54 protein-coding genes and 3 pseudogenes (2 of these 57 cut by a window edge) are annotated in these 55,800 nt (G+C 58.6%); 37 read left to right on the forward strand and 20 right to left on the reverse strand.

The window, feature by feature from the left end:
• On the forward strand, window positions 1–282 hold the end of the coding sequence (locus ACQZ63_RS24880; protein WP_173998219.1) for a TetR family transcriptional regulator. 312 nt of this gene lie to the left of the window's left edge; only the last 282 of its 594 coding nucleotides appear in the window; its start codon lies off the left edge, out of view; its stop codon occupies window positions 280–282.
• A gap of 50 nt (window positions 283–332) precedes the next feature.
• Here ACQZ63_RS24880 and ACQZ63_RS24885 read toward each other — a convergent pair whose 3' ends face one another.
• Window positions 333–1,220 carry an AraC family transcriptional regulator gene (locus ACQZ63_RS24885; RefSeq protein ID WP_173998221.1) on the reverse strand — a complete coding sequence of 296 codons (888 nt, stop codon included), beginning with the start codon at window positions 1,218–1,220 and terminating at the stop codon, window positions 333–335.
• Between the two features lie 135 nt (window positions 1,221–1,355).
• Between ACQZ63_RS24885 and ACQZ63_RS24890 the strand changes: the two genes are divergently transcribed.
• From ACQZ63_RS24890 to ACQZ63_RS24905, 4 genes are read left to right on the forward strand one after another with little or no spacing between them, the layout of a single operon-like run.
• Window positions 1,356–2,099, forward strand: coding sequence for an SDR family NAD(P)-dependent oxidoreductase (locus tag ACQZ63_RS24890; RefSeq protein WP_173998223.1), 744 nt, complete (start codon window positions 1,356–1,358; stop codon window positions 2,097–2,099).
• Between the two features lie 16 nt (window positions 2,100–2,115).
• Window positions 2,116–2,511, forward strand: coding sequence for a VOC family protein (locus ACQZ63_RS24895; RefSeq protein WP_173998225.1), 396 nt, complete (start codon window positions 2,116–2,118; stop codon window positions 2,509–2,511).
• Window position 2,512: 1 nt separating this feature from the next.
• A complete protein-coding gene (locus ACQZ63_RS24900) occupies window positions 2,513–3,493 on the forward strand; it encodes a saccharopine dehydrogenase family protein (RefSeq protein ID WP_173998227.1) in 981 nt (326 codons plus the stop codon).
• A gap of 10 nt (window positions 3,494–3,503) precedes the next feature.
• Window positions 3,504–3,830 (forward strand): nuclear transport factor 2 family protein, encoded by a 327-nt coding sequence (locus ACQZ63_RS24905; protein ID WP_173998229.1) that lies wholly within the window; start codon window positions 3,504–3,506, stop codon window positions 3,828–3,830.
• An 18-nt stretch (window positions 3,831–3,848) separates the two neighbouring features.
• Here the strand turns inward: ACQZ63_RS24905 and ACQZ63_RS24910 are convergent, their stop codons facing one another.
• On the reverse strand, window positions 3,849–4,388 hold the full coding sequence (locus tag ACQZ63_RS24910; protein ID WP_336510315.1) for a TetR/AcrR family transcriptional regulator: 540 nt from the start codon (window positions 4,386–4,388) through the stop codon (window positions 3,849–3,851).
• A 220-nt stretch (window positions 4,389–4,608) separates the two neighbouring features.
• Here ACQZ63_RS24910 and ACQZ63_RS24915 point away from each other — a divergent pair, with 220 nt between their 5' ends.
• From ACQZ63_RS24915 to ACQZ63_RS24940, 6 genes are all read left to right on the forward strand, one after another.
• The gene (locus ACQZ63_RS24915; RefSeq protein WP_173998233.1) at window positions 4,609–5,352 is read left to right on the forward strand and encodes an SDR family NAD(P)-dependent oxidoreductase; all 744 of its coding nucleotides are present in this window, start codon (window positions 4,609–4,611) and stop codon (window positions 5,350–5,352) included.
• A gap of 92 nt (window positions 5,353–5,444) precedes the next feature.
• The gene (locus tag ACQZ63_RS24920; protein ID WP_336510316.1) at window positions 5,445–6,860 is read left to right on the forward strand and encodes an MFS transporter; all 1,416 of its coding nucleotides are present in this window, start codon (window positions 5,445–5,447) and stop codon (window positions 6,858–6,860) included.
• A 43-nt stretch (window positions 6,861–6,903) separates the two neighbouring features.
• Window positions 6,904–7,380 (forward strand): nuclear transport factor 2 family protein, encoded by a 477-nt coding sequence (locus ACQZ63_RS24925; protein ID WP_173998238.1) that lies wholly within the window; start codon window positions 6,904–6,906, stop codon window positions 7,378–7,380.
• 10 nt (window positions 7,381–7,390) lie between these two features.
• Entirely contained in the window at window positions 7,391–8,119 is a 729-nt protein-coding gene (locus ACQZ63_RS24930) for an SDR family oxidoreductase (RefSeq protein ID WP_173998240.1), read from the forward strand.
• A 39-nt stretch (window positions 8,120–8,158) separates the two neighbouring features.
• A complete protein-coding gene (locus tag ACQZ63_RS24935; RefSeq protein WP_173998242.1) occupies window positions 8,159–8,641 on the forward strand; it encodes a nuclear transport factor 2 family protein in 483 nt (160 codons plus the stop codon).
• Between the two features lie 11 nt (window positions 8,642–8,652).
• Window positions 8,653–9,381, forward strand: a complete 729-nt coding sequence (locus ACQZ63_RS24940) for an SDR family oxidoreductase (RefSeq protein ID WP_173998244.1) — start codon at window positions 8,653–8,655, stop codon at window positions 9,379–9,381.
• Window positions 9,382–9,837: 456 nt separating this feature from the next.
• On the opposite strand, the gene ACQZ63_RS24945 is transcribed toward ACQZ63_RS24940, so the two are convergent.
• From ACQZ63_RS24945 to ACQZ63_RS24955, 3 genes are all read right to left on the reverse strand, one after another.
• Window positions 9,838–11,004 (reverse strand): IS110 family RNA-guided transposase, encoded by a 1,167-nt coding sequence (locus tag ACQZ63_RS24945; RefSeq protein WP_173998246.1) that lies wholly within the window; start codon window positions 11,002–11,004, stop codon window positions 9,838–9,840.
• A gap of 170 nt (window positions 11,005–11,174) precedes the next feature.
• Window positions 11,175–11,579, reverse strand: coding sequence for a RidA family protein (locus ACQZ63_RS24950; RefSeq protein ID WP_173998248.1), 405 nt, complete (start codon window positions 11,577–11,579; stop codon window positions 11,175–11,177).
• A gap of 12 nt (window positions 11,580–11,591) precedes the next feature.
• Window positions 11,592–13,025 (reverse strand): FAD-dependent monooxygenase, encoded by a 1,434-nt coding sequence (locus tag ACQZ63_RS24955; RefSeq protein ID WP_173998250.1) that lies wholly within the window; start codon window positions 13,023–13,025, stop codon window positions 11,592–11,594.
• A gap of 75 nt (window positions 13,026–13,100) precedes the next feature.
• On the opposite strand from ACQZ63_RS24955, the gene ACQZ63_RS24960 reads away from it, so the two are divergent.
• The 5 genes from ACQZ63_RS24960 (at window position 13,101) to ACQZ63_RS24980 (ending at window position 16,189) form a co-directional block, all read left to right on the forward strand.
• Complete coding sequence (locus tag ACQZ63_RS24960; RefSeq protein WP_173998252.1) at window positions 13,101–13,730, forward strand: TetR/AcrR family transcriptional regulator C-terminal domain-containing protein; 630 nt, start codon at window positions 13,101–13,103, stop codon at window positions 13,728–13,730.
• An 82-nt stretch (window positions 13,731–13,812) separates the two neighbouring features.
• Window positions 13,813–14,808, forward strand: coding sequence for a carbon-nitrogen hydrolase family protein (locus tag ACQZ63_RS24965; protein ID WP_173998254.1), 996 nt, complete (start codon window positions 13,813–13,815; stop codon window positions 14,806–14,808).
• Between the two features lie 3 nt (window positions 14,809–14,811).
• Entirely contained in the window at window positions 14,812–15,507 is a 696-nt protein-coding gene (locus ACQZ63_RS24970; protein WP_173998256.1) for an alpha/beta fold hydrolase, read from the forward strand.
• Entirely contained in the window at window positions 15,504–15,830 is a 327-nt protein-coding gene (locus tag ACQZ63_RS24975) for a nitrile hydratase (RefSeq protein WP_173998258.1), read from the forward strand. The genes ACQZ63_RS24970 and ACQZ63_RS24975 overlap by 4 nt, the downstream gene beginning before the upstream one ends.
• Complete coding sequence (locus tag ACQZ63_RS24980; protein WP_173998261.1) at window positions 15,827–16,189, forward strand: hypothetical protein; 363 nt, start codon at window positions 15,827–15,829, stop codon at window positions 16,187–16,189. The genes ACQZ63_RS24975 and ACQZ63_RS24980 overlap by 4 nt, the downstream gene beginning before the upstream one ends.
• A gap of 41 nt (window positions 16,190–16,230) precedes the next feature.
• On the opposite strand, the gene ACQZ63_RS24985 is transcribed toward ACQZ63_RS24980, so the two are convergent.
• On the reverse strand, window positions 16,231–16,809 hold the full coding sequence (locus ACQZ63_RS24985) for a helix-turn-helix domain-containing protein (RefSeq protein WP_173998263.1): 579 nt from the start codon (window positions 16,807–16,809) through the stop codon (window positions 16,231–16,233).
• Between the two features lie 266 nt (window positions 16,810–17,075).
• Between ACQZ63_RS24985 and ACQZ63_RS24990 the strand changes: the two genes are divergently transcribed.
• Window positions 17,076–18,299: an MFS transporter gene (locus ACQZ63_RS24990; RefSeq protein WP_236776487.1), complete on the forward strand. Its 1,224-nt coding sequence runs from the start codon at window positions 17,076–17,078 to the stop codon at window positions 18,297–18,299.
• Between the two features lie 6 nt (window positions 18,300–18,305).
• Window positions 18,306–19,355 (forward strand): glutathione S-transferase family protein, encoded by a 1,050-nt coding sequence (locus ACQZ63_RS24995; protein WP_173998265.1) that lies wholly within the window; start codon window positions 18,306–18,308, stop codon window positions 19,353–19,355.
• A 198-nt stretch (window positions 19,356–19,553) separates the two neighbouring features.
• Here ACQZ63_RS24995 and ACQZ63_RS25000 read toward each other — a convergent pair whose 3' ends face one another.
• The gene (locus tag ACQZ63_RS25000; RefSeq protein ID WP_173998266.1) at window positions 19,554–20,411 is read right to left on the reverse strand and encodes a LysR substrate-binding domain-containing protein; all 858 of its coding nucleotides are present in this window, start codon (window positions 20,409–20,411) and stop codon (window positions 19,554–19,556) included.
• Window positions 20,412–20,499: 88 nt separating this feature from the next.
• Between ACQZ63_RS25000 and ACQZ63_RS25005 the strand changes: the two genes are divergently transcribed.
• Window positions 20,500–21,201, forward strand: coding sequence for a haloacid dehalogenase type II (locus tag ACQZ63_RS25005; RefSeq protein ID WP_173998269.1), 702 nt, complete (start codon window positions 20,500–20,502; stop codon window positions 21,199–21,201).
• A 13-nt stretch (window positions 21,202–21,214) separates the two neighbouring features.
• On the forward strand, window positions 21,215–22,006 hold the full coding sequence (locus ACQZ63_RS25010; protein WP_173998271.1) for an aldolase: 792 nt from the start codon (window positions 21,215–21,217) through the stop codon (window positions 22,004–22,006).
• 53 nt (window positions 22,007–22,059) lie between these two features.
• On the opposite strand, the gene ACQZ63_RS25015 is transcribed toward ACQZ63_RS25010, so the two are convergent.
• A complete protein-coding gene (locus ACQZ63_RS25015) occupies window positions 22,060–22,980 on the reverse strand; it encodes a LysR substrate-binding domain-containing protein (RefSeq protein WP_173998273.1) in 921 nt (306 codons plus the stop codon).
• A gap of 98 nt (window positions 22,981–23,078) precedes the next feature.
• On the opposite strand from ACQZ63_RS25015, the gene ACQZ63_RS25020 reads away from it, so the two are divergent.
• From ACQZ63_RS25020 to ACQZ63_RS25030, 3 genes are read left to right on the forward strand one after another with little or no spacing between them, the layout of a single operon-like run.
• On the forward strand, window positions 23,079–23,870 hold the full coding sequence (locus tag ACQZ63_RS25020; RefSeq protein ID WP_173998275.1) for an SDR family NAD(P)-dependent oxidoreductase: 792 nt from the start codon (window positions 23,079–23,081) through the stop codon (window positions 23,868–23,870).
• A gap of 14 nt (window positions 23,871–23,884) precedes the next feature.
• Window positions 23,885–24,187: a putative quinol monooxygenase gene (locus ACQZ63_RS25025; protein WP_173998277.1), complete on the forward strand. Its 303-nt coding sequence runs from the start codon at window positions 23,885–23,887 to the stop codon at window positions 24,185–24,187.
• A gap of 56 nt (window positions 24,188–24,243) precedes the next feature.
• Entirely contained in the window at window positions 24,244–25,086 is an 843-nt protein-coding gene (locus ACQZ63_RS25030) for a type 1 glutamine amidotransferase domain-containing protein (protein WP_173998279.1), read from the forward strand.
• 522 nt (window positions 25,087–25,608) lie between these two features.
• Here ACQZ63_RS25030 and ACQZ63_RS25035 read toward each other — a convergent pair.
• From ACQZ63_RS25035 to ACQZ63_RS25050, 4 genes and pseudogenes are all read right to left on the reverse strand, one after another.
• Window positions 25,609–26,712 carry a nucleotidyl transferase AbiEii/AbiGii toxin family protein gene (locus ACQZ63_RS25035; RefSeq protein ID WP_173998281.1) on the reverse strand — a complete coding sequence of 368 codons (1,104 nt, stop codon included), beginning with the start codon at window positions 26,710–26,712 and terminating at the stop codon, window positions 25,609–25,611.
• Window positions 26,693–27,433: a DUF6088 family protein gene (locus ACQZ63_RS25040; protein WP_173998283.1), complete on the reverse strand. Its 741-nt coding sequence runs from the start codon at window positions 27,431–27,433 to the stop codon at window positions 26,693–26,695. Before ACQZ63_RS25040 ends, ACQZ63_RS25035 begins: the two co-directional genes overlap by 20 nt.
• 426 nt (window positions 27,434–27,859) lie before the next feature.
• Entirely contained in the window at window positions 27,860–28,981 is a 1,122-nt protein-coding gene (locus tag ACQZ63_RS25045; protein WP_173998285.1) for an NADH:flavin oxidoreductase/NADH oxidase, read from the reverse strand.
• Window positions 28,982–29,240: 259 nt separating this feature from the next.
• Window positions 29,241–29,531: pseudogene (locus ACQZ63_RS25050) on the reverse strand (M20/M25/M40 family metallo-hydrolase); the annotation flags it as partial.
• Between the two features lie 510 nt (window positions 29,532–30,041).
• Between ACQZ63_RS25050 and ACQZ63_RS25055 the strand changes: the two are divergent.
• The 6 genes from ACQZ63_RS25055 to ACQZ63_RS25080 are packed head-to-tail and all read left to right on the forward strand — an operon-like array spanning window position 30,042 to window position 36,456.
• Window positions 30,042–31,031, forward strand: a complete 990-nt coding sequence (locus ACQZ63_RS25055; protein WP_173998287.1) for a sugar phosphate isomerase/epimerase family protein — start codon at window positions 30,042–30,044, stop codon at window positions 31,029–31,031.
• A 52-nt stretch (window positions 31,032–31,083) separates the two neighbouring features.
• Window positions 31,084–32,145: a sugar ABC transporter substrate-binding protein gene (locus tag ACQZ63_RS25060; protein ID WP_173998289.1), complete on the forward strand. Its 1,062-nt coding sequence runs from the start codon at window positions 31,084–31,086 to the stop codon at window positions 32,143–32,145.
• A gap of 58 nt (window positions 32,146–32,203) precedes the next feature.
• On the forward strand, window positions 32,204–33,742 hold the full coding sequence (locus tag ACQZ63_RS25065) for a sugar ABC transporter ATP-binding protein (RefSeq protein ID WP_173998291.1): 1,539 nt from the start codon (window positions 32,204–32,206) through the stop codon (window positions 33,740–33,742).
• Complete coding sequence (locus tag ACQZ63_RS25070) at window positions 33,735–34,709, forward strand: ABC transporter permease (RefSeq protein ID WP_173998293.1); 975 nt, start codon at window positions 33,735–33,737, stop codon at window positions 34,707–34,709. Before ACQZ63_RS25065 ends, ACQZ63_RS25070 begins: the two co-directional genes overlap by 8 nt.
• Complete coding sequence (locus ACQZ63_RS25075) at window positions 34,706–35,581, forward strand: MurR/RpiR family transcriptional regulator (RefSeq protein WP_173998295.1); 876 nt, start codon at window positions 34,706–34,708, stop codon at window positions 35,579–35,581. Before ACQZ63_RS25070 ends, ACQZ63_RS25075 begins: the two co-directional genes overlap by 4 nt.
• Entirely contained in the window at window positions 35,578–36,456 is an 879-nt protein-coding gene (locus ACQZ63_RS25080) for a ribokinase (RefSeq protein ID WP_173998298.1), read from the forward strand. Before ACQZ63_RS25075 ends, ACQZ63_RS25080 begins: the two co-directional genes overlap by 4 nt.
• A 42-nt stretch (window positions 36,457–36,498) precedes the next feature.
• Here ACQZ63_RS25080 and ACQZ63_RS25085 read toward each other — a convergent pair whose 3' ends face one another.
• The gene (locus tag ACQZ63_RS25085; protein ID WP_173998299.1) at window positions 36,499–37,908 is read right to left on the reverse strand and encodes an aminotransferase-like domain-containing protein; all 1,410 of its coding nucleotides are present in this window, start codon (window positions 37,906–37,908) and stop codon (window positions 36,499–36,501) included.
• A gap of 261 nt (window positions 37,909–38,169) precedes the next feature.
• Between ACQZ63_RS25085 and ACQZ63_RS25090 the strand changes: the two genes are divergently transcribed.
• Window positions 38,170–39,042, forward strand: coding sequence for an SLAC1 family transporter (locus ACQZ63_RS25090; protein WP_173998301.1), 873 nt, complete (start codon window positions 38,170–38,172; stop codon window positions 39,040–39,042).
• Window positions 39,043–39,185: 143 nt separating this feature from the next.
• On the opposite strand, the pseudogene ACQZ63_RS25095 reads toward ACQZ63_RS25090, so the two are convergent.
• A pseudogene (locus ACQZ63_RS25095) lies at window positions 39,186–39,482 on the reverse strand (MarR family winged helix-turn-helix transcriptional regulator); the annotation flags it as partial.
• Between the two features lie 128 nt (window positions 39,483–39,610).
• On the opposite strand from ACQZ63_RS25095, the gene ACQZ63_RS25100 reads away from it, so the two are divergent.
• From ACQZ63_RS25100 to ACQZ63_RS25125, 6 genes are all read left to right on the forward strand, one after another.
• Window positions 39,611–41,026, forward strand: a complete 1,416-nt coding sequence (locus ACQZ63_RS25100) for a right-handed parallel beta-helix repeat-containing protein (protein ID WP_173998305.1) — start codon at window positions 39,611–39,613, stop codon at window positions 41,024–41,026.
• A gap of 203 nt (window positions 41,027–41,229) precedes the next feature.
• On the forward strand, window positions 41,230–42,267 hold the full coding sequence (locus ACQZ63_RS25105) for a LacI family DNA-binding transcriptional regulator (protein ID WP_173998307.1): 1,038 nt from the start codon (window positions 41,230–41,232) through the stop codon (window positions 42,265–42,267).
• Window positions 42,268–42,299: 32 nt separating this feature from the next.
• Window positions 42,300–42,440 (forward strand): hypothetical protein, encoded by a 141-nt coding sequence (locus ACQZ63_RS25110; protein ID WP_173998309.1) that lies wholly within the window; start codon window positions 42,300–42,302, stop codon window positions 42,438–42,440.
• 496 nt (window positions 42,441–42,936) lie between these two features.
• A complete protein-coding gene (locus ACQZ63_RS25115; RefSeq protein WP_173998311.1) occupies window positions 42,937–43,980 on the forward strand; it encodes a helix-turn-helix domain-containing protein in 1,044 nt (347 codons plus the stop codon).
• A 488-nt stretch (window positions 43,981–44,468) separates the two neighbouring features.
• The gene (locus tag ACQZ63_RS25120) at window positions 44,469–45,098 is read left to right on the forward strand and encodes an outer membrane protein (protein WP_173998312.1); all 630 of its coding nucleotides are present in this window, start codon (window positions 44,469–44,471) and stop codon (window positions 45,096–45,098) included.
• Window positions 45,099–45,405: 307 nt separating this feature from the next.
• Window positions 45,406–49,596, forward strand: coding sequence for an autotransporter domain-containing protein (locus ACQZ63_RS25125; RefSeq protein WP_173998320.1), 4,191 nt, complete (start codon window positions 45,406–45,408; stop codon window positions 49,594–49,596).
• Window positions 49,597–49,791: 195 nt separating this feature from the next.
• Here ACQZ63_RS25125 and ACQZ63_RS25130 read toward each other — a convergent pair.
• The 6 genes and pseudogenes from ACQZ63_RS25130 to ACQZ63_RS25155 form a co-directional block, all read right to left on the reverse strand.
• Window positions 49,792–50,025: pseudogene (locus tag ACQZ63_RS25130) on the reverse strand (hypothetical protein); the annotation flags it as partial.
• A gap of 144 nt (window positions 50,026–50,169) precedes the next feature.
• Window positions 50,170–50,508 carry a hypothetical protein gene (locus ACQZ63_RS25135; RefSeq protein ID WP_173998323.1) on the reverse strand — a complete coding sequence of 113 codons (339 nt, stop codon included), beginning with the start codon at window positions 50,506–50,508 and terminating at the stop codon, window positions 50,170–50,172.
• A 68-nt stretch (window positions 50,509–50,576) separates the two neighbouring features.
• Window positions 50,577–51,086, reverse strand: coding sequence for a ferritin-like domain-containing protein (locus tag ACQZ63_RS25140; RefSeq protein WP_173998325.1), 510 nt, complete (start codon window positions 51,084–51,086; stop codon window positions 50,577–50,579).
• Window positions 51,087–51,314: 228 nt separating this feature from the next.
• On the reverse strand, window positions 51,315–53,390 hold the full coding sequence (glgX, locus tag ACQZ63_RS25145; RefSeq protein ID WP_173998327.1) for a glycogen debranching protein GlgX: 2,076 nt from the start codon (window positions 53,388–53,390) through the stop codon (window positions 51,315–51,317).
• A 131-nt stretch (window positions 53,391–53,521) separates the two neighbouring features.
• A complete protein-coding gene (locus ACQZ63_RS25150) occupies window positions 53,522–53,755 on the reverse strand; it encodes a DUF2934 domain-containing protein (protein WP_333674857.1) in 234 nt (77 codons plus the stop codon).
• A 426-nt stretch (window positions 53,756–54,181) separates the two neighbouring features.
• Window positions 54,182–54,394 carry a DUF3459 domain-containing protein gene (locus ACQZ63_RS25155; protein ID WP_236776489.1) on the reverse strand — a complete coding sequence of 71 codons (213 nt, stop codon included), beginning with the start codon at window positions 54,392–54,394 and terminating at the stop codon, window positions 54,182–54,184.
• 885 nt (window positions 54,395–55,279) lie between these two features.
• Here ACQZ63_RS25155 and ACQZ63_RS25160 point away from each other — a divergent pair.
• Window positions 55,280–55,800: the 5' portion of a manganese catalase family protein gene (locus tag ACQZ63_RS25160; protein WP_173998331.1), read on the forward strand. The gene runs 304 nt beyond the window's last position; the window shows 521 of its 825 coding nt (coding positions 1–521); the start codon lies at window positions 55,280–55,282; its stop codon lies beyond the right edge, outside the window.

Consider the following 55,800-nt stretch of genomic DNA (forward strand, 5'->3'; position numbering starts at 1 on the left):
GGCGACTGCCGGGGCTGCCTGGTGACGGAGGGCGCACGTGCTGCGGATGCCGATGCGCGCAGGATCGCTCAGGAATTCAGTGCCATCATGAATAGCGCCATTCGCGAGGAGCTTATCAAGCGCGCGCCTGACGATGGCGATATCATCACCGATCTGGTGGTCACCATAATTCGCGGCCTATCGGCTTCGGCCTATACGGGGATGGAAAGATCGCGGTTAATGGCAACAGCCGAACGGGCCGGTGCCATGTTCAGGTCGATAAATAGCTCGGCAGCTCCGTAATTTACGATATGTCTCTTCTCAAGAAAGCAGCTTGCCGAAGCGCCGCCGCGCTACGTGACCTTGAGCTCGTGCGTCGCCTTGGCGAGGTCTTTCGAAGGCGGAAGCCCAAACAGTCGCGTGTATTCGCGACTGAACTGGTTCGGGCTTTCGTATCCTACCCCGAAGGAAACCGATGTCGCGTTGCCCTGCCCGGCGATCAGCAGGGAGCGGGCATGGAGAAGGCGGACGCGTTTCTGGTATTGCAAGGGGCTAAGCGCAGTGACCGCCTTGAAGTGGCGGTGGAATGCTGACACACTGAGGGCCGCCATTTCGGCCAGCGCCTCGACCCTGATCGTCTCGGCAAAGTTTTGACGGATCCAGTTGATTGCCACGCTGATGCGCGACAGCGCGGTATCCGGCGAAGCAATATCTCGAAGCATCCAGCCAAGCTGTCCCTGGAGGACGCGGAAGAGTATTTCCCTCTCGTAGACGGGGGAGAGTATCGCGATTTCGTCTGGTCTCTCCATCAGCCGCAACATCCGGATCCAGGCGTCGAGAACTTCCTCGTTGACCGGGGCAACGGAAAACCCCGAGCCGAACAGCTCGCTTGATACCTTGACGGGCAGGTCGCGGATCAAGCCCGCAACGATAGTCGGGTCGAGTGTCAGGCTGACCGCCAGATAGGGTTCGCCCGCCGACGACGGATGCACAGATCCGACGGCCGGCAGATCCACAGACATCACGAAATAGGTCGCTGGGTCGTAGTGGAACGTCCGGTCACCCACCGTCATCGTCTTCGATCCTGTCAGAATCAGGTTGACCATCGGATCATAGACGGCGGCGAGCTGGTGCTCGGGGATTTCACCCTGCACCATCGCCACGCGCGGAATGCCAGTCTCGGTGCGCCTGTTCTCGGCCTTCGACGCCAGTGCGCGCAGTTCGGTCAATTGCTTTTCCATGTTTCTGACCTTTGCAGAGCTTCGATGAGCGCGCAAGACGAAAGCAGAAATAGGCAAGTTTCAGAGAGAAATGGGTGAGCGAACGACCCGGCGCCGACGTAGCTTCAGGTCAACACAGACATGGAGCAAAGAGACATGAAAATTGTCATCATTACCGGCGGCAGCCGAGGCCTTGGAGCCAGCACCGCGATCCACTGCGCAAAGCGCGGCATGGGCGTTGTCGTCACCTACAACAGCAATCCCGCCAAAGCCGATGAGGTTGTCAGCGAGATCGTGGCGCAGGGCGGCAAGGCCGTCGCATTGAAGCTCGATGTCGGCGACATCAGCGCATTCCCGGAATTCCGGGATGCGGTCAAGGTACAACTTCAGACGGTCTGGGGCCGTCAGACCTTCGACTACCTCGTCAACAATGCCGGATACGGTCTTTACGCTCCGATCACCGATGTGTCGGAAGACCAGTTCGATGGCCTGTTCAACGTCCATCTCAAAGGGCCGTTCTTCCTGACCCAGATCCTGCTGCCGCTGATGGAGGACGGCGGTCATATCGTCAACATGACAAGCGCCACAAGCCGCGTCGCAACCGCGGGCGTTGCCCCATACGCATCGTTCAAAGGCGGCCTGGAAGTTCTGACCCGCTACATGGCCAAGGAATTTGGCGAGCGACGCATCCGGGCAAACTCTATCGCCCCGGGTGCCATCCGCACCGAACTAGGGGGGGGTCTCAACGATGAGTTCGAAGCGATGCTGGCGGGACAGACTGCTCTCGGTCGGGTGGGCGAGCCGGAAGAGATCGGCGGCGTGATTGCCAGCCTGCTATCTGAGGAGAGCCGCTGGATCAACGCCCAGAATATCGAAGTCGCCGGCGGCTACATCATCTGATCCAAAGGAGAGCGCCATGCTCGACCATGTCTTTCTGTCGGTCAGCGACATCGACCGCTCCATCGCTTTCTATGAGGCGGCGCTCGCACCTCTCTGGATCGCCCACGCCATCGACTACGACGGAAAGGACGGCCCTCCCGGCCATCCCGATCTCAAAGGTTTTGGGGCGAACGGCCGGGTGTTCTTCTGGCTCCGCATGGGCGTCGTCGAAGCGCGCGCCGCGCATGTTGGGTTTATCGCCAACGGCAAGTTACAGGTCGATGCCGCCTATGCCGCAGCCATGGCTGCAGGGGCCACCGAGATCCATCCGCCCGGACCGCAGCTTCACTACGACCCTCGCTACTACGCGGCACAGGTCCGCGATCTCGACGGCTACTCACTCGAATTTGTCTACAAGGAATGGCAGCACTGACATGAAGAAAATGATGATTTACGGCGCGACTGGATACACGGGGCGCATGGTGGCAGAACATGCCAGGTCTGCCGGCACTCAGGTCGTGCTGGCAGGACGCAGCGAAGGAGCCCTGGCCAAGCTCGCGGCCGAACACGGTGCCGAGTACCGGGTTTTCGCGCTCGAAGATGCCGACACGATCGACCGGAATCTTACGGATATATCAGTCCTGCTAAACTGCGCCGGTCCCTTCATGCGGACCGCGAAACTGTTGATGGAAGCCTCCATCCGCAACGGCATGCACTATCTCGATACCGCGGCCGAACTCGACAGCTATCGTCTGGCCGAACTGCTCGACGGCGATGCGAGAGCTGCGGGCGTGATGTTGATGCCTGGCGGTGGTGGCAGTGTTGCCATGCTCGGAAGCCTCGCCGGACATGCCGTCGCAAGGGTGCAGAATCCCCGCAAGATCAGTATTGCGATGCATGTGTCCGGTGGGATGTCCCGGGGATCCGCCATCAGCGCGACCGAGAACATGACGGCTGAGACGCTCGCGCGCGTGGATCGAGAGCTGGTCACGGTCGCAAACAGCATCCGGAAGTTCGACTTCGGTCAGGGCGCTGTCGACAGTTTCCAGGTGACACTTCCCGATCTCATCACCATCTGGCGTTCGACGGGGGTTCCCAACATCGAGACCTTCGTGCACGTGACGGGCAATGGTTTTCCACAGGGCGATCTCTCCCTGCTCCCCGATGGGCCGACGGAAGACGAGCGGCTGGCGAACCGCTATCAGGCAATCGTCGAAGTGACCGATGCCCAAGGGAAGGTTTTCCGCTCGCTCCTCGACACGGTCAACGGCTACAGCTTTACCGCAATCGCGGTGGCGGAGGCCGGGCGTCGCGTCCTGGCGGGCGAGGCCAGGGGAGGGTTTCAGACACCGGTCGGACTGTTTGGCAATGGATTTGCCGAAACGATCGCCGACACCACAATCATCGATCTCTGAGGAGCAAGCCATGCAGAAGCTCATCGAGAACTTTATCCGAGTCACCAACGCTTTCGACCTCGACGGTGCACTATCCCTGTTCGCAGTGGATGCTGTCATCCATGACGTATCTGTCGGCGATGCATTCGTCGGAACTGAAGGTGTGCGACGCTACATCGAGCGGTTCTTCGTCGGGTACAATACCCGCAGTGAGCTTCTGTCGATGGAAAACCTCGACGACTTGAATACGGTCGTTCGCCTGGATTTCACAGGTGACTTCGGTCACGAGATCGGCACCCTCAAAATTGCGGCAAATTCAGCCGGCCTGATCGAACGGATCGACGCGGATATCGAGTAAGTGCCGAGACGGAATGGATCAGGCCGTGCGCGTGTCGAAATCGCCTTCCAGCGCGCGCCCGGCCATCTCCGCACAATGGGTCAGACGTTCGGTCGAATAACCGAGGCACGCATAGGAGGACAGACCGCGAAGGGTCATCAGGACATAGTCGGTGACGCGCTCCGGATCCTTCGCCTGATGTTCTCGGATGTAGTTGCCAATGATGTCGCTGCCGCCCTTGGCAAGCTCGGCAGCCATGCTTCTCGCCGTTTCGTCGTCAGCGCGCATGCCTTCAGTAACCATGCATCCCTTCCACTTGTCGTGGCGGGTATAGTGTTCCGTCGCCCTGACGAAGAGTTCCGTCAAGGCTTCCACAGGCTTGCTATCGGACGTGAGGATATCGTCCAAAGGCAGGAAATCTGTCTCGACGTAGCGCTTCATCGCCCGATTGAACAGCTCGGCCTTGCTGCCATAGGCCGCGTAGAGGCTAGGTGCCACGATACCGAGCGCATCGCACAGCTCCGCCACGCCTACGGCATCATAGCCGCGTTCGTGGAAGAGGCCTTGAGCGATTGCCACTCCCTCTTCCCGGTCAAACGCTGGACGTCTTTTGCGAGCCTTTGATTCCATGGACCACCCTGTTCAGCCTTTCTTTATAGCGAACGCTAGCTCCGGCGACAAGCGCGATCGGAAAATATATAGCGACTGCTAAATAGGTGTTGCGCTGACCGTCGATCGGATATAGCTATCTATATAGTGACCACTAAATAGGTCGCCCATATCCATAAAGGAAACATCGATGTCATATGAAGGAAAAGTCGCGCTGGTCACGGGCGGGTCGTCGGGGATCGGTCTCGGGATCGCCAAGGAACTGGCTTCGCTCGGCGCGAAAGTCATCATCACCGGTCGTCAGGATGCGAAGCTGGATGCAGCGGTGAAGGAGATCGGCGGCGCCACGAAGGGCATCAAAGCGGACGTTTCGGATCTTCAGGATCTCGACAGGCTGTATGCAGACATCAAGGCCGAGTATGCGACGCTCGACATCCTCGTCGCCAATGCGGGCTTCGGCATCCTGGCTCCATTAGGTGCCATCACCGAAGAGCAGTATGACAGCATTTTCGACACCAATCTGAAGGGTGTCATCTTCACCGTGCAGAAGGCTCTCCCTCTGATGGGACCCGGCTCCGCAGTCGTCCTTATCGGATCGACGGCCTCCATCCAGCCAGGCGGCTCCATGAGCGTCTACGGCGCAACCAAAGCAGGCCTGCGCAATCTGGCCAGATCCTGGATCGAAGACATCCGGGGCACTGGTATCCGCATCAACGTCGTCAGCCCAGGACCGATCAAGACCCAGTCTCTCCATGACTACTTCCCGGACGACAAGCGGGACGAGATTATGGCTTACCTCGAGACCAGGAGCACTGTTGGCCGTCTGGGGCAGCCGGAAGACATTGCAAAAGCCGTTGCGTTTCTCGCAAGCGAGGATGCCGGTTACATCAACGGCGTCGAGCTGATCGTCGACGGCGGCGCGTCCCAGGTCTGACGCCCACGGGCCGAGCCTGGCTCAGCACAACCTTCCAAAACCGTGACTTCAAGAAAGGGTGGCGCGACATGGCGACCAGCGAAGGAGGACCCGTGTCCTCAAATTCTGCACGTCTTCGACCAGCGCTGGCGCTGGCGACGATCCTGACAGCGCAGCTCATGCTGACGATGGATTTTCTGATCGTTCTGGTCGCTCTACCCAAGATCCAGACAGAGCTCGGTTTTACCCCGGCCGGGCTTTCGTGGGTGCCGAACGCTTTCGCCCTGGCGTTCGGCGGCCTGCTACTGCTCGGTGGTCGTCTCGGTGACATCTGCGGCCAGGTGAAGGCCTTCAAGATCGGCATCGCCATCTTCGTCGCAGCATCGCTTCTGGGCGGGGTGGCAGGAACACCACTTCTCCTCATTGCCGCCCGTGTCCTTCAGGGCATGGGGGCCGCCCTCGCGGGGCCAAGTGTTCTCGCGCTGATCACGACGATGGCGCGGGATGAAACCGAGCGGAACCGTGGCCTGTCGCTGTTCATCTCGATATCGTCGGTCGGAGCGTCCGTCGGTCTCATCCTCGGAGGGGCTCTGACCGACCTTTTGTCCTGGCGCTGGTCGCTGCTCATCAATGTTCCGATCGGAGCGGTCGTCCTCGTTCTTATCGGGCTACTGGTCAAGGAAACGCAGCCGAAGCCGGCGCGGCTCGACATCGCGGGTGCGCTGACGGCGACACTCGGATCCGTCGCACTCGTCTACGCCTTCATCAGCGCCGCTGAACATGGCTGGACCGCGGCGTCGACTGTAGTGTCATTTGCCATCTCTATCGGTCTTCTCGTCTCGTTCTTCCGGATCGAGACATGGACTGCAGGACCTTTGCTCGATCTCTCGCTCCTGCAGAGCAGACCCCGCCTCGGCGGACTGGCCGTGATGGCGATCATCGTCGGTATGCACTTCTCGATGCTGTTTCTGATTGTGCAGTACCTGCAGAAAGTCCTCGGCTTTGCGCCCCTTTCAGCCGGGCTCGCCTACCTGCCCCTGTCCGTCACCATATTCACGATTTCTCCCGCCATGCCACGCTTCATCGTCAGGTTCGGGCCGCGGCCGCTACTCGCCATCGGCGGCGTGCTGGTTGCCGCAAGCTTTGTTGGCTTTGCGATGCTCGACGGTGACAGCTCCTATTTCCCTGATGTGCTTGTTCCGCTGGTCGTGCATGCCATTGGCGTTGCCCTGATCTTCGCGCCGGGCACTGTCGCCATCATGGAAGGCGTACCCGATGAGCACGCCGGGGCAGCGTCCGGACTGCTCCAGATGGACCAGCAGGTCGGTGGTGCGCTTGGCCTTGCAATCATCGCGGCCGTTTATGCCGGCAACGCGATGCCTAGTCAGTTCACGATTGGCCTCGGAACTGCTTTCGCCGTGGCCGCTGCGGTCTCGCTTCTGGCCACCGTCATAGCCATCCGGACGGTTCGCCGTAAGCGGCCCTCAACCGGCACTGAGATCCCGCAACCCCAAGCCGTTCACTTCTAAACCAAACGAAGCCCTTGGGCCCGTCAATCACAAAGGAACTGACATGACCAATACAACCGACATCATCGCACGCCTCGATGCCGAAAGCGCAATCACGCGGCTGCTCTCGACCTATACTCATCTCCTTGACGACGGAAAGTTCGATCAGGTCGCGGAACTGCTGCAGCACGCAACCATGGATATTCTCGGCGAAACCGCCAGCACCCGCGACGGTATCGAAAAGTACCTCGCAGCCGGGGTCCAGCGCCATGGGGACGGAACGCCGCGGACTTGGCATCAGATTTCCAACATCATCGTCGACGTCGAAACTTCCGGCGAGAGGGCGACCTCCGTTTGCTACTTCACCGTCCATCAGGAGCTGGAAGATTTCCCGCTGCAGCCAATCTGCACCGGTCGATATGTCGATACGTTCGAGAAGCACGATGGCGAATGGCGTTTCGTATACCGCCTTCTGAAGCCACGCCACTTTGGTGATCTCCATAATCACGTCGGCCAGCCGATCGACAAGTCGAAGGCGTGATGGGGCAGCTATGACCAATCAACCAAGAGCGCTAATTACCGGTGCCAACAAGGGCATCGGGCTCTCGATCGCAAAGGGCCTGGGCCAGCTTGGATATCAGCTCTGGATCGGGTCCCGCGATGCGGAACGAGGCCGGCTTGCCGTCGCTGAACTAGAGAAAGCGGGCATCGACGCGCGCGTGCTTCTGCTCGATGTAGCGGATCCCGGAAGCGTGGAAGCGGCCTCATCCTTTCTGAACAGACAGATCGATGCTCTCGACGTGCTCGTCAACAATGCCGGGATCGCCCTCGGTTTTTCGAACCCACCGAGCGAGCAGCCCATGGACGAGCTTAAGGCCGTCTATGAGGTCAACGTCTTCGGGCCGGTCCGCGTAACCCAGGCCTTTCTACCGCTTCTCAAGAAGGCGAAAGGCGCGCGTATCGTGATGATGAGCAGCGGTCTCGGGTCGCTCGGCCTCGTGACCGATCCGACGTCCATCTACTCCACGGCCAATCTGCTCGCCTACAATTCGTCGAAGACGGCGTTGAATGCGGTGAGCGTTGCCTTCGCCAAGGAGCTCGCGCCGCTCGGCATCAAGGTCAACGCAGTCGAGCCTGGCAGCGTGGCCACCGACCTCAACGGTAACAACGGCGCCCTGACCCCGGACGAGGGGGCTGTCAGTGCGATCCGGCTGGCAACGATCGGCCCCGACGGCCCGACGGGCGGCTTCTTCGGACACGATGGCACCCAGCCCTGGTGACCGCACACGCTTGCTTCCCATTAAAGAAAGGAAATTCTCATGTTCCAGAACCCATCAAAGGTCGACGTTATCGACCGCCTGAACGCCGAGAGCGAAATCGGCCGTCTCATATCCACCTACGTCCACAACGTCGATGACGGCAAGATCGCAGAGAATGCCGAGCTGCTCGCTAACGCAAGGTTCACGGTCGGCGAGACCGTTGTTCACGGCCGAGACGAGGTCGCGCTGTTCTTTAAGAACAATGTCCAGCATCACGAGGACGGAACGCCCAGGACCTGGCATGCGGTCTCGAACGTCATCATTGATATCAATTCAGCCACGAGCGCCAGGGCGGTGAGCTATTTCACCGTCCATCAGGAGCTCCCAGGCCTGCCGCTTCAGCCGATCGTCACAGGCCGATATCTCGATACGTTCGAGTTCGTCGATGGCGAGTGGCGCTTCGCATCACGTTCCGTGCAGCCGCGCCTTATCGGCGAACTTGGCTACCATGTCGCCAGGCCAGTCGACAGCTCCGAAAACTGAGGTGGCAACCCATGACTGAAAAGAAGCATGCGCTGGTAACTGGCGCGAACAAGGGTATTGGGTTTGCCATCGCCAAAGGATTGGCCGAGCAAGGCATGACCGTGTGGATAGGTGCCCGAGATCCCGAGCGTGGGGAGAAGGCGGTCGCGCAGCTGAGGGGCGACGGCCTGGATGTCCGGCTACTCGTCATCGATGTCGCTGACGACACAAGTGTGAGACAAGCAGCCACTCGGCTCTCAGACGAAATCGACGCGCTCCACGTCCTCGTCAACAATGCCGGGATTCTGGTCGATGTCACCACGCCCCCAAGCCAGGTCACGATGGAGGTTATTAAATCGACCTTCGAAGTGAATCTCTTCGGCCCCATTCGCGTGATCCAAGCCGTCGTGCCTCTCCTTAAGGCCGCCGGCGAGGCGCGTATCGTCATGATGGGAAGTGGTGTGGGTTCACTGACCCTGATAACCGACCCGACGTCGCTTTATTCGAGCGTCAATCTGCTCGACTACACCGCCTCCAAGATTGCGCTCAACGCCGTCACGGTTGCCTTCGCGAAAGAGCTGGAGCCCTTCGCCATCAAGGTCAATGTCGTAGAGCCCGGCCATGTCAAGACGGATCTCAACAACAACACGGGCTTCATCTCACCTGAAGAGGGGGCTTTGACAGCGATCAAAATGGCCTTGATCGGAAGCGACGGCCCCACAGGAGGCTTTTTCGGAAGCCATGGTCGTCAGCCGTGGTGATCGTGGGTCGCTGACCACCAGCTAAGATTTCAAGAATGCGGGCGCCAGGCTAGGAGTGGCGCCCGAGAAAGCGAGCTTGCCGACTCCAACATAGATCAGCGTCCTGTGGGTTCAAAAAAAAATGGGAGGGGTCGACGGTTCCGATCCCTTCACATCAGGATTTTTGTCAATTGTTCATTCGAGTGGCATCGATTTTCTCCTTCGTAGGCGGATCCACGGTCTGAGCCCATAGCAATTACCGGCCCCGGTTCTCGGGCCTATACAACCTCACATCCGGTCGCCGCTCTCACGCGGCTGCACCATTATCCCGCTTTCGACGGGCACGGGCTCAGGAGAACGGGACCAAACTCAAGGTCGGCGTTGAAAGCCAAAAGGATCCCCGGTCCGTTCACCTGGATCCGTCAGGGCTGATCAGGCCCTGAGGATTAGAAACTGTGTTTCGCAGCAGTTTGTGTTTCAGGCGGCTTTCATGATTGCACCTTCGATGACGACGCCGGAGCTCACATACTTCCAGAGGGCCACGAGCAGTTTACGCGCGAGCGCAACGATCATCGGCGTCTTTAAGCGGCCGGCGTTCCGCGCGATGCGTTCCTTAAACCATAGCGTTAAAGTCGATCTCGGTTGGTGGCGCAGCCATAGCCAGGCGAGTTCGACCATCGTTGCCCGCAATCGCGGATTTCCCGCTTTCGAGACCCCTTGTTCGCGATTGACGTTGCCGCTTTGCCAAGGGGAGGGCGCAAGGCCCGCATAGGATGCGATTTGCCGCCGATTGTCGAAGTGTCGGAACAAGCCTTCCGTGTAAAGTATCGTAGCGAACTCTGGGCCTATTCCTTTGATGCCTAAAAGCGCGGTCGCTTCTTTCGGCGTTTCCGGCGTCTCCTGAACGATCAAGGCATCTCGCTCGGCTTCAACAGCCTTGATTTGTGTGAGCAACAATTCGAGGCGATCGAGTTCTCTGCAGATTTCCCCTTTCAAATGCTTTGAGAGTGGCCGACCATCGCCAGTCCGAAGTTCTTCCAGACGTTGGCGGCGATCTCGATTGACAGGTTGGTAATCCCGAATTCCTTGCGTGAAGAGCAGCCCCTTTATGCGGTTGACGTGGAAGACACGTTCCGCAATCAGAGTTTTCCGCTCCCGTCCAATCCGTCGATTGTCGTCTTCCTCGGGTGAGAGAAGTTTGACCATTGAGCACGCGCGAGGCTCGCCACGTTTCCATGCCATCAATGCGCGGATCAGCGTTTCGCCGTCGATACGGTCGGTCTTCGCCCGGCGATGGCGGCGCGGCATGGCAATTGATGCGGCTTCTACAATGTGGCTCTCGATCCAAGCTTCCTTGCTGAGCACTCGTCCCAGCCAGAAGCCATCCAGCCCGGCCTCCTGGATCACTACCAGTGGGTAAAGTATGTTCTTTCGCCGAGTGGCTTTCTGACGAAGCGCTGCAAAGCATGCGAACAAGCCGGCAATATCCCCTCCAGTAACAGAGTGGCGGGACATCTTCTCGCTGCCAGGTGACAGAGCTGTCACCAGCCACGTCGATTTACTCAATTCCAACGAGACGAATATTGCGCCAAGATCGACGGCGGTAGTGGTCTGCGCTTGAGTTTGATCTGCTGTTATCGGCATGATTGGCCTCCAGAGAGTTTTCTAGCGACCTCACTCTGCCACGGTGCAGGCCGCTACTCACCCCTGATGGGATCTCAAGGCGTGATGGTCGCATCATGTTCGCGGCCTTCATGAAATGAGACGCAGGTGTCCGGCTCCCGGACGCCCCGCGCCTCATAATACCTTGTACGTTATGGCAGGGCGACCAGAACCTCTATCTCGACAAGCCATTCGGGCATGGCGAGTGCTTCAACGCCGATCCAGGTACTTGCACAAACCGGCCATTTATCGCCGAATATGTCTGAGCCCGCACCGAAGAGCGCCGGAACGAGATCCGGAGTATGCCGGACCACGTAGAGCCTCATTTGCAAGATGTCTTTCGGATGCGCTTCTATGGCCGCGAGGGCGTCGAGGACATTGCTGAAGCATTGCCTCGCCTGGGCCGCGTGATCGTTTCCACCGACGAGTTGACCTGCCCTGTCGACCGCGACCTGGCCCGAGATGGCGGCAAGACGCGCGCCAGGCGGGGTTACGGCGATTTGTGCAATTAGGTGCGAGAAGGCGCCCGTCAGGGACGGGGGATTTAGAGTTTCCATCGATACTCTCCCTTATTTCTGATCGATCGCAGCGACATAACCGTCGGGCCTGACCAACAGCGCCCGAACGCCGCGAAGGGCGGCATGATCGGAAGGATCTGCCGACAAGGATTTGACGCTGCTGGATCGCAACCATTCCGGCCCGGAAACCGATGCGCCCGGCTTGAAGGAAAGGTGAAGCCAACCTCCTTCGACCAGCAGGCTGTAGAGCGATATCGGTCCGCCGTCCCTACTGACAAGTTCGATATCGGGAACGCGTACCCCTGCCGCCAATTGTCCGGCAGTAAGGGCCGCCTTCGCATCTGCGCCATAGGCGACGTCGAAACCGGAAAGCTCACCGGCAAGACGATGATTGACTGCCGGAATTTTCAGGAGTTCGTTCAGCGTCCCGCGCAAGGCAAGGGTCGCCGGATCGAACCGGGTGACGAGCGCGACCTGCGCCAGGGTATTGGTGTAGAGAATTTGTCCTATCGGACGCCGTTCCTCGTCATAGGTATCAAGCAGTTTGTCGGACGCTTCGCCCTTCACGACTGCGGCCAGTTTCCAGCCGAGGTTCAATGCGTCCTGCAGTCCGACATTCATGCCCTGTCCGCCCATGGGGGCGTGGATATGGGCGGCATCGCCGGCGAGCAGGATGCGGCCCTTGCGATAGGTTCCGGCAAGGCGCGTCTCATCGGCGAAACGCGAGAGCCAGATCGGGTCGCGAGGCTGATAGTCCTCGCCGATAATGCGCGCGGTCGGTCCCGCTACCTCTTCCAGAGTGACCGGTTCGGTTCGCGGCACATGGGTCCTCTGCGGATCCACGAGCACGATGCGGTGGTGTTTGCCGTCACCGAGAGGCGCGATCATCACCGAGCCATGCTCATTGGTGACCGACACGACGGGTTTTGCCGGTGGCGAGGCAAGAACCACGTCTGCCAGCATAAGCGAATTGCGGGCTTCTGCTCCAGCATAGGAGATGCCAGCCTGTTCCCGCACGATGCTGCGAGCGCCATCCGCTCCCACCACATAGGCGCCGGAATACTCTCCGCCATCGGTAGAGATGTGCACCCGGTTCCCGTCGTCCAGAATTCCGGTTGCTGCCACGCCCCGCACTATGACGACGCCGAGTTCAGTCGCGCGTTCTTCCAGACGCTCCTCGGTCACGGCCTGCGGAATAAACAGGGTGTAGGGGAAGCGCGTGTCAAAGGGTGAGAAATCCAGCCGCGTATCGAGGACCGCGTAGTGGCCGGTCGGGATCGGTTTGCCGGTGCTGAGGAAGCGATCGGCAAAGCCGCGCAAGGCAAATACTTCCAGCGAACGTCCATGGATGGTGAGCGCACGCGACTGCACCGTTCGCTCGGTACGCCGCTCAAGAACGGCGACATCCACGCCGGCAAGTTTCAACTCGCAGGCCAGCCACAGTCCCACAGGCCCGGCGCCGACAACAATAACATCATAGTTCATGAGGAGTGCTCCAATCTAACGTTGTTAGATTTGCCTAACAGTGTTAGAGAGTCAACAGAAAAACTGGAGGCGGACATGCGCATTGTGAAAACCGAGGTCATCGCGACGGCACTGAAGCTGCTGGATGAGGTCGGTATGGACGGGCTGACCATGCGTAAGCTGGCAGACGCCCTGAATATTCAGGCGCCGTCGCTTTATTGGCATTTCGCCAACAAGGACGCCTTGCTGGAAGGGATGGCGGATGCCCTGATGGAGCCGGTCGCTGCAAACAATCCGGAAGGCGAGGCCTGGGATGCAAGGCTTGGGCGAGTGGCTGCCGAAGTGCGCCATGCACTGCTGTCGCGCCGCGATGCCGCGCGCGTCTTTGCGGGCACCTATCCCTTGTCCGATAATGTGCTGCGCGTTGGCTCGCTTCTGATCGGCTCTCTCAAGCAAGCCGGCGCGGACGACCGGGTCGCAAGTTGGGGTGCGTTCACGGTCGTCTATTTCGTGATCGGCTTTGTGATAGAGGAGCAGGCCCTGGGCGGCGGTAAGACGAACTCGGGCCGTGAGGAGGCACAAATTGCCGCTGAGTTCCCCCTTGCCGCGATCGCAATGCATGAGATTGCCGGAACAAACGCCGATCAGCGTTTTGCTTTTGGGCTCGACTTGCAGATACGAGCGTTGCGAGCGCTGATCAGTGAAACTGCCACGAACAGTCTCTGAGGAACTTAAATTCACCAATGGACAACTCTGTTGTCTCTTGGTAATCATTGCTCCGCTTTATTAAAAAAGGGGAGCACTTCTAATGAAGACACCAATCAAGGTCGCCTGCGTGCAGGCGGCGCCGGCGTTTCTGGATCTCGAAGCGGGCGTAGAAAAGGCAATCAAACTTATCACCGAGGCATCGGAAAATGGCGCCAGACTGATCGCCTTTCCGGAGACCTGGCTGCCGGGTTATCCGTGGTTCCTGTGGCTGGATTCACCTGCCTGGGGCATGCGTTTCGTCAAGCAATACCACGAGAACTCGCTTATCCTCGGAAGCGAGCAGGCCAAGCTGATCAGTGAAGCGGCCGGCAAGGCAGGCATTTTCGTGGTGATGGGTTACAGCGAGCGCGACGCTGGTAGTCTTTACATGGGCCAGTGGATCATCGACGACAAGGGCGAGACCGTCGGGGTACGGCGCAAGCTCAAGCCAACCCATGTCGAGCGCACCTTGTTCGGCGAAAGCGACGGTTCTTCACTTGCGGTCCACGCGACAGAGATTGGCAACATAGGCGCGTTGTGCTGCTGGGAGCATCTTCAGCCGCTCTCCAAATATGCCCTCTACTCGCAGCATGAGGAAATCCATGTGGCTGCATGGCCGAGTTTCAGTGTTTATCGTGGCGCTGCCAATGCGCTGGGCCCGGAGGTCAATATTGCTGCGTCGCGTCTCTACGCAGTCGAGGGCCAGTGCTTCGTGCTTGCACCATGCGCCACCGTTTCGCCTGACATGATCGAACTGCTGTGCGGCGATGACGCAACGAAGAACGCCCTTTTGCAAGGGGGTGGTGGCCATGCTCGCATCTTCGGCCCCGATGGAAGCGAGCTCGCTACGCCGCTCAACGAGACCGAGGAAGGACTGCTTTACGCGGAGCTCGATCCCGCGGCTATCATCTACGCCAAGGCCGCCGCAGATCCGGTCGGGCATTATTCAAGACCCGATGTCGTGAGGCTCATGCTGAACCGGACTGCCCAAAGGAAAGTCGTATCGTTCGACGAACCAGCCAGTGAACTGGCAGGCTTCGATGTGATGGAAGGTTGAGCCATGGCTGTTTTTGTACTTGTTCACGGCTCCTGGGCGGGTGGCTGGCAATGGCAACCAATACGCCGCCTCCTCGAAGCGAAGGGGCACCGGGTTCTTGCGCCGAGCCTTACCGGTCTGGCGGATCGTTTTCATCTGGCGACCGAAGAGACCGGATTATCAACCCATATCGAAGACGTCGCGCGCCTGATCGAGTGGGAGCGCATGGAGGACGTCGTGCTGGTCGGTCACAGCTACGGTGGCATGGTGATCACCGGCGTCGCATCCCGCGTTGCTGGACAGTTGCGACGCCTCGTATATGTCGATGCATTTTTTCCGAAGGCCGGTGAATGCGCCTGGGATTTGCTGCCGTGGCAGCGCGACGCGTTCCAGATGCTCCGCCTGGAAGATCGACCCTGGCTGGTTCGTCCCGTGGAGACAAAAGCTTTCTTCCCTGAACTTGGAGATGTCGATGACAGCAGGCTCACGCCAATGCCGATCAAGACACATGAGGAACCGCTGCCCCAGGGTGAGCCCGGTGGAATTGCGGGAACCTTTATTCATTGCATTGCTCGTCCATCGTATTTCGACGATGTGGCCAAACGTGCCGGCGAAGCTGGCATGACGGTCAAAACACTGGATGCCGGACATATGGTGATCCTGACCCATCCGCAGGAGGTTGCCGACATCCTGCTTGCAGCCGTAGAGGAAAGACCATGAAGCAAACCCTTGAGCGCGCCTTGATCGAGAAGGCGTGGCGCGATCCCGCATTCCGCGAGGCCATCGAGACCGACCCGAAATCCGCTCTGAAATCGATGGGCGTGGAGGTGTCCGACGATGTGAAAATCGACATACGCATGCAGCGTCGCGATACCCTTTACTATGTCATTCCACCATCCGCGGAACATGCGGCCGACGCCGGGAATATCATCAACCAGATGGACCTCTGGCAGAGCGCGGAACTCTTCTGCTGGATCATGCCGCAGGCATTGAAGCTTGAACTGCTTGGCATGCGGCAGAGCTATCGAAGGAACAACGAATGAGCGAGAGGCACGATATTTTCACAGCGCACTACCGGGAAATTCGCCGCGATGGTGACCTCAGGCAACGCTTGATCGAGGATCCTGTTTCGGGATTGACTGAGCATTTTGGCGTGATGCCGGCGGGCGACTACAAGGTGGAGGTCGTGGCCGAGGAGCGGGACACGATCACGATCATGCTTCCCGAGCCGGTCGATGGCGATACCAGCGAGCCGGCGATCGACGCAGCGAGCCGTCGCATCTACGATATCCTCTTCACCGACGGCGTTGGAGGCTATCTCATCCCGGATGATGGACTGACGTGGGTATTGCGGGATATGCGCTCGCTCTGGTCAAAAGTCCCCGTGAAAGACGGGGTCTGAAAACCTCTGGCAAACAGGCGCCGGTGTGGAACCGGCGCCTGCTATTTGCCGGCGATCACGATGAAGACACGGTTGAGATCCTTTCGTCCGCGGATCACGTGCTTCAGTCGTCCGGGAAACTGAAGGTAGTCACCTTCGGCCAGGATCATTACCTTGTCCGCAACGCGAATTTCGACCTCCCCGTCGAGAACATAGAAGCTTTCCTCGCCGCCATGGTGCGCCTCATTGATGCGCTCGGCATTGGCGGTCATTTCCAGGATGAACGCATCGAGGCCGCTGTTTTCTGTTGGCCTGCTCAGCGTGACGAAACCGTAGCCGCCATCACGGACCTCGGTGTGATGCAGTTTGCGTTCTTCCCGGCGAACAAGGCGGAAGGTGTCGTCGTCCACCTGCTCGCCAAGCAGGGACGACACAGACGTGTTGAGCACTGCGGCAAGACGCAGCAACGCAGCAACGGAAAGCGCCTTCTCTCCTCTTTCGAAACGAGAAAGATGCCCTTTGGTCAGACCCGTCAGTTCCGCCACCCGGTCGAGCGTGAGATTGCGCCTCTGGCGTAGCGCCCGCGCCTGGGGGCCGAAGTCCGAAGCCGCGTTGGTAATGGAATGAGAGGGGATACTCATCAGATGGATCCTGTTGTCCTGCAGAAAACTGCAGCGCACATAGCACAGCCCAGCGCAGGGCTCTAATCGAAATTTATGATCGGGTTCCGTTTATCTACTCCGTTTTCGCACTTGCGAAAACCACGGCTCCGAGTTATCTGTATCCCATAAGACAACATTGTTGTCCAAACAAGGGGAACGTCATGAATGATACAATTGCTGCCATGCCGGCAGATCGCACTGCCGTGTCAAAAAGCGGCAGGCTCATCAAGGTTGGAGCGGCCACTATGGCCGGGACAATCATCGAGGGTTTTGATTTCCTCGCCTATGGTACCGCCGCGGCCCTGGTCTTCAATCACCTCTACTTTCCATCCGACAACCCGGCCACGGCGACACTCGCAGCATTTGGCGCCTTTGCAGCGGGTTTCTTTGCGCGCCCGCTTGGAGGCATGATCTTTGGTCATTTTGGCGATCGCGCCGGGCGCAAGGCGATGCTTTCGCTCAGCCTGCTGCTGATGGGGATCGCGACAGTGCTGATTGGGCTGCTGCCAACCTATGCGCAAATCGGCATCTGGGCGCCGGTTCTGCTGGTCACCCTGCGGCTGGCGCAGGGAATTTCCTTTGGTGGCGAGCTGGCGGGCGCCATGCTCATGGCCGTCGAACATGCGCCTGCTCGACAGAAAGGGCTCTTCGGCAGTCTTCCCCAGATGGGTTCCCCCCTTGGATTGCTGTTGTCCACCGGGGCCTTTGCCCTGGTGACGCGCTTGCCGGAGGAAAGTTTTATGAGTTGGGGTTGGCGCCTTCCGTTTCTTGGTAGTGCATTGCTGGTGTTGATTGGCATCTTTATCCGCTCCCAGGTCGACGAAACCCCGGAATTCGAAGCGTCAAGGTCGAAGGCGGCCAAGGTGATGCCTCTGGTGGAGGTTTTCCGTCACCACCGAAAGGCGCTTCTTTTGACGATTGGCGGCAAGCTCGCGGAAGTGACCCTGTATTTCACGATCGTCGTCTTTTCGATTTCCTATGCGATCTCGACCCTTGGCTTTTCCCGTGCGGACGTACTGAACGCCGTCATGCTCGGCGCCGCTTTGCAGGTCGTGACCATACCCTTTTTCGGCTGGCTCGGTGATCGCGTTGGCGCACGGCGTGTTTATGTGACCGGCGGCATAATGCTGGCAGTAATGGCTTTGCCGCTTTTCATGCTGATAGGCTCTGGTTCACTCTTCAACTTCAACATTGCCGTGATCCTGGCGCTTGCACTCAGTTACGCCAGCATGTTTGGGCCGCAGTCGGCGTTGTATAGCGCGCAATTTCCCGCCGAAGTTCGCTATACTGGCATGTCGCTCGGCATCCAGATTGCTGCCGCTCTGGGTGGCGGATTGGCACCGGTCGTGGCGACTTTGCTGATCGGATCCTTCGGGAGCATTTCAGCCGTCGGAGTCTACATCGGTGCCCTGGCCCTGCTGACGACCGTTTGTGCGGTCGCCATGACGGCGCCCGCAAAGGGGGATTGAAGGCTCATGCTGCTTTACGATTTCCCCCGATCCGGAAACTGCCACAAGATTCGTATGCTCCTTTCCATGCTCGGCATGGACTACGAGAAACGTGAAGTGGATCTACTGGCGGCGGAACAATTGGCACCGTCGTTCGAGAGCGTAAATCCCCTTCGGCAGGTCCCCGTTCTCGTTGACGGTGAGACGGTTATACGGGACAGCCAGGCAATTCTCGTTTATCTCGCCAGCACATATGGACGGCAATGGCTTCCTGCTTCTCCGGAAGGCCTTGGCCATGCAGCGGAATGGCTCGCTTTTGCGGGTAAGGAGATTGCCTCCAGCCTCCCGCCCGTCCGTCTCTATCACCTGACCGGCGAAAAAACGGATATCGAGACTGCGGCACGCACGAGTGAGCGGGTGTTGTTTATTCTGGAAATGCATTTGCAAAACCGGTCGTGGCTTGTCGAGGGCCTACCGAGCGTGGCCGATATCGCCTGCTTTCCCTATGTGGCGCTTTCGCACGAGGCGCGGATCTCGTTGTCTGCCTACCCTGCCGTCCGCGCCTGGATCAACCGGATCAGGGCGCTCCCCGGATATGTCGAGATGCCTGGACTGGAGGGGGCACCTCAGCTGCCATTCAGATATTCTGATCGACTACCCTTCATGTCGGCAAACTGGATGGCACTGGCCCGGGAGATGTTGCAGGCAAGCCTGATCGATGCGCCCAGCCTCAGCCAGGGCAGCGTCCGGATAGTGGAGCGCTTGCGTAACGCGCCATCAAACCTGGCCTGCAGCCATGGCGGTGAGGCGAGGTTGTTCATCGGCATCGAGAACGGCCATGCCAACGTGGCATATTTCGGGTCAAGCGGTCATGCTAACGGCATCGAAATCGTGTGTGAATGGGAAGATGCCCAGCATACGGCCCTGATGCACGCGGGCCCCGAACTCGATGCGTTCAGGGCTTGGCAGCTATCGGAAAAGCGGGTTTTCATTTGCGGTGACGTGCGCCCGGTGAGCGCCCTGCTTGGCGCAGTTCATGACCGGCTTGCAGGCCGTAGCCAGGCACACGAGGGGTGAGTTTCGTAAGCACAGGCCGAGAGAAGCTCCCTGGCATCAAAGTTTCCGCTCGCTGCAATCGCGATGCGTGAGATTGCCGGAGCCAATGCCGATCAACGTTTTGCGTTTGGGCTCGATCTGCAGATCGTAGGCTTGAAGGCGGCGCTTCGCCTTTCCTGAAACGGTAGCAAGGTCACTCGCGCACCTTCGCCTAGGACATTACGACCCCAGACTATCCGTCAGGAAGCGGCCGACGGACTGCGCCTCTGCAGAGAGGCTCGCCCGTCCTTTCACCAGCGCCATCTCGGAGGCGGGCTGATCACCAAACCCATCCAGCGGTCCGAGTTGCCGGTGTTCGGAAAGCACCGCATCGGAAGGCAATAGACTGATCCCGAGACCGGAAGCGACCGCTGCCTGCACACCCATCAGACCCTGGCTGGTATAGGCGATCCGCCAGCGGCGACCACTGCGCTCGATCGCGCGGATGGCGCGATCCCGGTAGATGCATCCGACGGGAAACACCGCGAGAGGGACCGGATCCGTCTCGACTGGACGGGCGGCACTTTCCACCCAGATCAGTTTTTCCTTCCAACTCGCAAGACATGCCCCATCGCCAGGCTCGCGCTTGATCAGTGCCAGTTCGATCTCGCCTGCGTCCAACAAGCGGCGGAGCTCGGTGCTCCACCCGCTAACTGTGTCGAGCCTTATATGAGGCGATGCGACCGAAAATCCTGACAGCAGATCGATGAGGCGCCGTCCGGCGAAATCTTCCGGCACGCCGAGACGGACCGTGCGCGGAGCCGAAGGTTTTCGCATGATCTCGGCGGTCTCATCGGCCATGGCGAGGATTTTGCGCGCATAGCTCAGCAGCAACTCGCCGGCCTCAGTCGTTTCCACGGTTCCGCTCGATTTATCCCGACGCAGCAGGGAGGTGCCTAAATTGACCTCCAGCTTCTTGATCTGCTGGCTCACCGTCGATTGTGTCAGATGAACCCGTTCGGCCGCCTTCGTAAAGCCGCGACAGTCGACGACTGCAGCAAAGGTTTTCAGAAGATCCAGATCGAAGCCGAAGCTCATTTGATTTCTCGATGACAATTATGATGAGATTTAATTTCTCAATCAATGTGGGTTTTGTCAATCTCGGGGAAATCCAAGGAGAAGATACATGACCCTGATTGGACCCAAGCCGACCTGGCTAACCTTTGATTGCTATGGAACCCTGATTCAGTGGGACGAAGGGCTGCTTGCTGCAATGGACAGAATACTGTCCGCAAAAGGTGGCGATATCGACCAGAAGGCCTTCATCTCGATCTACGACCAACATGAACATTCGCTGGAGGAGGAGCGTCCGCACCGCACGTTTGCCGAGGTCAGCGCGCTTGCGCTGGAACGAGCCATGGGCGAATTCGGCCTTCCGTTTGAGGTCTCGGATGCGGAAATCCTGACCTCGTCGATCGGCAAGATGCCGCCGTTTCCGGAGGTGGTTGCAACACTGGAAAAGCTGAAGGCAGCCGGCTTTCGTCTGGCAATCATCTCCAATACCGATGATGCCATCATTGCTGGAAACGTAGCCCAACTTGGTAGCCACATCGACCGCGTCATCACGGCTGAACAGGCCGGTGCCTACAAGCCATCCAGCCAGATCTTCCATCACGCCTGGAAAAGCTTCGGCATCAGCATGGATGAACTGGTGCATATCTGCGCCAGCCCGCATCTTGATCTCGCCGCGGCCCGTGAGCTTGGCTTTCGTACTGTCTGGATCGATCGTGGCACGGGCCGCAAACCACTCGCTGACTACCACCCGAATGAAATCGTTCCGACGCTCGACAAGCTCCCCGCAGTGATTGCCGCGGCTGGCTGGATGTAACAAGGAGACAAGCATGGCTCACGAACTCAATATCTCGAATGCAAATGCCGCTGTTCGCCGCAATGTCTCGTTGGATACCGATGAGATATGGCAGGCACGGGTCGATCTGGCCGCCTGTCTGCGGATGGCGGCGCGGCTGGGGCTGGAAGAGGGTATCTGCAACCATTTCTCCGCCATCGTGCCCGGCCATCCCGACCTCTTCATCGTCAACCGTCTGGGTTGGGCCTTTCAGGAGGCGACGGCATCCTCTTTGCTGATCTGTGATTTCGAAGGCAATGTGGTCGCAGGCGATGGGGTGCCCGAGGCGACGGCCTTCTTCATCCATGCACGACTGCACAAGATGGCGCCGCGGGTTGGAGCCGCCTTCCACACCCATATGCCAAATGCGACTGCGCTCAGCATGGTGGAAGGCGAGCCCTTGGTCTGGGCTGGCCAAACGGCGCTGAAATTCTACGGCCGCGTGGCAGTCGACGAAAATTACAATGGTCTGGCGCTGGACGAAAGCGAAGGCGACAGGATCGCCTCGGTCCTCGGGGACAAGGACATCCTGTTCATGAAAAACCATGGCGTCATGGTTTGTGCACCCAACATCGCCGAAGCCTGGGACGATCTCTATTATCTCGAGCGGGCCGCCGAGGTTCAGTTGAAGGCAATGGGTTCCGGCCGCAAACTGCTGCCGGTCGTGCCCGCTGTCGCCGATGAAGCGGCAAGGCAGATGCGCGAAGGGGACCCCGAAAGTGCCAGAATGCATCTGGAGAGCATCCGGCGGGTCCTCGACCGGCAGGCGCCAGAGTATCGCGATTGATGGAACAGGAAAGGCGACGCGTTGGCATTCGCCTTTCCCATATTCCGTCCGGGTCAGGACGTCCCTTTCAGCAGCGGTGAATCACCCAGTGTCACGACCATATGCTCGATGAAGGCACGGACGCGGTGGGGCAGGGGACCACCACCAACATAGACGGCATGCACCAGTTCAAGATCGCCTGGATTGAAGTCTTCGAGCAGTGGAATCAACCGCCCCGCTGCGATGTCGTCGGCCACATGGAACAGGCCGACGCGGGCAATGGCGGCGCCGGCCAGCACCATTTGCTTCATCGTCTCGCCGTTGTTGACGACGATGCTGCCTTGGACCAGTTGAGCGATGTCCCGGTCACGGTCACGAAACGGCCAGGACGGCCTTGCGCGCCGGAAATTGAACGTCAGGCAGTCGTGATACGCAAGATCCGCCGGCGTTTGCGGCGAACCCCTGCGCGCCAGATAATCGGGTGAAGCGCAGACGACGCGCCTGCTTTGCCCTAGCTTGCGGGCTATCAGCCCGCTGTCCGGCAGGTTGCCCATGCGGATAGCGACGTCGGTCTTTTCCGCCACCAGATCGACAATCCCGTCGGTAAAGGAAAGATCGACGATCAGGTCGGGATTGCGTGCAACGAACTCCGGCATGGCCGGCGCGACGAACATCGTGCCGAACGGTATCGTTGTATTGATCCTCAGTCGCCCGCGCACTGCGCCACCTGCTGCTTCCTGGTCCGCTTCGTTCAGTTCCTGGAGAATCCGAAGCGCGGCATGATAATAGGCCTCGCCTTCTTGCGTGAGTGTCAGAGCGCGGGTGGTTCGCACCAGCAGACGTGTGCCAAGCCTCGTTTCCAGGCGTGCGATCAGCTTGCTGACCGCCGATGGCGTGATGTCGAGGTTGCGGGCCGCGGCGGAGAATCCTCCGGCCTGAACGACGCGGGCAAACACTTCCATTTCTCCCGAACGTTCCATCAGGATGCGCGGCATTGATGATCCTCATTCACAGGTGCATGTCTTGTGTGGGCAATAGTAAGTCCGACTTTCAAATCATAAATTGTCCTCAACATCAATCTGGAGACACGGATATGGATCTGCAACTGAACGGGAAGACTGCCCTCGTGACCGGTGCCACCGCTGGCATAGGCCTCGAGATTGCCCGCACGCTTGCCGTAGAAGGCGCGCGCGTCGTCATTACGGGACGTGACCGCGCCAAGCTCGACAGCGCGATCTCTTCCGTCAAGGCATCGGGCGGATTGGACATCACTGGCGTTCTGGCAGACGCAGCCAGCGCTGAGGGTGCCGCGATCATCGCGAAGGCCGAACCGGCGATCGATATTCTCGTCAACAATCTCGGCATCTACGAGAGCAAGGCCTTCGGCGACATCACCGACGTCGACTGGAGCCATCTATTCGACGTCAATGTCATGAGCGGCGTGCGCCTGTCGCGCACCTATCTGCCCGGCATGCTGGAGCGCAACTGGGGCCGGATCATCTTCATTTCCAGTGAGTCCGGCCTCGCCATCCCTGAGGACATGATCCACTACGCAACGAGCAAGACGGCGCAACTGTCGATCTCGCGCGGATTGGCGCAGTTGACACGCGGCACCAATGTCACGGTCAATTCCGTGCTGCCTGGACCGACCCGCTCGGAAGGGATCGAGGCCTTCCTGTGCAGCCAGGCAAGCGACCCGTCCGCGCCGATCAAGCAGATCGAGGCTGAATTTTTCGCCACAGCCCGCGCAGCTTCGATCCTTCAGCGCATGGTGGAGGCGGAAGAGGTGGCAAACCTCGTTGCCTATCTCGCCAGCCCCCGCTCATCCGCCACGAACGGTGCAGCCCTTCGTGCCGAAGGCGGTCTCGTCAACACCATCGCCTGAGAAAGGTGCTACCCATGTCAAACACGCCTTTGGCCATCATCGCCATCACCACAGCAAAGCCCGGCAAGGAGGCGGCGCTTGGCGCCGCCCAGGAAAAACTGGTCACCGAGACTTTGGCCGAAGACGGCTGCCTTCGGTATGAGTTGCATCAGTCGCTTGATGATGGACGCGTGCGCATCTTCGTCGAAACCTGGGCAAGCGAACAACAGTGGCGCGCCCATATGCAGGGAGCCGCCATGCAGCGCTTCCAGGCGAGCGGAGTGGGGGACTATTTTGCCGATTTCGCCCTACATCGGCTGATCAAGGTCGCTGGCTGATCAGCCTCCGTCTTATGCATTCCCAAACAGATTTTCTTACTTTCGGAGACAAACCCATGAAACTTCTGCGCGGCCTCGCCATCGCTCTTACGCTCGGCGCCAGCACTCTCAGTGCCCATGCCGGAAACGTGCTGATCGTCCTGTCCGATTCCGACCGCCTCGGCCTGAAGGACGGCAAGGTATTCGAGACCGGTTTTTACCTCAACGAGTTGATGCAGCCGGTGCAGGCGTTGCGCGACGCCGGCCATGAGATCACTTTCGCCACGCCCAAAGGCACGGCGCCTTCCGTGGACGTAACCTCCATCGACAAGATGTATTTTGGCGGTGATGAAGCCGCGATGAAAGCCAGCGAAGCGCAACTGTCGGAACTGGGCCTACTGTCGAGTGAGAAGTCGCCGGTCATCAGCCTCGCGCGGGTCGAGCAGATAGGTTACGACCATTTCGACGCGGTCTATGTGCCCGGCGGTCACGCACCCATGCAGGATCTTCTGGTGAGTTCCGAACTCGGAAAGCTGCTCACTTGGTTCCATGAAAATGACAGGACCACAGCGCTCGCCTGCCATGGTCCCATCGCGTTGCTCTCCACTTTGCCGGACGCACATGGGTTCGTTACGCAGTTCGAGACGAGCGGAACCGCAAAGGCACAAACGGACTGGATCTATGCCGGCTACAAGCTCACGGTCTTCAGCAACCAGGAAGAGGAAATGGCCAAGGGACTGCTGGGTGGCGGCGAGATGAAATTCTATCCGCAGGATGCGCTCACACAGGCGGGCGGTCAATTTAGTCAGGCTGATGCAGCTTTCTCGGCGCATGTCGTAACGGATCGCGAGCTGATCACCGGCCAGAATCCCGCATCAGCCCCGGCTGTGGCCCAGGAACTGCTGAGCCGATTGAAGTAGCATCTGCCGATGTCGCCTCACTGGGCGAGATCGGTTACGGCTTCACTGCAATGTGGATCATTGCCGTGTTCGCTGGGTTGGTTCTGGATCACATTGGTCGCGCATATACGCCACCATTGTCCTCCCTCGAAATCAGGCTCTGCATTCTGCGCATAGCTGCACTGCAGCAAAGTCCATTTCGTGTGCAGCGAAAATTGGTATTTTAGTTCTCATCGAAGCAATGCATCTCCTCCCGCAGAGCTTCGATTTCAGACGGCCCACTCCTCCTCCCAAGGGGCGTCTGTCAGAACTGCGGCACTCCTCCTCCCAGCCGTTGTTCGGTTCTTTTCGAAAGCCTGCCGCACCTCCTCCCGCGGCAGGCTTTTTCGTCTTGGGGACTGGCTGATGAGAACCCGGGATCGAGCTGCTGTCCTTGCCCTTTTTTCGCTGTTGAACGACGAAAAGGTGATCTTGAGCCGCACCGGCCGTCTGAACGGTAGACCGAGGCGAGCAGGGTCTCTGCAATTTCCAAGATCGACGCAGTCAACCGGCGACCGGATCCTTGTTGAGGAAACGCTCCAGATCCTCGATGCTTTTCATGACAGCCTCGAAAGCAGGCGGTGTCGCAAAGATCATCGCCGACATTCTGTCGTAGTCGGTCGCCAGTTTCTTGCGCATATCGGCGGTCGGCAACAGCCGGAAACTGCCGGGTACTGCCCGATCATAGCGATGGTCCGGTGCACGGAACATCAGTTCCTTGTGCTGCCGGCACGCTTCGGCAAGATCGAGCATGGATGCCGTCGCCTTTCCGTAGTCTGGATGCGTCCAGATCTGATTAACATCGTAATAGTGGCGCGAGTATCGATTGAGGTCGGGGACCTTTCTTTCCGCATTCTGGTCCGCGTTTCGTTTCTCGGTCATTTCCGTCATGGCATGAAGGATGAGGACCTTTTCCCAGAACGTCCGCTCGGGCTTGACGGTCATCACATTGGAGATCGTGAGATCCGAACCGGCCGGCATTTCGGATGCTATGTAGGGGACGATCTCTCGCGTTTCGGCTGGCACCGGATCCGGGCGTGCGCCGCCTTCGATGCGCACCGCCGCCTCGACATAGCCGCCGCTGGTATCAAAGACGCTTCTGTATCCCAGCACCAAAATGTCGAGCGCTTCCTTCTTCCGGTAGGGATCGTACCCGAAGCCGAGCGAAAAATGTCCCGTTTGTCCGATCTCTCCTTCGACCACGGCGATTTCCTCCTCAAGCAAACTCTTGAGTGGCCCGGAGATATAATGCCGTGCTGCCTCGTCCACCTGGTCGGCCAGAGCCTTCTGTTGTTGATTGACAGAGGGGAGAGCGGCGATATCGGTCTCAAGCGGAACTTTCAGGTCCGCCTTGTAAATGCCAATGTCGATGTCCTCGGAAAAACGCTGGATCAGGCTGTAGGCCTTGCTGAGGCTGGTCCCGCCCTTAAAATAGAGGCCAATGGCATCGTCCCTCCGTCGGTTGAACAGGAAGTCGAGCACCCAGCAGACGTAGAGATCCTTCTCGATATTCTCGGCCCGCGTTTCCAGATCGGACGCCGCGGCGGAGAATAGTGCTCTCCGCTCGTCAGCGCTTGAGCGAAGGATTTCAATGAAGCTCTGGCGCATGTTCAGCCTTCCCATCCGGACCTGTTGGAGTGTCTTCATCCACCGGAGCCCGCGGGTCGCGTGTTATCCTTTCTATCGCCTGGTACATCCAGGCAGGGATGGCGTTGATGTTTTCGCGCAGATCCTCGACAATCGGTTGCCTGTGGGGGCTTCGTGCCAGGTAACGGACGATACCATCGACAACCGTCTCCAGATTGGTTCGCTCATCGCGAAACCAGTGGAGGGCCTGGATCACCCGCATCGCTGGCCTCCCTGCCCAGAAAGCGGTCTTTGCCGAAATGCGCTTGAAGTCCAGGATGTAGATGACTGGTCTCACGGCATGCGTATCACCGGCATTGGCCTCGATCTCGATGGTTCGAGGATACGTATCCGCATAGATCGTGGACCGGGCCGGAACAGCCGTTGTCAGGCCAAGATCGTTGGCAGCTGTCATGCCGTCTACGCACACACGCAGCTTGTCGCGCCGTGCAATCGCATCGATAAACGCGGCGCGTGGCGGAAACACCATCTTGCCTGTCAACTGGCTGATGCTGGGCTTGTCATAGAGACCACGATGAGGTCGGCGGATATCGCCGCGGTTGGTCAGCCTCTGCAGCGCCTTTTCGACGGCGTTCGGTGTTGCGATGTCCAGAAAATCGGCACGCGACCAAACGCCCGAAGGCGCTGCGCCGGCGATTCTTTGGTGAATGCGTTCGAGAGTGTCCGATGTGGGATCCGGCATAGCTGTCCTATCTTGTGACCGAAGATTATATATAAACTTTGGTCAGTAGCAACCCATATGCCTGCACTGACCAATTTTTATATCTAAATATTGGTCACCATGGTGATTGCTCATGCTTTCGTATAGTCCTCTTGAAAGCGGTGATCAGGCCCTCGTCGTTCGTCAGCTTGCACATGGCAACGATAGCCGGAGACAGTTTCAAGCCGAGCGTATATCCGCTCGATTAGATCTTGTCTCGCTAGTCATCATTCTGGGAAGCCTGTGTCCGGAAAAGCTTCAAAACAGAGCCTTACGGCAGACCAAAAAAGCCTAAGCCGCTGATACGAAAAGATAAAAGAAACTCACATCGAAGGTTCGATCCTCATCAAGGCGCGTAAGTACCAGCTAAACTTATTTCCAGGCTCAAGCTCCGACCGCGGTGAAATTTCACTGAGGAGAGGAAAGGATGCGGTCACGTTCAGCGACTTGACGGGTCTGGACCGGCCAAAGAGCGTAGTCGCCGCCGAGTTCACGATTGGCATGTAGCGGCCAGTTGGGATCGTTGAGCGCGCCCCGCGCTAAAGCTATAAAATCTGTATCGCCGTTTTCAATGAAGGCTTCGGCTTCAAAGGCATCGCCCAACAGTCCGACTGCGATAGTCGGGATACCGGCGCCTTGTTTTATCGCCCGAGCGAACGGGACTTGATAGGCTGGAGCGGACTTAATGCGGCCCTGAGCAAAGCCGCCGCTAGAGCAGTCGATAGCATCAACACCACGCGCCTTGAGTTCCGTTGCCAGCGCAACGCTGTCGTCCACCTGCCAGCCGTCGGCATTGTTGTCACTGACCGAGAGGCGAACGATGAGCGGTTTTTCGGCTGGCCACACGCTGCGGACGGCTTCGGTGACTTCCAGAACCAGCCGCATTCGATTTAGTCGGCTACCGCCATATTCATCAGTTCGATGGTTGGCGAGCGGCGACAGGAATTGATTGAGCAGGTAACCATGCGCGGCATGGATTTCGACCGTGTCAAAGCCTGCCTGGTTGGCGCGCGTAGCAGCAGCCGCGAAACCGCCGACCACACGGCGGATGCCGTCTCTGTCGAGGGCTTTGGGGACCTGATAGTCAGCGTTGGTTGGGTCGTTTGATTGAGCGCTCGGCCCTACGGGAACCCAGTGCTCGAAGCCCACGGCGCGGCGCTGCTCTTCTGTTGCTGGCTGATCTGCCTTATCCCGCCAAACCGGCGTCGAGGCTTTACGGCCTGCATGGCCAAGTTGAATGCCCACGGCGGCACCTTGGCCGTGCAGGAAATTCACGATCCGGGCAAGCGGGGCAATGTGCTCGTCTTGCCATAGACCGAGGTCGGCGTACGAAATGCGCCCTTCGGGCAGGACCCCTGTGGCCTCAACCAGAACCAACCCGAAGCCTCCCATTCCGAAGCGCCCCAAATGTACATAGTGCCATTCATTGGCAAAGCCATCCCGAGCCGAATACTGGCACATCGGGGAGACGACTGTGCGGTTGCGCAGTGTGACACCACGCAGGGTGATCGGTGAAAAGAGTTTGGACATGAGGGCCGCCGGATACAATTGGAAGGAAAATACGCGGCTAGATGCGCATCACTAAGCTGCCTTGGCAAGCCCCGATAAGCTGATGCAACGAGCCCGGCCAAGTCGCGGCGACCGAGAACGAGAACTGGCATGTCTAGGTCTCTGACGTCTCAAACACCTCAGATCAGATGGACGACTAACAACCGTGGGCTTTTAAGTTCGACCCCGCTCAAGGCGAAAGAAGATGGACGGCCGCTAGCAGGACGGTTGATATAAGTGTTCAAATCTCCGCGGCATCTAGGTTTGTCTCGGCTCCATTCGACATCGCCAAACGACGCCTCACTATCCCTACGTGAAACTGCAAGCCGTGAACCAGTCCCTCGTCATTGAAATCATAGTTCGGATTGCGCAGCGGTGCAGACTTCTCTCCATTACCAAGGAATATGAAGCACCCTGGCACCCTGGTAAGGAACTGGGCGAAGTCTTCCGACGCCGTCATCGGCTTCGCGCTGACCCGAACTTTGGCGGCACCAAAGATATCTCGCGCCACGTCAATCGCTTCATTTGCCAGAACTCTACGCTGCCTGGCCAAAAGCCAATGTATCCCCTCATGTTCCCAATCTGCTCATGCAGCTGGACGCTCTTTAAGCGTTCTCCAGAACCGCGTTATTTTTCGTGTGTGCCGACAAACAGCCAGCGGGGAATTTACGACGCGTCGATGTCGCCGCCTCAATGTTCCGGTCATTGATGTGAACGGCAATCGTCCTGCAGCCAGCCACGTTCGTGGCTCGTTTTGAACGAGGCTGTCACTGCGATGAGCAGGTGCCTTGCGAGATGATCCGTCATCTACACCCTGTGGAACGTAGCCTCGGCGGCGTTGTGCCGCGCCGGCTTTACCGCGAGCAGGACGCGCAATACGGGACCGATCCGAGGCCGACTTTACGTTGCGATCGAGCTCGGGAAAGTGCGAAAAGCGGTGCCCCCGCCGGGCATCCCGCAGCGCACAAACTATTTTACTTTACATGACGACATAAATTTGTGAAGTTTGGCTATCTGATCATTTCCGATAGGGCCGAAGACATTGCCGAATCTCCGTTTTGCTACCCGCCTCAACTCCTTCGCTTCAAACCCAGCCGGTGAATGGCCGGATCTTAAAGGCAAGCCGACCGCTCTGCAGATGGCGGCGCGCGCCGCAAAGGTCGATGGCCTGACAGATCTGGACCTCAATTATCCCGATCACGTCGGTGAAAAGCCTTCAGAACTGAAGCGCAAGCTGGAAGATATTGGTCTGGCAATCAACGGCTTTGCCATGCGCTACTACACCAATCCGGCTTTCAAGCTCGGTGCCTTCACCCATCCCGATGAAAGCGTTCGTCGTGAAGCGATCGACCTGACCAAGGCCGGCATTGATGCCGCCCGCGAAGCCGGTTCCAACCTGATGACCATCTGGCTTGGCCAGGATGGCTTCGATTATGCTTTCCAGGCTGACTATGATCGCATGTGGCAACACGAAATTGACGGAATTCGTGAAGTTTGTGAACATGACGCAGATTGCCTGATCTCGATCGAATACAAGCCGAACGAGCCGCGCTCCTACAGCCTGATGCCGGATTGCGCCACGACGCTTCTGGCGATCAAGGAAGCTGGATGTGCCAACCTCGGCGTCACGCTGGACTTCGCGCATGTGCTTTATGCAGATGAACAGCCGGCTTTCGCCGCGGCAATAATCGCTCGCCACAGCCGTCTGCTCGGCGTTCACCTCAATGACGGCTACGCCAAGCGCGATGACGGCCTGATGGTCGGTGCGGTGCACTCGATTCAGACCATCGAACTGCTGCGCCAGATCCGTCGCGACGGATACGATGGCGCAATCTATTTCGACACCTTCCCTGACATGACCGGCCTCGATCCGGTTCATGAATGCGAAGTCAACATTCAAACCGTCAAGCGCATGCTGAAGGTCGTCGATCGTCTCGAAGGCGACAACCGCCTTGGCAGCGCGATCGACCGTCAGGATGCCGTCACCGCGCAGTCGATCATTCAGGAGGCAATGCTCGGCGACGTCGCTTGAAGAGGCTCCAAGAGACATTTTCTATTCCAACAACCACACCTGGGAGGATACCATGAACAGACACCTGAAATCCGCGATTGCCGGCATGGCGCTGGCGCTGATGGCAAGCGCAGCCTTCGCGCAGGAGCTTGCGCCGCTCAACTCGGATACCGAAAAGGACCGTATCGACTGGTCGCAGCTTGAAGCGAAATATGGCGCGTTTCCGAAAATTCCGGAAGGCACGCGTGCCGGTGGCGTTTCCAAGACGCTCACCAACGAATACTGGCGTTCGCTTGGCGAAGGTTATCAAAAGTTCGGCGAGAAGGCGGGCGTGACGGTTGCATATCAGGCAGCACAGAGCGAGGGCGATCAACTCGGTCAGTTGACGATCGCCGAAGGCATGGTCACCACCGGTTTCAACGTCATTCTCGTGTCGCCGCAGACCGATGCCAACCTGCAGCCGGTCATGGAGCAGGCCAAGGAAGCCAACATCCCCGTCGTCAACGTCAATGATGCCGTCATCCCGCAGGCCGAACATTATGTCGGCAATGTCCAGCGCGACAACGGTGTCCGTGTTGCCAAATGGTTCATCGACAACCGTCCGGAAGGCGGCAAGGTCGCCATCATCGAAGGCCAGGCCGGCGTATTTGCCGCTGTCCAGCGTACAGCGGGCTTCAAGGCCACCATTGGAGAAAACTCCAAGTTCCAGGTCGTCGCCAGCGTTCCGGGCAACTGGGATCGCCAGCAGTCCTACGATGCCGCCACCAACATTCTGCAGCAGAACCCCGATCTCGTCGGCTTCTATTGCAACAATGACGGCATGGCACTCGGCGTCATCGAGGCGGTCAAGGCTGCCGGCCTGCTCGGCAAGGTCGCCGTGTTCGGCACGGATGGCATTTCCGACGCCTACAAGTCGATCGAGGCCGGCGAGCTGACCGGTACGGTCGACAGCTTCCCGATCCTGACCGGTGAAGTGGCGATGGAAACCGCTCTTCGTCTCGTCGCAGGCCAGAAGGTGGCGCGTGTCGTCGCCACGCCGCAGGCGCTGATCACCAAGGACAACCTTGCCAGGTACAAGGGCGACGGCGTCGATGTCCGCGCCGTGCTGATGAAGGATGCTGCGTCCGCGCAGTAATCGCAACAGGAGCCGGTCCTCCCGAGACCGGCTCCCCTCCTTTGATGAAAGCACCGAGATGACGACAACGGCTCGCCTCAAGTTCGAGGGCATCACCAAGACCTTTCCTAGCGTCAAGGCGCTTTCGGACGCGACCTTTTACATAAAGCCCGGTGAAGTTCACGCTCTTCTCGGCGAAAACGGCGCCGGCAAATCGACCCTGCTGCGCATTCTGTCCGGTGTGTCGCGCCAGACCAGCGGCGAGTTTTACGTCGATGGCAAGCTTGCCACGTTCAAGAGCCCGGAGGATGCCCGCCGCGCCGGCATCGCCATGATCCACCAGGAGCTGCAGCAGATACCCAATCTGACTGTGGCGCAGAACATGTTTCTCGGCCATCCGTTGAAGACTGCCGGCGGCTTGCTGGTCAATCGTCGCGAGCAGGAAAAGCGCGCGGCCGCGGCACTTGCCATGATCGACCCGTCGATCGACCCTTCGACGCCGATCAAGAACCTTAAGGTCGCGCAGCGGCAGATCGTCGAGATTGCCCGCGCCCTGCTTGAAAATGCCAGGATCGTCGCAATGGACGAACCGACGTCCAGCCTGACGCCAGCCGAGTTCGAGAGCCTCGCCGTCATCATCGAGAAGATGGCGGCCTCCGGCGTGGCGATCATCTATGTCTCGCACAAGATGGACGAGGTCTTTCGCATCTGCCACCGGGGCACCGTCATGCGTGATGGCAATGTCATCGGCACGGTCGACCTGCGCACCGCCGCCCAGTCGGACGTCATCGCGATGATGGTCGGCCGCGAGCTAATGCAGGAAGAACACAATTCGTTTGTGAAGGAGGACGTTCGCGTTGAAGTGCGGGGCCTTTCCTCCGCGGTCACGCATGTCCGCGACGTCTCCTTTACAGTAAGACGCGGCGAAGTCGTCGGCATGGCCGGCCTGGTCGGCTCCGGCCGTACCGAGCTTCTGCGCCTTCTGGCCGGCGTCGACAAGATTGAGTCTGGCGAGATCAGCATCGACGGCCGTGCGCTGAAGCTGACAAACCCGCGCTCCGCAATCTCTGCCGGTATCGGTCTGTTGCCGGAAGAGCGCAAGCGCGAGGGCATCATCCCCATGCGCCCGGTGTCCCTGAACATGGCGCTGCCGTCCTTGCGAAAATTCGCGAAGGTCGGCGTCGTTCGCCATTCGGCGGTTAACAATACTGCCGAAACATTGCTGAAGCGGGTCAATCTGCGGCCGTTCCAGATCGATCGTCCGATCAAGCTGTTCAGCGGTGGCAACCAGCAGAAGGCGATCATCGCCCGCTGGCTTGCCGCCGGGTCTGAGATCCTGCTGTTCGACGAACCGACACGCGGCATCGATGTCGGTGCCAAGTCCGAAATCTACCATCTGATCGAAAACCTCGCCGCCGAAGGCAAGTCCGTCATCGTCGTCTCCTCGGAGCTTCCCGAGGTCATCCGGCTGTCGGACCGGGTCATCGTCATGCGCAACGGCCGCATCGCCGCCCAGCTGGAGCGACACGAGCTGACGGAACAGGCCATCGTCTCGCACGCCGTCGGCGATGCCGAGCCAAATACACATTCCTCGACGCAGGAGCACACCCATGTCTGATATCGCCACCGAAACGCCCAAGCGTTCCTCGAAACTCTTCAGCTCGTTCTCGCTGCGTGATGCCGGTACGCTCATCGGTCTGATCATCATCATGGCCGTGTTTGCGGCGCTGGTGCCGGGCTTCCTGTCCGAGCGTAATCTCATCAACATCCTGCAGCAGTCGAGTATCAATGCCTGCATCGCACTTGGCATGACGCTGGTCATTATTTCCGGCGGTATCGACCTCTCGGTCGGCCCGACGGCGGCGATTTCCGCCGTGCTGACGGCCGCTCTTCTCGTCACGGGCGTTCCCGTGCCGGTGGCGCTTCTTGCCGGTCTCGGCGTCGGTGCCTTCTGCGGTCTCGTCAACGGCGTGCTGGTTGCCTATGTCGGCCTTCAGCCGTTCATCGTCACGCTCGGAACGCTCAGCACCTACCGCGCCATCGCGCTGATCTATACGGGCGGCAATCCGGTTCTCGGGGTGCCGCAGGCGTTCCGGTCTTTGTTCAACGGCAATGTGGCCGGTATCCCGAACTCGGTCATCATCGTTGCGGTGGTTGCATTCGGGGCCTGGGTCTTGCTCAAAAAGACGCCGATCGGTGAATATCTGCTTGCCGTCGGCGGCAATGAAGAGGCTTCCTATGTTGCTGGTGTGCCGATTGCGCTGACCAAGATCACCGCCTATGTGATCTCCGGCGTTCTGGCTGCACTCGCATCCTTCATTCTGATCGGCCGTCTCGGCGCCGCCGAACCAATCCTCGGCAACCTCTGGGAGCTGGATGCGATTGCTGCGGCTGCCATCGGCGGTGCCTCCCTCATGGGCGGCAAAGGTTCTATCCTCGGTACGATCCTCGGCGCGATCATTCTCGGCGCCATGCGCAACGGTTTGACGTTGATGAATGTCCAGGCTTTCTATCAACTGCTTGCAACTGGCCTTATAATTCTTGTCGCAATGATGATTGATCGCGCGACAAGGGGACGGGAATGAACTCCGATAAAATGGATCTGAAGGCAGTTGGCCCACGCATTCGTATGCGGATGCCGCTATTGACGCCACTGGAAGCACGTGTTGTGGAAACCGTGTTCGCGCTGCGTACCTTCGATGACGATACATCGTTGAAGGAAATCGCAACCGATGCCGGCGTTTCCGAAGCGATGGTCGTGAAGATCACCAAAAAGCTGGGTTTTGCGGGCTATCGGGAGTTCCGCAACGCCCTTGCCCAGTACAACAAGCTGCCGACAGCGGAAATGCACCAGGAACTGTCTGTCGACGACACCTCCGAAGAAATCATCCAGAAAGTGTTTCGCACGTCCATCCAGGCATTGGAAGAAACTCTTGCGATCATGGACGTCAGCGCGTTTGACCGCGCCGCCGACCTGATCCATGGCGCCCGTCAGCGTGATTTCTATGGTGTCGGCGGTTCGGCGCAGATCGCGCGCGATGTGGCGCACAAGTTCCTGCGTATCGGCGTGCGCGCCAGCACCTATGACGACTCTCACATGATGCTGATGTCTGCCTCGCTGCTCGGCAATGATGATATTGCCGTCGGATTCTCGCACTCCGGCAACACGATGGTTGTCATCGAGGCGATGCAACTGGCCCGGCGAAACGGCGCACGGACGATTGCGATCACGAATTACAATGAATCGCCGCTTGCGCAGCATGCTGACGTAGTCTTGTGTTCGACGGCGCAGGGATCACCGTTGATGGGGGAAAATGCGGCCGCCCGCATTGCCCAGCTCAACATTCTCGATGCCGTATTCGTCGCCGTGGCACAGCGTGATTATGGCGCCGCGGAAAACAATCTCGAAAAGACCATGGCGGCCGTGGCCTCCAAACGGAAAGACAGGTTTCTATGACTGGATCAAGCCCCGCCGTCGTCGTCTTCGGCAGCCTCCACTACGACATCATCGTCAAGGGGCCAGCGCGGCCGCGCAAGGGCGAAACCGTGACAGGCTCCGCCTGGCATCCGGCGTGCGGCGGGAAAGGCGGGAATCAGGCGGTTTCCGCCGCCAGGGCCGGTGTACGTTCGACGATGATCGGTGCCGTTGCCGACGACGAATTCGGCAGGGTGCTTCTCTCAAACCTTGCCAGCCAAGCCGTCGAGATCGATCATGTTCGCGTCATCGAAGGCGCGGCATCCGGCATGAGCGTCGCAATCTTCGATTCTGAGGGTGATTACGGTGCTGTGATTGTGTCAGGCAGCAATCTGCAGCTTTCGCAGGGTGATATTGAAAGCGCTGCATCTCTATTTCGCTCCGGTAACATACTCGTGCTCCAGAACGAGGTACCGGACGCGGTCAATGCTCTTGCCGCATCTGCGATGAAGAGTGCCGGCGGTCGAGTGCTCCTCAATGCCGCACCGGCGAGAGAACTATCGCCCGGACTGGCCGCGCTGGTCGATGTCCTGATCGTCAATGCGGTCGAAGCGGAAGCACTCGCGGGCAGCTCCGCCGTCGATACGCTCGACGATGCGATGGCAGCAGCGCGACGTCTGGCACAGTCCTTTCCAGTGGCAGTCGTGACTGCAGGCGGCGAGGGGGTCGCGTGTTCAACACGCAATGGTGAGGAAATCCGAATAGAGGCAATCAGGGTTGAGCTTGTCAGCACGCATGGCGCAGGCGATGAGTTCGTCGGCGTTTTGGCTGCACGTCTGCTTGAGGGTACACCACTCGCCGGTGCACTGCATGCCGCCAATCGAGCCGCAGCGATCCTCGTCAGCTCGCCGCGCTGAACTCCGGGCCTTCGGTCAATCATCCGGGACAGCCATTTTCCGCTACAGCATGCGACGCAGGTCCACCAGGGCCGATTTGATCTGGCTGAATTGCATTGCGCCGAAGCCGATGACAATGAACGGACACGATGGCACTTCCGGGAGTGTGTAAACCGATGGAATGCCGACTGCCAGGTTCGCTTTCTGACAGGCAGCCAGTACGCGCCGCAATTCAATGTCGGACCCGATTTTGACGAAGAACTGAAGCCCGCCCTCAGGCTTTTGGAAGTCCCAGTCCGGGAACATCGTACCCAAGAGGCCCGCGAGTTTATCCCGCCTGCGCCGATACACGCTTCGCATTCGCTGGACGTGACGTTCGATGACACCGCTCGCAAGCAGCTCTGCCACCCATCGCTGTACAAGACCGTTCGTTCCTCTTGACAGGCTCCAATGCAACCCCGCCATTTCCCGGATTAAGCCAGCGTCGGCGACGACGTATGCCAGGCGAACAGTGTTGAAAAGTACTTTGGAAAACGTGCCGAAATAAATGACGTTTCGTCCTGCATTGCTCGCCTTCAGGGCGGCTTGTGGCTGGTGATCGTAATAAAATTCGCTGTCGTAATCATCTTCCATGATCATGGCGCCGCGCTTTTCTGACTGCTCCAGAATTGTTGCACGCCGTGCATTGTCCAGGGTCAGACATTGAGGGAAGTGATGTTGCGGCATCAGATACAGGAGATCTTCAGGGCCCAGCCGCGTATCCCCGAGAAGAATGCCGTTGCTATCCACACCATGCGCGTGAAGGGTATAGTTGAAGCGGGCAAAGTTCCTCGGAATATCGATGTAACCCGGTACCCCAAAGTGAATCGCGTTGCATGACTTTTGCAGCGTCATCGCGATCAGCACGGCCCCATACTGGGACCCGGGTACGACAAGCACTTCCTCCGGCTTTGCAATGATGCCGCGCGCGGGGAGCAGCTTCTCACAGATGAGCTTGCGTAGTGTCAGGTCGCCGGCGCTTTCGCCAAAAGCATTCAGCAACGCGGGGTAACGAAGCACTTTGTTGAAGCCCTGTCGCAGTTCGGTCACCGGCAGATGTGTCGTGTCCGCAATACTGGGCATCAATGACCGCACGCGAGGATCATCGATGATCGGTTCGTCGAACGCGAGCAATGTGCCCGCCGTTGCGTCGAGTGCACGATTGAGTGCTGATGTCACCGCGTCGCTGACCGCCAGAACTTCTGTGCCACGACCAACGCGGCTTGCACAGATGTTGCGACTGCAAAGTTCTTCGTAGGCCTGCACGACGGCGCCGCGGGATATCCCGAGCTGACGGGAAAGATCCCGCGTCGACGGCAGGCGTTCACCGCATGAGAGTTTCCCGGACCTTATCAGGAATTCAATCTGATCGAGCAGCTGCCGGTAGATCGGAAGCGCGCCACTGGCGGCCGCGTCAAGGCGTATATCAAGCATCGCGTTTCAGACCGGACCAATGATTTTGACAAATTGGACCTTATCATCTTCTCGGATATATACCAATGAAGAGGCTTCACCCGTCTTGGCTTTGTGCTGAACGGTCAACGTGGGCCCGCGTTGGACAGGGTGCCTTGAGGGATTTCCATGCCAAACCACTTTCTGCAGGACAAAAGGGTTGATCTGTTTTCCAGCTCGATGGGTATCATTGGGCTCGGACTGGGATGAAGGATCGCATCAGATACGTTCGGTTGGCCGCATTTGATCGGAGAAACCATTCTGCTTGCGGGTTCCGTTGTGTATGGCGTGTTGCTGGTAGTGCAGCTTGTCCGCATCTGTCTCTGCCCGAATGCTCTGGTGGACGAATGGCGCTCATCTGCGCAGTTCGTGTTCTTTTCGGCCGCAACAATTTCGGGATCCCTGCTGGCGGCGGCGGTCCTTCCATACAGCACGACCCTGGCAAAGTTCATCTGGTGGCCCACGACGAGCGCGCAGCTTGTGTTGTTAGTGGCATCGATGCGCCGCTGGATGACCACCACGCATCCCGTCACTGAAGCAAATCCGACGTGGTTGATCCCGATGGTTGGAAACGCTTCGCCTGCATTCGCGGGCGTGGCGCTTGGCTATGAAGACCTGAGCAGGGCGATGCTGATGTCCGCCATTGCGTGCTGGATTGCGTTTCAGCCGATCATTCTCTTCAGACTTTGTTTTGCCGAACCCCGGATCGCCGTTCGGGCACTGCCGGGTCTGAAAATTCTTGTTTCTGCCCCCGCAGTCATTGCGATTGCCCTGTCCACCATCCTTGGCCATGGTAACCTGCTTACAGAATTCGGGACATATTGCTCCCTCTTCTTTGCGCTGTGCGTGGCCAGCCATGGCAAGCGCCTGTGGGAAGCCCGCTTCTCACGCTCGTGGTGGGGGTTCACCTTTCCGATGGCTGCGCTTTCCAGTGCTCTCATCCGGCTGTATCAGGTCCGTCCGGGAGCCTTTACTGCGACGCTCGCTGTTGGCTGCTTGAGTGTCGCAACTGCTATCGTCACGATCGTTGTATTTGCCGCCTTGAGGCATGGACTTACATCGACGGGCGATAATCATGGCGCAGATGGTCACGCTCGACCGGCCGCCGACCTGTGATTCGGGGCCGCCAAGGGGGGCCGCCCGTTGCCCGGCGATACGGATGAGGACTCCAGGATTCCGGCGGGAGTAGTCGACCCTTGTCAGCACATGGTGCAGGCAGCGATTTCGTCGGTGTGCTGGCAGTGCAAACATGTCAAGGTTCACCCTCGCGAGGACTCGTAAAAGAGCGCAAGCCGCTCTAGGGATTCGCTTGCCGCCAGAAGCTGTTCCTGCTCGGCCGGGCTGAGGGTGGCCTCCATCGCCGCGCGTAGCCAGGTCTCGCGAGCCTGCCTGCTTTCGCGAAGTGCCCTTTGCCCTTTTGGAGAGAGGCTGATCCACGTCTTCCGTTTGTCGTCAGGATCGGGGGTTCGGTCAATAAGGCCAATAGCCTCCAGTTCGCGAAGCAGCGCTGCCACATTGGCCGATGACATTCCCTCCGCAGTCGCAAGCATCGTCGGCGTAACCGACCCCCCCCAAAGTCCGTTTCAAGCTGGATGCAGATGCGCTTCCCGATAGCCAAATCGTGCTCTACGACGCGGCAGCCAATGAGCTGTGGCGGAAAAACGGGGCTGTAGAGTCTGAAATCGTGGAGCTTTCCAATCTGTTCTTGCACGGTGAGCTGGTCTTCCGCATTCAGCGTGGTACCGGGCCGAAGGGTGCTGTCATTGCCGTTTCGGCGCTCGAAATCACCGCGGGATACGAGCCTGCAGCGATCGCTCCGGACGGTTTTGTCGTCATAGACAGTCTCGATGCACTGCGCGGTTACGCCCATCTAGACAATGTCAAAGTGCGGCTAAGGCCTGGCACGTACCGTCTGGACAGGGCGCTCTATCACCATTTCATCGAGTTTACCGGCAATGGCAGCACGTTCGACATGACGGGCGTGCGGATTCAGGCCGACACCAGCCTGTTTTCCGATTTCGGTGTCATTCCGGGAATAGGCGGCTTTTACAGCGTCATCGACCTGACCGGCGACCGCATCACCATGCAGGGCGGCTATTTCGAAACCTATGGCGACAAGCGGGGGCTGCAGTCGCGAAACAAGATTTTCAACATCACCGGCGATGATGTGACCCTGCGTGGGGCCACGGTACACACTGCCGGATCGTTTCCGTGGGGATATGGCAGCCTGTTCGGGATCAGTGGTGACCCGGTCCGCAAGATGAACGGTATCCGCATTGGCGCGCCGGCCGAACGCGTCAGCCTGATCGACTGCACCGTCCATATGCGCGCAATGGGGCACGGCATATTCATACAGGGCGCAGCTGATACGCTGATCGACGGGTGTAAGGTCGATGGACTTCTTCGCCGCACCAATGACATCCTGGCAGAAACCGCTGGCTTTGCCGCGGAGCGGGACTTCAAGATCAAAGGCAGTGGTGAAGGCGTGCTGCCCGATCGCGATGGCCACATTCCGCCGGGTGACATGGTATCCCTCAGCGAGGACGGAATCCGCCTTTATGACAAGAGCGGTGATGTGCGCACCGGCAAAACGACAATTCGCAATGCGACTGTCACTGGCATGCGCCGGGGTATCTGCACAGGTTTTGGCGTCGGCGGAAGCCTGATTGTCAACTCCACCGTGAGGGATACCATACAGGCGGGTTTTCATATCGGGACGGATGACGTTCTCCTTGGCGCAAAGGCCGATGCCAAATACGCCGAGGCGTTAAGCATCGCGCAGAACACCTATTCGGGCGCGCGCGTCGAGTTGGAGATCCTGGACAGCCGGGAAGGAAGCGGAAATCATCTGCTTGCCCAGATCAACGGAAGCCATCACGCCGTTTCCCTGTATACCGCCGAGCCCGATTTCGTGCCACGTGACATGACAATTGAAATCGCCACCAATGACGGCTTCCTCGGCAAACTCGACAATTATGGCGACGACAGGCCGGACGGCAAAGCCTCTGATATTACTTTGATGAACTTCACGCCCGCCGCAGTAGTGCTGTCGGAGCGGTCAGAACGCATCACCGTTTCCGGTGAGGGGCGTTCGAAATGAACAGCGAGCGCGCGCATCGGCAGTGGAGTGCCGCCGGGCGCTTCGTCCGAGGGATCTCGCAACGGGACCGGTCGCCCAGATCTGGCGATCCGCATGCAGACTATTATGATAGAGAAGGGTTCATACAGGCTGCAAGGAGGTCTGCTCCGCAAGTGGAGCGGGCCAACGCCGGCGGCATTAACGACAAAATGACAGGAAAACAGATGACACTGAACGACTCCGACACGGTTCTGACGCTAAAGGACATCGCCGCCGAAGCCGGTCTTTCTGTCGCGGCCGTGTCAAAGGTCCTGAACAATCGAGGTGGTGTCAGTCAGGCCAGCCGGGATCGTGTCCTCAAAATCATGGAGCAGATCGGATACAAGGGACGCGGCGGGCGCCTGAATGCCGAACCATCGCGCGAAGCAACTGTCCTGACGCTCGGGCGCTACGCGCAGAATGATGGTTTTTACGGCGAGATCCTCGCCGGTGTCATTGAGGTGGGCGCCCGTGAAGGCATTACCATCGACGTCAAGGTCGTCTCCGACAGCGACTGCGACCTGCCGCCGGAGCGGCTGTTTCCAGCCGCCTTACCGAAGGCCATTCTGCTTCTGGGCATCGATGGACCGGCGCTTATCGATACCATCTCTGGTTTGGGTATTCCGGCGGTTCTGATAAACGGCATGGACCGCACCATGCGGCTTTCGGGCATCGCGCCTGACTATCATTTTGGCGGATGGATGGCGACGCGCCACCTGCTTGATCTCGGCCATCGCGACATCCTGCACATAACCCACCCGTACCGGGAATCGATACGCCGCCGGATTGACGGGTTTCGAAATGCGCTTGAGGATTCGGGCATCGATTTCGACGCAAGGCGACACATTCTCGATCTCGGGACCCCAACGATGCTGGGCCTCGACGCTCGCGAAATGATTGGAAGTTACCTCAGCAGAACCAAGCAACCCCCAACGGCGTTGGTCTGCATCAACGATATCGTTGCAATTGCAGCAATCCAGGCGGTTCAGGCTCACGGCCTTTCCGTTCCGGACGACATTTCTGTCGTCGGTTTCGATGACTTGCCGGTTGGGGCTCACTCCGCTCCGCCACTGACGACGATGCGTGTCGACCGGCGCGAACTCGGTCGCATCGCGGTCGGGCTCCTTCAGCACGAAGGCGAAACGCTATCCGCGCAGCGGGTGGCGTTGGGCACAACCCTTGTGCGACGCGGATCAACGAGCGCGCCGAAGAAGCGCAACTGAGCGCACCCCGTTGATCATTCCTGAGAGAATTCATGATCACGGTAGAAACATGCCATGCCATCGATCCGGTCTCCGCGCGCAATCTCGACACCAACGGGTTACGCAGGCACTTCCACCTGCGACAGATGTTCGTTCGAGGCGAAATACGACTGGTTTATTCCGATTACGACTGAATGATCGTCGGCGGAGCGGTACCATGCGATACGCTTACGGAAAATCGAAAGCTCACGATGGTTCTGTGTCGGAACGATGTGAGCTGCACGCTGGTGATTGCCCGAAGATGACGGGGGATTGCTGCGCCGACAGGGAGCGGATTTAAAGGTCCGAGAAAATGCCAACGTCAAAGGTAGGCTTGAGATACTGGTACCATTTTTCTGTATTTATCCCAGCGGGTTGGCCGAGGACGGGTTTATGATTCGTCCATCATGCTGGAGCGGCAACGTCGACGTTCCCGACATGATAACCGGTCCAGCAGGCGGCTCTATCTTGTCTGAGCATCACGAATACGCTGACTGGTTGCCCAAGGCCGGTTCGTTCATTTCCAGAGGTGAGGTATGGCCATCTTTTGTCAAAAAGGGATTGCCTCGTCGCGACAAAAATGGGCAAAATCGAAACTTTAGCAGCTATGAGTAAACGCTTTTGGGCTGCAACCAACCTGGTGAGGCTGGCATGAATGAGAAAGCAAGTAGCCAGGAAGAGACGGGGAACGGTCCAGCTCTTCTGTTTAAAACGGACACCCGCAACTTACCCTTGGGACGAGCTATTGAATTCTGGCAGGAGACCGCAGGTTCTCTTTATGATGTTAGTATTTCTCAACCCGAAGCATTTTTTACGACGCATTGTACCTTCCGCCTGGGCGCGATCTTGCTCACTTATTGCGTCAGCGTCGGGCAAAAACTGAGCCGTTCCAGCTACCGTGCCGGAGCGGACGGATATGATCATTTCGAGGTTCAGTTTTATTCGGCCGGCCGCTGGAGCCGCCAGGACGGACGACAGGAAGCTCAGGCAACGCCAGGGGATCTGATCGTTCACGATGCGGCACAGGCGCACGCGGGATCTGTCGGTAATTTTACCAATCTGACCTTGTTTGTGCCTCGACCGCTGCTCGCGCCGCTGCTCACCAACCCCGACGAACAAAACATGCGGGTTCTCGCTGCTGATGAGCCGATGGTGGGGTTATTGCGGAGTCACGTGGACAATCTCTGGCGCGCGCTTCCGCTTCTGAATGCCACGCAGGCAGCGGCGCTTGCAGCGCCGACCGTCGAGCTCGTCGCCGCGACGCTGAACGGGGTACAGAGAGAGGACGTATCGCGGGGAATATCCGTCGCACAACTTGGTGAAATTCGCCGGTACATCAATGCGAACGCGCTAGATCCGAACATGTCCCCGGCCGGTATTGCCGCTGCCTTTGGCATTTCGCTACGTAAGCTCACCTATCTTTTTTCCGGCGATGGCGGGGTGTCAAACTACCTTCAGAGACGCCGCCTGGAGCTAGCGCGTGCGGCGCTGCGCGATCCGTCGCAAGTTCACAAATCAATAGCCGAAATCGGACTTGAGCATGGTTTCGTTTATGCTCACAATTTCGCGCGCGCGTTCCAGCGTCTTCATGGGCTCACACCGCGTGAAATCCGCGCCGTCGCTCAAAGGAATTGGGCTCTGGGTACGCGCGAATCGCAAAGCTGGTTCGATCGCGCCTCCCTGTGGGGACAGTAAGCGATCAATCTGCTTGGTCAGTGGCTACCATGATGCGCGCTGCGAGTATTTTGGCCTAGGCGATTTGCGCGCTCGGATAGATTCGCCTTAAACCGCTTATAGTTTCTTCTATTCCGCCCAAAGATCTGGTTTTTGAACCCTGATTTGCGCAGTACGGTCGCGTCCCGTTGAGGCGCCGGACGTTACGGGGATGCGTTGCTTTGTTGTCGCGGATGGGGGAGTTTTTCTACGGATGCATTGCTTGCGTGTATGTTCGTCAGCACGCTCTCAGGTCACTGGGCATCAAGGCGCTTCGTCAAAAGCCTGTTTAACTCAACGACCCGCCGACTACGTCGGCTGCGAGAGAAATGCGGTCGATTCTCTCCGCTTGGTGCGGGTCGGAGCCTGATCGGGACCACGTCTCGCGCAGGCGAAATAATTTCTGCGGACAGCCAGCTTGTCCATGCTTTTACAACGAAACAGATAATCCGCAGTTGGAGTATGCCATCATGAAAATAGTAGTTCTTTCCGCCCTCGTCGCGCTCAGCACGTCTGTGGTGAAAGCAGCAGACGTCGTTGTCGAGCATTCGCCGTTGCCGGCTGCATTTCAATCACCTGCCTTCACCTGGTCGGGTGCATACCTTGGTATCCAAGGTGGCGGCGCCTGGGCAACCGGTGAGTTTTCCGGCTTCGGCATATCCAGTTCCGAAGATGCAAACGGTGGGCTTCTCGGAGCTTTGGCGGGCTACAATTACCAGTTCGATAATAACCTCGTCATCGGCGTCGAAGGCGATGTCGAGTATAACTGGAACGAGGCGGAAATCTCTGGTGCTGAATTCGGGACTGACTGGGCAGGTTCGGTACGGGGTCGCCTAGGCTACGCCTTCGACCACGCTCTTGTCTATGCCACAGCGGGCTGGGCGGCGACGCAGGGCTATGTGGATGTGCCAGGACTTGGCAAGGACGAAGCCACCTTCAGCGGCTACACAATCGGAGCCGGACTTGATTACGCCTTCACCAGCAACGTGTTTGGCCGTGTTGAGTACCGCTACAACGATTTCGGCGACCAGGATCTTCAGGGTGTCAACGTCGATGTCGACCAGCACGCCGTTAAGGTTGGCCTCGGCATCAAATTCTGACGGCGTCCAGAAAGCCGAAAAGCGGGGGATCATCCCTTGTCGTCCTTTTGGCCTTCATACGGTCTGCAGGCTTCAATCCGCACATCGACGCACTGGCCCGTAGCGAAGTCAGATCACTCACACACATCGAAATCCGGAGTTCTTGCAAAGTGCTGGGGCTTCATCGCGATACCTGCGTCCTGAGGACTAAACATTGATGTCGAACACGGAATGCATGCTCATGCCACCGACGCCTGTAAGAACTGGAGCGTCCGGCAAGCCCGAGCTATCCTTGTTTCCAAGCAGGCGACTGAGGTGCCTGCTGTCAGTGTCGACGGCTGTCATTGCCTCGACCGCGATTGGTGTGACGGATGTGCGAGCGCAGGAAACCTCCGCGTACTGGAATTCAGGCACGGACGGGAACTGGTTCGCAGCGGCCAACTGGCGGGATGGGCTAGTTCCTTCCGGCGGAGATGTTGTCGATATCCGCGGTGGCGGAACAGCCTATATCGACGCCCCAGGGGCGGCTGCATATCACGTTTACGTGGGAACTCTGGGTGCTAACACGCTGAAGGTGGAGGACGGTGGCACGCTTGGCGTAGCGGGGCAATTGACGCTCGGTTATTTGCCAGGCTCCTCGGGCACCTTGATTGTGGACGGCAATGGCTCGGTAGCGACCGTTGGAACGTTCACGACGCTCGGTTGGCAGGATGGTACCAGTCTCCTTGCCGTGGAGAATGGCGGGAAGTTCCGCACCTCGATACTGACTGCAGGCGGAGGCGCAGGTAGCGGTACAGTATCCGTCTCCGGTACAGGCTCCCAGATTACGGCCGAGAACGGAGCTCGTCTCGGAAGCTCCCGAGGCGTTCCCTGGGAACTCAGCATCGCTGACCAGGGTCGGTTTACCACCAATGTTCTCGATCTCGACAACACCACCGCGATCAATATCAGCAATGGTGGCATCCTCGACGCCGCGGATATCAATTCGAATTCCGGTACAGTGACATTCGGCGTAAACACCTCAGGAGTGGATACGATAGGTGCAAACATCCGGGAAAATGGCGGCTTCAACAGATTGACCAAGGCGGGAACGGGTACGCTGATCCTGACGGGCGACGGTGAATTCTCAGGCGGGGTAACGGTCGCGGATGGCGAGCTTCAGATCGGCGACGGCGGCGTGGCCTCATTTGCGGCATCCTCGGTATATCTCACTGGCGCCGCCACGCGGTTGACGATCGACAATGATGACACTCTTGCCTTGTCCATGCCGATCACCGGCGGCGGAGAAGTGGAAAAACGCGGTGCAGGCACAATGACGCTCTCCGGGAGCAGTGCTGGCTTCTTCGGCGGTCTGGTAATCACCGAGGGCGCTGTCGACCTGACGGGGCAACTTGGCTCCACCAACGGTACGGGAAGCTCAGCATCGGTGCACGGCGGCAGCTTCCAGGTGAATGGCCTCTTCGGCGGCGATGTTGCCGCCTCTGACACAGGACGGGTTGCGGGTGGGGGTGCGATTGAGGGCAGCCTGACGCTCTCCAACGGTGGTATTCTGTCGGGCCAACAGGGACAGTCCCTGGCTATTAACGGTGATCTGAGGCTCGATAGGGGCAGCACGATTGATGTCGCGCTGGGAGGAATCTCATCGCCGGCGCTTTTCGACGTCGGGGGCAACCTCACACTCGACGGCAAGCTTCAGGTCACCGATCAGGGCGGGTTCGGTGCAGGGGTTTACCGACTGTTCGACTACGCCGGAGCATTGACGGACAATGGCTTGACCATCGGCTCGACGCCGGCCGGCGTCGTGGCGGACGATCTCTCCATTCAGACCGCGGTCGAGGGTCGGGTCAATCTGGTCTCAACCGCGGGGGCAGAGCTCGGTTTCTGGGACGGCGGGAACGCAGCATTGCACGATAATGATGCCGTCGATGGAGGCTCCGGTACCTGGACGGCGGTCGGGCGCAACTGGACCTCCGACAATGGCTCGGTCAACGGATCCTTCAAACCGAATCCGACTTTTGCGATCTTTCAGGGAACGTCCGGGGCTGTCGCGGTCGATGATACCGCAGGCGCGATCGGTGTCACTGGCATGCAGTTTGCCACCGACGGATATCGCGTCTCGGGCGATCCTGTCGAGCTGCTTGGCCTCAGTGGCGAGACCATCATCAGGGTTGGCGATGGCGGAGCTTCAGACAGTGGAATGGCGGCCGGAATATCCGCGACGCTCAGTGGCGCCTCCAGTCTGGTGAAGACCGGCGCCGGGTCTCTGGTCCTGACCGGTAACAACGCCTACACCGGCGGTACCCGGATTGCCGCCGGGACACTATGGCTGTCGTCGGACGCCAATCTCGGCGCGTCGTCGGGTGGATTGATCTTCGATGGAGGAACCCTGGCCACGACGACCGGCTTCAGTTCCGACCGTGCAATCGCCCTTAACACTTTCGGCCGCGTCGATGTTTTCCGCGATCGCGAGCTTATCCTGTCCGGTTCGATTTCAGGGCCAGGGGGTTTCGAAAAGCTTGGCGACGGTACGCTGAAACTGACAGGAGAAAACTCCTACCTGGGTAACACCTTCGTGCGGTCGGGAACTCTGGTTGCAGATACAAATGCCATCCACGGTTCAATCGCCAACGCCGGGGCCGTAATCTTCGATCAAGCCGGAGACGGAAGCTTTGCCGGTGATATCGCTGGCCTGGACGGCACCCGTGGCGAGATGATCAAGCGTGGTGCAGGGACGCTCACCCTTGGCGGGGTGTCGACGCTTGCCTGGAATGTCGAGGAGGGGGGCCTCGTTTCGGCAACAGACCGCTTCGGAGGCGATCTCGAACTGGCATCAGCGACCCGCTTCACTTTCAGCCAGGACTACAACGGGATCTATGGTGGAGCCATCTCTGGTTCGGGAACCATTGCCTTCGATGGCCGAGGCCGGATCGCCCTCACCGGCGACAATTCCGCCTTTGCAGGCCTGAGTCAGGTTTCGGGCACGACGCTTGTCGTCAACGAGGCACTCGGCGGCTCTGCGTTGATTGGGAACGGCGGGCGTCTGCAGGGCGCAGGCACGATTGGATCAGGAACGGGATCGACGGTGACACTGGCTTCCGGTTCGGCCCTGGCACCCGGCAATTCGATAGGCACGCTGACAGTTGATGGCGATCTGGTCCTTGATGCCGGCTCCCGCTACGAGGTCGAGGTCGCTCCGGGCGACAAACAAAGCGACCTGATCAAGGTGACGGGGTCGGCCACCCTCAACGGTGGCACCGTTGCCCATATCGGCATGACCGGCACATATGATCCGGCGGCCACCTACACGGTCCTTTCGGCGCAGCATGGTGTGAACGGTTCCTTTGACGCGGTTACCTCCGACTTCGCCTTCCTCGATCCCACGCTTGGCTATAACGGCAATGATGTCACGCTCTCACTGACCCGAAACGACATCGACTTTGCCACGGTCGCCGAGACGCACAATCAGATTGCCACTGCGCAAGGATTGCAAAGCCTGCGCAATGGTAACGAGCTTCACGACGCGGTCGTGCAGCTCGACGAGGGAACGGCCCGGGCCGCATTCGACCAGCTTTCGGGTGAGATCCACGCATCGGTGGTGACAGGGTTGATCGAGGATTCACGCCATATCCGGAATACAGTCAATGATCGGTTGCGCTCAGCCCTTGGCGCTGATTCAACTCCCGGGACGGCCTCGTCTGGCCTTGCCTTCTGGGGCACGGGTTTTGGTTCATGGGGGTCAACCGATGCAAACGGCAATGCCGCCAGTCTCGATCGCTCGACCGGGGGCTTTATTGGCGGCGCCGACGCAATGGTCACCGATGCCTGGCGGCTGGGCCTGCTGGCCGGCTATAGCCATTCGTCCTTTGATGCAGATGACCGTGCCTCGTCAGCCTTGAGCGACACCTATCATGTTGGGCTCTATGCAGGGGCAGAATGGCAAGCCCTGTCGTTCCGCTCGGGCGTCGCCTATGGCTGGAGCGACATCAACACCAGCCGCTCTGTCGACTTCACCGGCTTTGCGGACCGTCTGTCGGCAAGCTACGATGCCGGCACGTTGCAGGCCTTCGGCGAACTTGGCTACCGGATGGAAACGCTGACCGGTCACTTCGAGCCCTTCGTCAATCTCGCCCATGTCACCGTCAAGACGGATGGCTTCAGGGAAAATGGCGGCGCTGCGGTTATTGCCTCCTCCGGCGAAACGACAGATACGACCTTTGCCACTCTCGGAGTTCGCGCCGAAACAGATGTGTGGATCGGAAACATGCAGATGAACCTCGCCGGCATGCTGGGATGGAGGCATGCCTTTGGAGACATCACGCCGACCGCCAGTCATGCATTCGCCGGTTCCGATTCCTTCACCGTGTTCGGCAATCCGCTTGCAAAGGACGCAGCCGTGTTCGAGGCCGGTGTCAATGTCGATATCGCACCAGACGCTACCCTCGCCATTGCCTATCAGGGGCAGTACCGCGATGGCGCCCAGGACCATGGCTTCAACGCCAAGCTCGGTGTCAGGTTTTGAAAGACCAAAGTGTATAACTCAGATCAGCGGGCGGCCGGGGAAAAGTTCGGCGGTACTGCTTAAATAGCTGTCCGGTATTTTCGCCTGTTCGATGTGGTCATCATCATAAGCCGCGTCGTTCTCGGGTAGCGCTCTGATGACGCTGGTAGATTTTGGAGGCTTCACTGCTATATGAAGTCGAGGAAGGTGTGATTAGGCGTTGAGATAGGTGTAGAGATCAAGAAAATCCGGCAGCACTAGGCGAAACGGCTTCTGCCCGAAAAAGGAAGAGCCCGAGTTCTTGAAAGCGTTGTACGGGATGAAGACTTCCCACCCACGCTCCCGTTCGTTCCAACGCAGTTCGCCTCTCGGATAGCGGTGCTCGTCGGGCATCCGCTTCAAGATCTCCCCGGTGATCTTCCGGTATTCAGCGAGCGGGCTCTCCGCTTGCCCGGGTCGTCAAATGCCGAAGTCAGCGTCAAGCGCTTCGCTGCCGTCTTGCGGCGATGTCTTGGGTCAACTCTCTATAACGGCGACAACGCCATTGTCTGGACGCCCGCCCCTCGAAGAGGCGAAGCCCCTGGTGATGCGATATCAGCCATCCGTGCTGCGGGGACTTATGCCCATTAAAAGAACCATAGCCTCTATCTGCTGTGAGGCCTCGCTCAAGACCTCATCCAGTTCGGTTTCCGCATGCCAGCCAGAGTGCTCCGGCGTGCGAAATTTACAAACCGCCTGTCTGCGCCTGACGGAAAGCCCACCTTTCCTTTCGAAAGCGGGCTCCAACACGTCAAGATAAGCCAGTGCTTTTTCAGCCAGGCGTCGTTTTGCCTTCACCTGTCCGGGACAGCGCATCAAACACCGCACCTCGCTTACGAACGGAAGGAACACCGAGGACAGAACCTCATCCTTTTCGAAGTCATCGAAATACACGGCATTGCCTCTATTTGGAGTTCCAGGTGATTTCGCCAGCACCAGACGGGGGCTGGCAAAATCTCGCGTCAGACCTTGGCGGTCTGTCCCCGCTCGCTGAGTGCAACGAATTCCAGAGTAACCTTTTCCAGATTGTCGGCCAGCCATCGCGCCATGTTGACTTCTTCTTCGAGGTTCCTCGCGAGGGCGGAGTGAGCCGCGTAATAGCCTCCATGATTGCCAATGGTAATCAACGACTCGTAGGCAGCAATCTCGTAGTTTTCGAACGCAAAATTGGCCAGACTGTTCTTGATGATCTCATCGCCTGCAACCGCATGGCCAAGGCTCGCAATCGAGCCTGTCATGGAAAGGGCCGCGTCTTTTATTGTCGAGGACGATTCTGAAAGTCCCTGCAACACCTCTTCGAGACGGGCGATCTGATCCTCTGTTTCACGATAGTGAAGCTCGAGGCGAGCCTTGACCTCCGGGTAGTTCTCTATCCGGGAGATCTGCGGTTTCATAATTGACAACGCTTGGTTTTCCATGGCGTGCGCATCACGCAGTCCGGTTACAAAAATGTGGCGCAAGTCCTCGGTCATTCTTCATCCTCCAGATTGAGCCCCCCGAACCGCGACACGCCACGGAAGTTCCAACATTTCCAGTGGGAAGACGGCGACCAGGAGCAAGGCCATGAGCAGTTTGCTTCTGCCTGGAGGTCGCGCGCCCTCCTACGATCAGCTTCGCCCTGGGCTTGCGGCGATGCAGTCAGGCTACGGAACTATTGCACTCTCCCGTACGATCCGGGACCCAGGGAGCACGCGCTTTTCCTACGATCGCCTTCCTGAACGCAACAAGACAAGACTGCGTTCGACCAGGATATACTCGGGATCGCCGATTTTCCGGTCCTCCAGATGAGGATCGGCTGTTGTCAAAACCTCAACCCAACCCCCACTCACCTTCGGGAGAACAAATGGCACGGACCCGTCGTGGGGATTGAAGAGGACGAGGATATCGTCCCAGCCCTCCTCTTCGTCATGATCGCGCCGAACGCGGAGCCCGATTGTGGTTGCCCCTGGATCGTCCCATTGCTCCTGCGTCTGTTCGCTGGCCGTCGGGTTATACCACGTGATCACCATCCCGTCGCGCCAGTCATTACGCCTCAGAATCGAGTGTTCGGCGCGCAGTGAGATCAATCTGCGGACGAAGTCGCCCAGTTCGCCGGCGCTCGCTGGCAAACCGTCCCAATGGACCCAACTCAGCTCGTTGTCCTGGCAGTAGCAGTTGTTGTTCCCCATCTGGCTGCGGCCCAACTCATCGCCGGCGAGAAGCATCGGGGTTCCATGGGACAGAAACAGCGTTGCAAGAAAGTTCCGTTTCTGACGGTCGCGAAGAGAGACAATTACGCCGTCACGTGAGGGGCCTTCAACACCGAAATTGAAACTCCGGTTGTCGCCATGCCCGTCCTTGTTGTTCTCACCGTTCGCTTCATTATGCTTGTCGTTGTATGAGACGAGGTCGTCGAGAGTGAAGCCGTCATGCGCTGTCAGAAAGTTGACACCGGACCAGGGTCTGCGCCCGCGCAGGTCGTAAACGTCGCCGGAGCCCAGGATACGAGCGGCAAAGTCCCGCGTCGTGCCATCCTTGTTTCTCCAGTAGTCACGAACGGTGTCACGGTACTTGTCATTCCACTCCGCCCAGCCAGGTGGAAACCCGCCTACCTGATAGCCGCCGGGCCCGATGTCCCACGGCTCTCCCACGAGTTTCAGGCGCGACAGAACCGGATCCTGGCCGACGGCGTCAAAGAAACCGCCTCGCTGGTCAAAACCTTCGGGCTCGCGCCCGAGAATCGTTCCAAGGTCAAACCGGAACCCGTCTATTTCCATCTCCTCAGCCCAGTAGCGCAGCGAGTCCGTAATCATCTGCAACACCCGCGGGTGGGACGTGTTCAACGTGTTGCCGGTTCCGGTGTCATTGATATAATACCGCGCCCTGTCGGGCATTGTTCGGTAGTAGGAGAAGTTGTCGATACCCCGAAAGGAGAGCGTCGGCCCCAGTTCGTTGCCTTCGGCGGTGTGATTGTAGACAACGTCGAGGATGACCTCCAGCCCAGCGTCGTGAAAGGCCCGGACCATGTCCCTGAAGCCTCGAATACCTCGCGGACCAAAGTAGCGGTTAGCCGGTGCAAAGAAGGCAAGCGTGTTATACCCCCAGTAGTTTTTCAGGCCTTTTTCCAGCAAATGGGCGTCGTCGGGAAACCAATGAATGGGAAGCAGTTCGATGGAAGTTACGCCGAGGCCTTTGACGTAGTCGATAATCTTTTTCTCGCCAAGGCCCTCAAAGGTGCCTCTGAGAGCTTCCGGGACGGCGGGATGAAGTCGGGTGAAGCCTTTGACATGGGTTTCGTAAAATATTGTTTTCGACCAAGGAATATCCGGGCGGAGTTGACTGCGCGGCGCATCGACCCCACCGACAATCCGGGCTTTGGGAACAAACCGCGCGCTGTCGGTTTCATCGAAGGACAAGTCCTTCTCCGCGCTGTCTGCTACATATGCAAACGGGGATTGCCCCCATTCGATCTCCCCTACAAGTTCGCGAGCATAAGGGTCAAGCAGCAGCTTGTGGGGGTTGAAACGGTAGCCACTTTCCGGATCGAACGGTCCGTAAACGCGATACCCATAAAGCGCGCCCGGTTTCAAGCCCGGCACATAGCCATGCCAGACCTCATTGGTATATTCGGGAAGTTCTATCCGCTCGATCTCCGTCTTCCCGTCGTCTGTAAACAGGCAGAGTTCCACGCGCTCCGCATGCGCGCTGAACAGCGCGAAATTAACGCCGTCATTGTCCGCAATCGCGCCCAACTGACGATGGTCGCCGGGGCCGATACGGGAATATCTGCTGATCATTTTTTGCCTCTGCATACCGACTGGGGGAGGGCGGTTGTCGCAAACGCTTCAGGGAAGACGCTGTCGCTTACCGGTGAGCGGCAATCCGAACGCGGCCGAAGGGGTTCCTGCATCCCCGACCAGTTAACCCCTTATGAGGGTCCCGCGGCACTTTTCCGCTGTCGATTAGGATTTTCCGCAGAGAAACCGTTTGAAAGCGGTGCCTCAACAGGTCCGAATTCAGCCTCCCATTCCGCACTGGCGGCGTGCCACTGCTCGTCGTCGTGTCCTTCAGGCCGGCCCGCCTGCTCCCATAGTTCGTAAGCGCGCTTTGAGATCCATTCCTCGCGATCGGTACCCATGTCGTTCTCCGTGGTAGTGAACATCGATGTCGTGCCCAACACCGCTCTCCCATGAAAGTTCCGCAGGTCCCAGTCATCGCGGCAGGCACGCGGGACATCACCGGGCGTGAACCCTATCGGTGATTTCGGTGAGACGTACGACGTGCTGCGCCGCCGGGGTGCTGTCCGTTAACCCAGAGAACTCATCTGCCAAATCCGGTCGGCGCTTCGTTCGACGATAGTCTTACGGCAGTGACTTCGGATTGCTCAACCTGCTCCTCGAGAACAGTCACTGAAGCAAGCCAGGAGGCTCTTCTGCCGTGGCTTGCGTCCGACAAGCATCAGGTCACGATAAGCCGGATTCGGAGGTACTCGGGATCGGCGGGAATCAACCGGCGTCACTTTTCTTTTAGGGCGGCCAAGTCATGCCATTTCGGAATTGCAGGCGATAGGTTGCTGTAGGGATTTTCATTATACCGTCTCTGTGGTGAGGCGAACCAAGATTGAGTTTTTAGGTAGGGCGTCATGCTGTCCTGGCCACGCGAAAATCGCGTCTCCGGGCTGGTCCGGCAGCGGTCTCGTCTCATCGCCAAGATTGACGGCGATCGAAAGCGCGCCGGCCGAAAACGTCCAGGTGACCGCAACACATCCATCACCTGCCTCCACAACCCTGCCAGCGTCCATTGTCTCCTCGAAGAAGAGGCACGATCTTTGTCTGTCTCAGTGAAAGCAGCTTTTGCGGAAGCGCTAGCCAATCCTCCCCAGTCTCGGTTTTGGCCTTGCTCCAATCCAGCTTTGATGCCTCGAATGTGGTGCGGTCATTGGGGTCTGGTACGGTCTCGCATTCGTAACCGGAATGGCTATCCCATCGCCCCATGGGGTTTTTCGATCCTTGTCGAAAAAGGATGGGGCCAGCAGCGGCAGGTAGTTACCCTCTGGTCCGAAATGATTGAGAACGATGTCAAGCACCACTGAGATGCCGTGACCATGCGCTTCGTCTATGAAGGCTTGAAGTCGTCCGGCGCGCCGTAAGCGGTATGTGGAGCGTAAAGTAAGGAGCCATCGTATCCCCAGCCGTGGTTGCCGCCAAAGTGGGAGACCGGCATCACCTCAATCATGGTAATTCCTAGCTGCGCCAGATGCGATAGCTTTCCAATTGCGGCATTGAACGTCCCTTCCACCGTGAAGGTTCCGACATGCATCTCGTAGATTACTGCCTCTTCCCATGGGCGGCCCGTCTAATCGACATTTTGCCAAGTGTAGCGATCCGGGTCGGTGACGACCGATGGTCCGTTAAATTCATCCTTTTGGGCCCGCGAGGCAGGGTCTGGGACGCGTGTACCATCCTTCATGACGAATAAATACTCCGTGCCGGCCGGTAACGAAGATTTCGCGCAGGTCTGCAGTCATATCTAATCCTCCTTGTTGAACTGCTCCGAACTCCGCCCTTCTACAGAAGTTCCTCGTCGATCGTTGTCACTCGACCTGTTGAGGCATGCCTCCACCATTCGCCGGGGGAACAATCGCCCCCGCGTCTGGTTCGGCGAACCGTTAACAAGGAGATTTTCGATGTTTTACACCGACAACAAGCTTCAGTATCCCGTTAGGGTCGAAACACCCGACCCACTGTTTGCAAGAGCGCTCCAGCAGGCAATTGGCGGCGTCGAAGGTGAAATCAGAGTGGCCATGCAGTATTTCTTCCAGGCATGCGGGGCGCGCGGCGATCCAAAATTCCGTGATCTGTTGATGAATACCGCCACTGAAGAGCTAGGGCATATCGAGATGCTCGCCACCGCCGTCGCGCTCAATTTGGAGGGCGCGCCGCTGAAACTACGGGAAGAGATTTCGGGCGACGCAATCGGCGGCTCCGTCCTTAACGGCGTCAATCTTAAAAACATCCTGTCGTCCGGCCTGGCTGCCATGCCGGTCGATTCCGACGGCGTTCCGTTTGATATGTCGCACGTCTATGCCAGCGGCAATATCGCTGCTGATATGACGGCCAATGTCGCTGCGGAATCGACCGGCCGTGCGCTCGCCGTGCGGCTCTATAATATGACCAACGACCCCGGCATGAAGGACATGTTGTCCTT

The organism is Agrobacterium sp. CG160-95 (assembly GCF_053521725.1).

Coding starts and splice junctions, on each gene's coding strand:
- ACQZ63_RS25060 (WP_173998289.1), top strand. CDS start 31,084: ATGAACAGACACCTGAAATCCGCGATTGCCGGCATGGCGCTGGCGCTG.
- ACQZ63_RS25000 (WP_173998266.1), bottom strand. CDS start 20,411: ATGAGCTTCGGCTTCGATCTGGATCTTCTGAAAACCTTTGCTGCAGTC.
- ACQZ63_RS25080 (WP_173998298.1), top strand. CDS start 35,578: ATGACTGGATCAAGCCCCGCCGTCGTCGTCTTCGGCAGCCTCCACTAC.
- glgX (WP_173998327.1), bottom strand. CDS start 53,390: ATGATCAGCAGATATTCCCGTATCGGCCCCGGCGACCATCGTCAGTTG.
- ACQZ63_RS25020 (WP_173998275.1), top strand. CDS start 23,079: ATGGATCTGCAACTGAACGGGAAGACTGCCCTCGTGACCGGTGCCACC.
- ACQZ63_RS24895 (WP_173998225.1), top strand. CDS start 2,116: ATGCTCGACCATGTCTTTCTGTCGGTCAGCGACATCGACCGCTCCATC.
- ACQZ63_RS24950 (WP_173998248.1), bottom strand. CDS start 11,579: ATGGAAACTCTAAATCCCCCGTCCCTGACGGGCGCCTTCTCGCACCTA.
- ACQZ63_RS25040 (WP_173998283.1), bottom strand. CDS start 27,433: ATGCCGGATCCCACATCGGACACTCTCGAACGCATTCACCAAAGAATC.
- ACQZ63_RS24890 (WP_173998223.1), top strand. CDS start 1,356: ATGAAAATTGTCATCATTACCGGCGGCAGCCGAGGCCTTGGAGCCAGC.
- ACQZ63_RS25110 (WP_173998309.1), top strand. CDS start 42,300: ATGATCACGGTAGAAACATGCCATGCCATCGATCCGGTCTCCGCGCGC.
- ACQZ63_RS25155 (WP_236776489.1), bottom strand. CDS start 54,394: ATGGACGCTGGCAGGGTTGTGGAGGCAGGTGATGGATGTGTTGCGGTC.
- ACQZ63_RS24970 (WP_173998256.1), top strand. CDS start 14,812: ATGGCTGTTTTTGTACTTGTTCACGGCTCCTGGGCGGGTGGCTGGCAA.
- ACQZ63_RS24930 (WP_173998240.1), top strand. CDS start 7,391: ATGACCAATCAACCAAGAGCGCTAATTACCGGTGCCAACAAGGGCATC.
- ACQZ63_RS24985 (WP_173998263.1), bottom strand. CDS start 16,809: ATGAGTATCCCCTCTCATTCCATTACCAACGCGGCTTCGGACTTCGGC.
- ACQZ63_RS25065 (WP_173998291.1), top strand. CDS start 32,204: ATGACGACAACGGCTCGCCTCAAGTTCGAGGGCATCACCAAGACCTTT.
- ACQZ63_RS25085 (WP_173998299.1), bottom strand. CDS start 37,908: ATGCTTGATATACGCCTTGACGCGGCCGCCAGTGGCGCGCTTCCGATC.
- ACQZ63_RS25005 (WP_173998269.1), top strand. CDS start 20,500: ATGACCCTGATTGGACCCAAGCCGACCTGGCTAACCTTTGATTGCTAT.
- ACQZ63_RS24945 (WP_173998246.1), bottom strand. CDS start 11,004: ATGCCGATAACAGCAGATCAAACTCAAGCGCAGACCACTACCGCCGTC.
- ACQZ63_RS25115 (WP_173998311.1), top strand. CDS start 42,937: ATGAATGAGAAAGCAAGTAGCCAGGAAGAGACGGGGAACGGTCCAGCT.
- ACQZ63_RS25105 (WP_173998307.1), top strand. CDS start 41,230: ATGACACTGAACGACTCCGACACGGTTCTGACGCTAAAGGACATCGCC.
- ACQZ63_RS24925 (WP_173998238.1), top strand. CDS start 6,904: ATGACCAATACAACCGACATCATCGCACGCCTCGATGCCGAAAGCGCA.
- ACQZ63_RS25150 (WP_333674857.1), bottom strand. CDS start 53,755: ATGTTCACTACCACGGAGAACGACATGGGTACCGATCGCGAGGAATGG.
- ACQZ63_RS24995 (WP_173998265.1), top strand. CDS start 18,306: ATGCTGCTTTACGATTTCCCCCGATCCGGAAACTGCCACAAGATTCGT.
- ACQZ63_RS25075 (WP_173998295.1), top strand. CDS start 34,706: ATGAACTCCGATAAAATGGATCTGAAGGCAGTTGGCCCACGCATTCGT.
- ACQZ63_RS25025 (WP_173998277.1), top strand. CDS start 23,885: ATGTCAAACACGCCTTTGGCCATCATCGCCATCACCACAGCAAAGCCC.
- ACQZ63_RS24885 (WP_173998221.1), bottom strand. CDS start 1,220: ATGGAAAAGCAATTGACCGAACTGCGCGCACTGGCGTCGAAGGCCGAG.
- ACQZ63_RS25035 (WP_173998281.1), bottom strand. CDS start 26,712: ATGCGCCAGAGCTTCATTGAAATCCTTCGCTCAAGCGCTGACGAGCGG.
- ACQZ63_RS24915 (WP_173998233.1), top strand. CDS start 4,609: ATGTCATATGAAGGAAAAGTCGCGCTGGTCACGGGCGGGTCGTCGGGG.
- ACQZ63_RS24955 (WP_173998250.1), bottom strand. CDS start 13,025: ATGAACTATGATGTTATTGTTGTCGGCGCCGGGCCTGTGGGACTGTGG.
- ACQZ63_RS24940 (WP_173998244.1), top strand. CDS start 8,653: ATGACTGAAAAGAAGCATGCGCTGGTAACTGGCGCGAACAAGGGTATT.
- ACQZ63_RS25010 (WP_173998271.1), top strand. CDS start 21,215: ATGGCTCACGAACTCAATATCTCGAATGCAAATGCCGCTGTTCGCCGC.
- ACQZ63_RS25015 (WP_173998273.1), bottom strand. CDS start 22,980: ATGCCGCGCATCCTGATGGAACGTTCGGGAGAAATGGAAGTGTTTGCC.
- ACQZ63_RS25120 (WP_173998312.1), top strand. CDS start 44,469: ATGAAAATAGTAGTTCTTTCCGCCCTCGTCGCGCTCAGCACGTCTGTG.
- ACQZ63_RS25140 (WP_173998325.1), bottom strand. CDS start 51,086: ATGACCGAGGACTTGCGCCACATTTTTGTAACCGGACTGCGTGATGCG.
- ACQZ63_RS24905 (WP_173998229.1), top strand. CDS start 3,504: ATGCAGAAGCTCATCGAGAACTTTATCCGAGTCACCAACGCTTTCGAC.
- ACQZ63_RS25030 (WP_173998279.1), top strand. CDS start 24,244: ATGAAACTTCTGCGCGGCCTCGCCATCGCTCTTACGCTCGGCGCCAGC.
- ACQZ63_RS24975 (WP_173998258.1), top strand. CDS start 15,504: ATGAAGCAAACCCTTGAGCGCGCCTTGATCGAGAAGGCGTGGCGCGAT.
- ACQZ63_RS24980 (WP_173998261.1), top strand. CDS start 15,827: ATGAGCGAGAGGCACGATATTTTCACAGCGCACTACCGGGAAATTCGC.
- ACQZ63_RS24960 (WP_173998252.1), top strand. CDS start 13,101: ATGCGCATTGTGAAAACCGAGGTCATCGCGACGGCACTGAAGCTGCTG.
- ACQZ63_RS24935 (WP_173998242.1), top strand. CDS start 8,159: ATGTTCCAGAACCCATCAAAGGTCGACGTTATCGACCGCCTGAACGCC.
- ACQZ63_RS25045 (WP_173998285.1), bottom strand. CDS start 28,981: ATGTCCAAACTCTTTTCACCGATCACCCTGCGTGGTGTCACACTGCGC.
- ACQZ63_RS24900 (WP_173998227.1), top strand. CDS start 2,513: ATGAAGAAAATGATGATTTACGGCGCGACTGGATACACGGGGCGCATG.
- ACQZ63_RS25070 (WP_173998293.1), top strand. CDS start 33,735: ATGTCTGATATCGCCACCGAAACGCCCAAGCGTTCCTCGAAACTCTTC.
- ACQZ63_RS24965 (WP_173998254.1), top strand. CDS start 13,813: ATGAAGACACCAATCAAGGTCGCCTGCGTGCAGGCGGCGCCGGCGTTT.
- ACQZ63_RS24990 (WP_236776487.1), top strand. CDS start 17,076: ATGGCCGGGACAATCATCGAGGGTTTTGATTTCCTCGCCTATGGTACC.